Annotated in this window: 55 protein-coding genes and 1 rRNA gene (1 of these 56 cut by a window edge); 23 read left to right on the top strand and 33 right to left on the bottom strand. The window is 70.5% G+C overall.

The annotated features are described in order from the left end of the window. On the top strand, positions 1-737 hold the 3' portion of the coding sequence (locus ACZ4Z4_RS29095; RefSeq protein ID WP_468333668.1) for an isopenicillin N synthase family dioxygenase. Its footprint begins 205 nt before the window's first position; only the last 737 of its 942 coding nucleotides appear in the window; the start codon falls outside the window, past its left edge; its stop codon occupies positions 735-737. Positions 738-761: 24 nt separating this feature from the next. On the opposite strand, the gene ACZ4Z4_RS29090 is transcribed toward ACZ4Z4_RS29095, so the two are convergent. From ACZ4Z4_RS29090 to hemL, 9 genes are all read right to left on the bottom strand, one after another. After that, on the bottom strand, positions 762-1673 hold the full coding sequence (locus ACZ4Z4_RS29090; protein ID WP_468333665.1) for a CU044_5270 family protein: 912 nt from the start codon (positions 1671-1673) through the stop codon (positions 762-764). Then, positions 1670-2257, bottom strand: coding sequence for an RNA polymerase sigma factor (locus tag ACZ4Z4_RS29085; RefSeq protein ID WP_468333662.1), 588 nt, complete (start codon positions 2255-2257; stop codon positions 1670-1672). Before ACZ4Z4_RS29085 ends, ACZ4Z4_RS29090 begins: the two co-directional genes overlap by 4 nt. Positions 2258-2338: 81 nt before the next feature. Beyond that, positions 2339-3436 (bottom strand): c-type cytochrome biogenesis protein CcsB, encoded by a 1098-nt coding sequence (gene ccsB / locus ACZ4Z4_RS29080; RefSeq protein ID WP_468333659.1) that lies wholly within the window; start codon positions 3434-3436, stop codon positions 2339-2341. After that, positions 3433-5193: a cytochrome c biogenesis protein ResB gene (gene resB, locus ACZ4Z4_RS29075; RefSeq protein WP_468333656.1), complete on the bottom strand. Its 1761-nt coding sequence runs from the start codon at positions 5191-5193 to the stop codon at positions 3433-3435. Before resB ends, ccsB begins: the two co-directional genes overlap by 4 nt. Positions 5194-5196: 3 nt before the next feature. Beyond that, positions 5197-5961: a cytochrome c biogenesis CcdA family protein gene (locus ACZ4Z4_RS29070; RefSeq protein WP_468333653.1), complete on the bottom strand. Its 765-nt coding sequence runs from the start codon at positions 5959-5961 to the stop codon at positions 5197-5199. After that, positions 5961-6596 carry a TlpA family protein disulfide reductase gene (locus ACZ4Z4_RS29065; protein WP_468333650.1) on the bottom strand — a complete coding sequence of 212 codons (636 nt, stop codon included), beginning with the start codon at positions 6594-6596 and terminating at the stop codon, positions 5961-5963. Before ACZ4Z4_RS29065 ends, ACZ4Z4_RS29070 begins: the two co-directional genes overlap by 1 nt. A gap of 85 nt (positions 6597-6681) precedes the next feature. Next, positions 6682-7902 carry a polysaccharide deacetylase family protein gene (locus ACZ4Z4_RS29060; protein ID WP_468333647.1) on the bottom strand — a complete coding sequence of 407 codons (1221 nt, stop codon included), beginning with the start codon at positions 7900-7902 and terminating at the stop codon, positions 6682-6684. 183 nt (positions 7903-8085) lie between these two features. Next, entirely contained in the window at positions 8086-8790 is a 705-nt protein-coding gene (locus tag ACZ4Z4_RS29055; protein ID WP_468333644.1) for a histidine phosphatase family protein, read from the bottom strand. After that, positions 8787-10112, bottom strand: a complete 1326-nt coding sequence (gene hemL / locus ACZ4Z4_RS29050) for a glutamate-1-semialdehyde 2,1-aminomutase (RefSeq protein ID WP_468333641.1) — start codon at positions 10110-10112, stop codon at positions 8787-8789. Before hemL ends, ACZ4Z4_RS29055 begins: the two co-directional genes overlap by 4 nt. Before the next feature lie 334 nt (positions 10113-10446). Between hemL and ACZ4Z4_RS29045 the strand changes: the two genes are divergently transcribed. Next, a complete protein-coding gene (locus ACZ4Z4_RS29045) occupies positions 10447-10884 on the top strand; it encodes a hypothetical protein (RefSeq protein WP_030565229.1) in 438 nt (145 codons plus the stop codon). A 7-nt stretch (positions 10885-10891) separates the two neighbouring features. Here the strand turns inward: ACZ4Z4_RS29045 and ACZ4Z4_RS29040 are convergent, their stop codons facing one another. Both ACZ4Z4_RS29040 and ACZ4Z4_RS29035 read right to left on the bottom strand, forming a co-directional pair. After that, the gene (locus tag ACZ4Z4_RS29040) at positions 10892-11566 is read right to left on the bottom strand and encodes a CE1759 family FMN reductase (protein WP_468333638.1); all 675 of its coding nucleotides are present in this window, start codon (positions 11564-11566) and stop codon (positions 10892-10894) included. Beyond that, the gene (locus tag ACZ4Z4_RS29035; protein ID WP_468333635.1) at positions 11563-12672 is read right to left on the bottom strand and encodes an LLM class flavin-dependent oxidoreductase; all 1110 of its coding nucleotides are present in this window, start codon (positions 12670-12672) and stop codon (positions 11563-11565) included. The genes ACZ4Z4_RS29040 and ACZ4Z4_RS29035 overlap by 4 nt, the downstream gene beginning before the upstream one ends. 163 nt (positions 12673-12835) lie before the next feature. Between ACZ4Z4_RS29035 and ACZ4Z4_RS29030 the strand changes: the two genes are divergently transcribed. Further along, complete coding sequence (locus ACZ4Z4_RS29030) at positions 12836-13366, top strand: GNAT family N-acetyltransferase (protein ID WP_468333632.1); 531 nt, start codon at positions 12836-12838, stop codon at positions 13364-13366. A gap of 53 nt (positions 13367-13419) precedes the next feature. Here ACZ4Z4_RS29030 and ACZ4Z4_RS29025 read toward each other — a convergent pair whose 3' ends face one another. Then, positions 13420-13827 (bottom strand): hypothetical protein, encoded by a 408-nt coding sequence (locus ACZ4Z4_RS29025; RefSeq protein WP_468333629.1) that lies wholly within the window; start codon positions 13825-13827, stop codon positions 13420-13422. Positions 13828-14072: 245 nt separating this feature from the next. Here ACZ4Z4_RS29025 and ACZ4Z4_RS29020 point away from each other — a divergent pair, with 245 nt between their 5' ends. The 4 genes from ACZ4Z4_RS29020 to ACZ4Z4_RS29005 all read left to right on the top strand — a co-directional run bounded on the left by ACZ4Z4_RS29020 (position 14073) and on the right by ACZ4Z4_RS29005 (position 16516). Continuing rightward, positions 14073-14408, top strand: a complete 336-nt coding sequence (locus ACZ4Z4_RS29020) for a YnfA family protein (protein ID WP_362996516.1) — start codon at positions 14073-14075, stop codon at positions 14406-14408. 118 nt (positions 14409-14526) lie between these two features. Beyond that, positions 14527-15291: an SDR family NAD(P)-dependent oxidoreductase gene (locus ACZ4Z4_RS29015; RefSeq protein ID WP_468333626.1), complete on the top strand. Its 765-nt coding sequence runs from the start codon at positions 14527-14529 to the stop codon at positions 15289-15291. A gap of 2 nt (positions 15292-15293) precedes the next feature. Further along, a complete protein-coding gene (locus ACZ4Z4_RS29010; protein WP_468333623.1) occupies positions 15294-15503 on the top strand; it encodes a hypothetical protein in 210 nt (69 codons plus the stop codon). 179 nt (positions 15504-15682) lie between these two features. Further along, a complete protein-coding gene (locus tag ACZ4Z4_RS29005; RefSeq protein ID WP_468333620.1) occupies positions 15683-16516 on the top strand; it encodes an LAGLIDADG family homing endonuclease in 834 nt (277 codons plus the stop codon). A 50-nt stretch (positions 16517-16566) separates the two neighbouring features. Here ACZ4Z4_RS29005 and ACZ4Z4_RS29000 read toward each other — a convergent pair whose 3' ends face one another. After that, the gene (locus tag ACZ4Z4_RS29000) at positions 16567-17760 is read right to left on the bottom strand and encodes an RtcB family protein (protein WP_468333617.1); all 1194 of its coding nucleotides are present in this window, start codon (positions 17758-17760) and stop codon (positions 16567-16569) included. Between the two features lie 201 nt (positions 17761-17961). Between ACZ4Z4_RS29000 and ACZ4Z4_RS28995 the strand changes: the two genes are divergently transcribed. The 10 genes from ACZ4Z4_RS28995 (at position 17962) to ACZ4Z4_RS28950 (ending at position 28372) form a co-directional block, all read left to right on the top strand. After that, on the top strand, positions 17962-18861 hold the full coding sequence (locus ACZ4Z4_RS28995) for a DUF3558 domain-containing protein (protein WP_468333614.1): 900 nt from the start codon (positions 17962-17964) through the stop codon (positions 18859-18861). 144 nt (positions 18862-19005) lie between these two features. Beyond that, entirely contained in the window at positions 19006-19932 is a 927-nt protein-coding gene (locus ACZ4Z4_RS28990) for a DUF3558 domain-containing protein (protein ID WP_468333611.1), read from the top strand. Positions 19933-20091: 159 nt separating this feature from the next. After that, positions 20092-21381 carry a DUF2637 domain-containing protein gene (locus ACZ4Z4_RS28985; RefSeq protein WP_468333609.1) on the top strand — a complete coding sequence of 430 codons (1290 nt, stop codon included), beginning with the start codon at positions 20092-20094 and terminating at the stop codon, positions 21379-21381. A 111-nt stretch (positions 21382-21492) separates the two neighbouring features. Next, positions 21493-22215 carry a TetR/AcrR family transcriptional regulator gene (locus ACZ4Z4_RS28980; protein WP_468333606.1) on the top strand — a complete coding sequence of 241 codons (723 nt, stop codon included), beginning with the start codon at positions 21493-21495 and terminating at the stop codon, positions 22213-22215. Between the two features lie 152 nt (positions 22216-22367). Further along, positions 22368-23042, top strand: a complete 675-nt coding sequence (locus ACZ4Z4_RS28975) for a thermostable hemolysin (protein ID WP_468333603.1) — start codon at positions 22368-22370, stop codon at positions 23040-23042. Further along, positions 23039-24604, top strand: coding sequence for an AMP-binding protein (locus ACZ4Z4_RS28970; RefSeq protein WP_468333600.1), 1566 nt, complete (start codon positions 23039-23041; stop codon positions 24602-24604). The genes ACZ4Z4_RS28975 and ACZ4Z4_RS28970 overlap by 4 nt, the downstream gene beginning before the upstream one ends. Before the next feature lie 148 nt (positions 24605-24752). Further along, positions 24753-25667 (top strand): TauD/TfdA family dioxygenase, encoded by a 915-nt coding sequence (locus ACZ4Z4_RS28965; RefSeq protein WP_468333597.1) that lies wholly within the window; start codon positions 24753-24755, stop codon positions 25665-25667. A gap of 2 nt (positions 25668-25669) precedes the next feature. Next, positions 25670-25999, top strand: coding sequence for a darcynin family protein (locus ACZ4Z4_RS28960; RefSeq protein ID WP_468333594.1), 330 nt, complete (start codon positions 25670-25672; stop codon positions 25997-25999). Beyond that, complete coding sequence (locus ACZ4Z4_RS28955) at positions 25986-26978, top strand: hypothetical protein (protein ID WP_468333591.1); 993 nt, start codon at positions 25986-25988, stop codon at positions 26976-26978. The genes ACZ4Z4_RS28960 and ACZ4Z4_RS28955 overlap by 14 nt, the downstream gene beginning before the upstream one ends. Then, positions 26975-28372 (top strand): MFS transporter, encoded by a 1398-nt coding sequence (locus ACZ4Z4_RS28950; protein ID WP_468333589.1) that lies wholly within the window; start codon positions 26975-26977, stop codon positions 28370-28372. The genes ACZ4Z4_RS28955 and ACZ4Z4_RS28950 overlap by 4 nt, the downstream gene beginning before the upstream one ends. Positions 28373-28376: 4 nt before the next feature. On the opposite strand, the gene ACZ4Z4_RS28945 is transcribed toward ACZ4Z4_RS28950, so the two are convergent. Both ACZ4Z4_RS28945 and lysS read right to left on the bottom strand, forming a co-directional pair. Continuing rightward, the gene (locus tag ACZ4Z4_RS28945; protein WP_468333586.1) at positions 28377-28586 is read right to left on the bottom strand and encodes a hypothetical protein; all 210 of its coding nucleotides are present in this window, start codon (positions 28584-28586) and stop codon (positions 28377-28379) included. Between the two features lie 133 nt (positions 28587-28719). Next, a complete protein-coding gene (gene lysS, locus ACZ4Z4_RS28940; RefSeq protein ID WP_468333583.1) occupies positions 28720-30501 on the bottom strand; it encodes a lysine--tRNA ligase in 1782 nt (593 codons plus the stop codon). 146 nt (positions 30502-30647) lie between these two features. Between lysS and argS the strand changes: the two genes are divergently transcribed. Further along, the gene (gene argS, locus ACZ4Z4_RS28935; protein ID WP_468333580.1) at positions 30648-32408 is read left to right on the top strand and encodes an arginine--tRNA ligase; all 1761 of its coding nucleotides are present in this window, start codon (positions 30648-30650) and stop codon (positions 32406-32408) included. On the opposite strand, the gene ACZ4Z4_RS28930 is transcribed toward argS, so the two are convergent. Together ACZ4Z4_RS28930 and ACZ4Z4_RS28925 are read right to left on the bottom strand one after the other, a co-directional pair. Next, the gene (locus ACZ4Z4_RS28930; RefSeq protein ID WP_468333578.1) at positions 32386-33621 is read right to left on the bottom strand and encodes an aminotransferase-like domain-containing protein; all 1236 of its coding nucleotides are present in this window, start codon (positions 33619-33621) and stop codon (positions 32386-32388) included. The genes argS and ACZ4Z4_RS28930 overlap by 23 nt on opposite strands. A 124-nt stretch (positions 33622-33745) precedes the next feature. Continuing rightward, positions 33746-35056, bottom strand: coding sequence for a helix-turn-helix domain-containing protein (locus ACZ4Z4_RS28925; RefSeq protein ID WP_468333576.1), 1311 nt, complete (start codon positions 35054-35056; stop codon positions 33746-33748). A 293-nt stretch (positions 35057-35349) separates the two neighbouring features. Here ACZ4Z4_RS28925 and ACZ4Z4_RS28920 point away from each other — a divergent pair, with 293 nt between their 5' ends. After that, positions 35350-35823: a carboxymuconolactone decarboxylase family protein gene (locus ACZ4Z4_RS28920; protein WP_468333574.1), complete on the top strand. Its 474-nt coding sequence runs from the start codon at positions 35350-35352 to the stop codon at positions 35821-35823. 142 nt (positions 35824-35965) lie between these two features. Continuing rightward, entirely contained in the window at positions 35966-36850 is an 885-nt protein-coding gene (locus ACZ4Z4_RS28915; RefSeq protein ID WP_468333572.1) for an NAD(P)-dependent oxidoreductase, read from the top strand. Positions 36851-36902: 52 nt separating this feature from the next. Here the strand turns inward: ACZ4Z4_RS28915 and ACZ4Z4_RS28910 are convergent, their stop codons facing one another. From ACZ4Z4_RS28910 to ACZ4Z4_RS28880, 7 genes are all read right to left on the bottom strand, one after another. Further along, complete coding sequence (locus ACZ4Z4_RS28910; RefSeq protein WP_468333569.1) at positions 36903-37883, bottom strand: zinc-binding dehydrogenase; 981 nt, start codon at positions 37881-37883, stop codon at positions 36903-36905. 103 nt (positions 37884-37986) lie between these two features. Next, a complete protein-coding gene (gene hemB, locus ACZ4Z4_RS28905) occupies positions 37987-38976 on the bottom strand; it encodes a porphobilinogen synthase (protein ID WP_468333566.1) in 990 nt (329 codons plus the stop codon). 151 nt (positions 38977-39127) lie between these two features. Continuing rightward, entirely contained in the window at positions 39128-40783 is a 1656-nt protein-coding gene (locus ACZ4Z4_RS28900) for a bifunctional uroporphyrinogen-III C-methyltransferase/uroporphyrinogen-III synthase (protein WP_468333563.1), read from the bottom strand. Next, on the bottom strand, positions 40780-41739 hold the full coding sequence (hemC, locus tag ACZ4Z4_RS28895; protein WP_468333560.1) for a hydroxymethylbilane synthase: 960 nt from the start codon (positions 41737-41739) through the stop codon (positions 40780-40782). The genes ACZ4Z4_RS28900 and hemC overlap by 4 nt, the downstream gene beginning before the upstream one ends. After that, positions 41736-43445, bottom strand: coding sequence for a glutamyl-tRNA reductase (locus ACZ4Z4_RS28890; RefSeq protein WP_468333557.1), 1710 nt, complete (start codon positions 43443-43445; stop codon positions 41736-41738). The genes hemC and ACZ4Z4_RS28890 overlap by 4 nt, the downstream gene beginning before the upstream one ends. Further along, positions 43442-44197, bottom strand: a complete 756-nt coding sequence (locus ACZ4Z4_RS28885; RefSeq protein WP_362996466.1) for a redox-sensing transcriptional repressor Rex — start codon at positions 44195-44197, stop codon at positions 43442-43444. Before ACZ4Z4_RS28885 ends, ACZ4Z4_RS28890 begins: the two co-directional genes overlap by 4 nt. A gap of 314 nt (positions 44198-44511) precedes the next feature. Then, positions 44512-44856, bottom strand: coding sequence for a glutaredoxin family protein (locus ACZ4Z4_RS28880; RefSeq protein ID WP_468333554.1), 345 nt, complete (start codon positions 44854-44856; stop codon positions 44512-44514). A gap of 83 nt (positions 44857-44939) precedes the next feature. On the opposite strand from ACZ4Z4_RS28880, the gene ACZ4Z4_RS28875 reads away from it, so the two are divergent. The 3 genes from ACZ4Z4_RS28875 (at position 44940) to ACZ4Z4_RS28865 (ending at position 48524) form a co-directional block, all read left to right on the top strand. Further along, positions 44940-45893 carry an HAD family hydrolase gene (locus ACZ4Z4_RS28875; RefSeq protein ID WP_468333551.1) on the top strand — a complete coding sequence of 318 codons (954 nt, stop codon included), beginning with the start codon at positions 44940-44942 and terminating at the stop codon, positions 45891-45893. 332 nt (positions 45894-46225) lie between these two features. Continuing rightward, a complete protein-coding gene (locus ACZ4Z4_RS28870; protein WP_468333548.1) occupies positions 46226-47017 on the top strand; it encodes an ECF subfamily RNA polymerase sigma factor, BldN family in 792 nt (263 codons plus the stop codon). A gap of 238 nt (positions 47018-47255) precedes the next feature. Beyond that, positions 47256-48524 (top strand): DUF5667 domain-containing protein, encoded by a 1269-nt coding sequence (locus ACZ4Z4_RS28865; RefSeq protein ID WP_468333545.1) that lies wholly within the window; start codon positions 47256-47258, stop codon positions 48522-48524. A 73-nt stretch (positions 48525-48597) separates the two neighbouring features. On the opposite strand, the gene ACZ4Z4_RS28860 is transcribed toward ACZ4Z4_RS28865, so the two are convergent. The 9 genes from ACZ4Z4_RS28860 to rrf form a co-directional block, all read right to left on the bottom strand. Continuing rightward, positions 48598-49677, bottom strand: a complete 1080-nt coding sequence (locus ACZ4Z4_RS28860) for a lysophospholipid acyltransferase family protein (RefSeq protein ID WP_468333542.1) — start codon at positions 49675-49677, stop codon at positions 48598-48600. A gap of 14 nt (positions 49678-49691) precedes the next feature. Next, a complete protein-coding gene (locus tag ACZ4Z4_RS28855) occupies positions 49692-50753 on the bottom strand; it encodes an NAD-dependent epimerase/dehydratase family protein (RefSeq protein WP_468333539.1) in 1062 nt (353 codons plus the stop codon). A 184-nt stretch (positions 50754-50937) separates the two neighbouring features. Then, entirely contained in the window at positions 50938-51036 is a 99-nt protein-coding gene (locus ACZ4Z4_RS28850) for a 30S ribosomal protein bS22 (protein ID WP_003948845.1), read from the bottom strand. Positions 51037-51182: 146 nt separating this feature from the next. Further along, positions 51183-51392, bottom strand: coding sequence for a helix-turn-helix domain-containing protein (locus ACZ4Z4_RS28845; RefSeq protein ID WP_362996452.1), 210 nt, complete (start codon positions 51390-51392; stop codon positions 51183-51185). A gap of 132 nt (positions 51393-51524) precedes the next feature. Then, entirely contained in the window at positions 51525-52340 is an 816-nt protein-coding gene (locus tag ACZ4Z4_RS28840) for a phosphatase (protein ID WP_468333537.1), read from the bottom strand. Between the two features lie 119 nt (positions 52341-52459). Further along, entirely contained in the window at positions 52460-53635 is a 1176-nt protein-coding gene (locus ACZ4Z4_RS28835; RefSeq protein ID WP_468333534.1) for an acetoin utilization protein AcuC, read from the bottom strand. Continuing rightward, entirely contained in the window at positions 53586-54839 is a 1254-nt protein-coding gene (locus tag ACZ4Z4_RS28830; protein ID WP_468333531.1) for an MFS transporter, read from the bottom strand. Before ACZ4Z4_RS28830 ends, ACZ4Z4_RS28835 begins: the two co-directional genes overlap by 50 nt. Positions 54840-54907: 68 nt before the next feature. After that, positions 54908-55552, bottom strand: a complete 645-nt coding sequence (locus ACZ4Z4_RS28825) for an HAD family hydrolase (RefSeq protein ID WP_468333528.1) — start codon at positions 55550-55552, stop codon at positions 54908-54910. Between the two features lie 80 nt (positions 55553-55632). Further along, positions 55633-55726: ribosomal RNA gene (rrf, locus tag ACZ4Z4_RS28820) — 5S ribosomal RNA — on the bottom strand; the annotation flags it as partial.

Raw genomic sequence — 55726 nt, 5'->3', positions numbered from 1 at the left:
CCGCCGAGGCGAAGCAGCCGTACGCGGTGCGGGTCGGCGGCCGCGGCTGGCTGGGCCCCGGCGCCGAGGCGAACAGCTACGCGGAGGGCACGCCCTCTCCCCCGGACCTGAAGGAGTCGCTGTCGTTCGCGGCGGACGACCCGACGGGCGACCCGGCCGTGGACGCCGAGTGGTTCGCGGCGAACACGTGGCCGGAGGAGACGCCGGAGCTGCGGGCGCTGGTGACGGCGTACCTGCGGGAGATGCGGACGCTCTCGGACCGCCTCCTCGGACTCCTCGGCGTGGCGCTGGGTGAGCCCGAGGACTTCTTCACGCGCCACACCGGCCACCCCACGTGGGGCTTCAACATCAACTGGTACCCGGGCCGGGAGCGGGTGGGCGAGCCCGAGCCGGGCCAGTTCCGCATCGGCCCGCACACGGACTTCGGCACGGTCACGGTCCTCGACCGCGAGGCGGGCCGGGGCGGCCTCCAGGTCTTCACCGACGAGGACGGCTGGCAGGACGCGCCCTTCGACCCGGACGCATTCACGGTCAACATCGGCGACCTGATGGCCCGCTGGACCGCCGATCGCTGGCAGTCGGGCCGCCACCGCGTCCTGCCCCCGCCCCCGGACCTCCCCGCGGAGGAGCTGATGTCCCTCGTGTACTTCTACGAGTGCGACCCGGGGACGGACGTGCGGGGCATCGACTCGCACGTGTACCTGCGGGGGCGGCTGGACGCGATCACGGTGGAGTAGCCACCGCGGGCCGACGGGGTGCCCTTACGGGCGCTCGCCCAGCTTGTCGACGATGGTGCGCTCCAGGATGGCGGTGTGAGCGAGCACATCGCCCTTCTTCGGACCGTACGGCAGGTCCTCCACCGCGACTTCCCGCTCACCCAGGAACCGCTTGGACTGCCTGTCGAAGATCAACTCTTGGCGCTCGCCCTGGTCCTCGCGGGCGATGGCGACGCCGTGCCGCCCCTCGGCGTCGACCGCGTCATCGATCAGTTCGACGCCGGGAATCCTGGACGCCGCGAGGTAGAGCGCGGCCGCCTGCTTCGGCGGCATCAGCGACTCGTAGGAGAGATCACCGACGAGTACGAAGGCGGCCTGGTCGGCGGTGGTGTCGCCGTCGGCCTCGCGGTGGATCCAGTCGAGCATGCCGACCGGGTCGGTCGGCAGCTTCTCCAGGTTGCGGTAGTTGGTGTCCGACGGGAGGGGCGGCCCGTCCTGCGGCACGATCTCGTTCTGGAAGCCGCCTTCGGGTTCGTTCAGCATCTCGTCGTGCTCGCCGTCCACCGACAGCCAGTACTCACGGGTCTGTACGGGTTCGAGCTTCATCGGCCCGTCGTCCCCGCCGGCCATGTAGGCGCCCTTGCTCTTGATGTACACGTACTGGTCGTCCCGGACCCCCTTGGGCACCGGCTGCGCCTCTGCCGCCGCCGCGATCTGCTCCAGCATCCGCACGGTCTCCTTGGAGGGCGGGCCCGCCTGCGCCGCGCGGTCGCCGAACGGTGAGGCGACCAGGACGCCCGCCACGGCCGTCGCGGCGACCGCTCCCGCGAGGAGCGCGGGACGGAACCACACCCTGGGGGTCCTTTCGCTCTGTTCCTGCCGGATCTCGGTCAACAGGTGCTCCTTGAGCAGGTGATGACGGCCCGGCGAAAGGTCGCGCTCGGGAAGCTCGGTCATCGATGTCCCTCCCTGATGGGCGATTCCATGACTTTTGCGAGTTTCGCGCGTGCCCGCGAGAGCCGGGAGCGCACCGTGCCGACGGGGATGCCGAGCGCACCCGCCGCCGACACGTAGTCGAGCCCCGACCAGACGCACAGCGCGAGCACCTCGCGCTCGGGGCGGCGCAGCTCCGCCAGGGCCGTGCGGACGAGGGAGAGCTGCTCCTCGTCGTCGATGCGTCCGGCGAGCTCGTCCGCGAAGTCGGCGACGACCTCGTCCCGCGGCAGGCGCGCCACCGCCGCGGCGTGCCTGCGGGCGGCCCTGCGCGTGTTGCGGGTGACGTTCGTGGCGACGCCGAGCAGCCAGGGCCGCAGCGACCCGCCCTCCGCGTCGATACGGCCCCGCAGCCGCCACGCGTCGAGGAAGGTCAGGGACACGATGTCCTCGGCCGACGACCAGTCGCCCGTCAGCCGGTACGCGTGGTTGTAGACGGAGCGCGCGTACGCGTCGAAGAGCGCGCCGAACGCGTCGGCGTCCCCGTCCCTGATGCGGACGCGTAACGCTCCCTGCCGTGTCTGAGGTTCCCCCTGATTCGTCTCCACGCCCCCTTACCTGTCCGAACGGAAGAAGCCGGTTCCCGTGACCTGGGTCACGCGAACCGGCTTCCCACGGAGAGGTGCCGCTCAGACTCCGGCGTACGAGTGCTTGCCGGTGACGAAGATGTTCACTCCGTAGTAGTTGAACAGCCAGCAGCCGAAGGCGATCAGGGCCAGGTAGGCGGCCTTGCGGCCCTTCCAGCCCGCGGTGGCGCGGGCGTGGAGGTAGCCGGCGTAGGCGACCCAGGTGATGAAGGACCAGACCTCCTTGGGGTCCCAGCCCCAGTAGCGGCCCCACGCGTCGCCCGCCCAGATCGCGCCCGCGATGATCGTGAACGTCCACAGCGGGAAGATCGCGGCGTTCAGGCGGTACGAGAACTTGTCGAGGGAGGCCGCCGAGGGGAGCCGCTCCAGGACGGAGGTGGCGAACTTGCCGGGCTGTCCGCCGCCCGCCAGCTTCGTCTCGTAGCTGTCGCGGAAGAGGTAGAGCATCGTCGAGACGAACCCGACGTAGAAGACCGCGCCGCAGAAGATCGCGGTGGAGACGTGGATCCACAGCCAGTACGAGTGGAGCGCGGGGACCAGCTGGTCGCTGTCGGTGTACAGGACGGTGACGGCGAGGCCGAGGTCCAGGAGGACCGAGGTGACCAGCGGCAGGCCGAGCCAGGCGATGGGCTTCTTCAGCGCGAGCAGCGTCAGGTACACACCGACGGCGACGGTGGAGAAGGTGATGTTGAACTCGTACATGTTGCCCCACGGCGCGCGCTGCACCGACAGGGCGCGGGTGAGGACGCCGCCGAACTCCAGGAGGAAGGCGAGCACCGTGAGGGAGACCGCGATGCGGCCGTAGAGGTCGCCCTTCTCGTCGCCCGCGGAGGCGCCGGGGCCGTCGGGCACGTCACGGGTGCCGGCCACGGACCGGGTGACGACCTTGGGGCGCTCCAGGGTGGCGGTGCCGCCCTTGGCCCGGGCGGTGACGGCGGGCGCCGCGGCCTTGGCGGCGGTCTTGCTCGGGGTGAGCGCCGCGGCGGTGCGGGCGACCTTGCTGCGGCTGCCGAAGAGCCACTCCGCCATGTGCGCGAAGAAGGCCAGCAGATAGACGGCCATCGCGGAGTAGATCAGCACGTTGCTGATGTGCGCGAGGTTCTCGTTGGGCTCGGCGGCCAGGGTGGCGGCGAGATTCACTTCTCAGCCCCTTCGGCAGGTACGACATCGGGGTCGGAGTCGGAAGAGGCTTCCGGCTGCGGGTCGGACTCGGGTGCGGTCGGCGCCTGGTCGTGCAGGTGCGCGGCGAGCTGGGACAGTTCCTCGGGGACCTTGGCGGACTCGCTGCGGCCGAGGCCCGCCATCTCCACGACGGTGACGCCGTCGGCGCCCTTGACCGCCCGCACCCACACGCGGCGGCGCTGGATGAACAGCGAACCGGCGAGACCGGCGACGGCGGCGATCGCGCCGCCCAGCGCCCATCCGGTGCCGGGCTGCTGCGAGATCTGGAAGGTCGCCCACTCCTTGAGGTTCTTCTCGAAGGTGATCGATCCGGCGCCGTCGGGGAGCTTCATGGTCTCGCCGGGGCGCAGCCGCTGCTTGAACAGCTGCCCGTCGGCGTCCTTGAACTTCTTCATCTTGCGGGTGTCCAGCTGGTACACGTTCTGCGGGACACCGGCGTCGACGCCCAGGCTGCCGTGGTACGCGGAGAGCGCGAGCACCGGGTACTCGGCGGCGGGGAACTGCGAGAACATCTGGCCCTTGCCGACGCCCGCGAAGGTCGGCACGAAGAAGGCGTTGAAGCCGAGCTGGTCCGGCTTGCCGTTCTTGTCGCGGTAGTTGTCCATGACCTTGATGGCGCCGGTCGCGGTGCCGTTCTGGTCGATGGGCAGCAGCGGCACGGACGCCCGGTAGACGACCTTGCCCTTGCCGTCGCGGACGGTGACCGCGGGGGCGTAGCCGTGCCCGATGAGGTAGACCTTCGAGCCGTCGATCTCCAGCGGCTTGTTGACCTCGATGGACTTCTTCTTCTCGGGGCCGTCGGCGCCCTCGCTGTAGGTGACGTCCGCCCGGTAGGTGCGGGCCGTGCCGCGGTTGGGGCCCGACTTCTCGTACGTACCGACGAACTCGTCGAGCTTGAAGCTGAACGGCTCCAGGTTCGAGGAGTCGAAGAGGCTGCCGGACTTGAAGTCGTCGTACTGGCTGAGGGTGTTGGCGAAGCCGTCCCCCTCCATGATCAGCTTGCCGCCCTCGGACTTGAAGAGCTGTCCGGCGGCGAACGCGACCAGCATCACGATCAGCGCGATGTGGAACACGAGGTTGCCCGCCTCGCGCAGATAGCCCTTCTCCGCGGCGACCGAGGTGCCCGCGCCGGAGCCTGCGGTGTGCGCGCGGAAGCGGCGCTGCCGGAGCATCGTGAGCGCGGCCTCGTGCACCTGCTCGGGCTCGGCGTCGGTGCGCCACGTCGTGTACGCGGGCAGCCGCGTCAGCTTCTTCGGCGCGCCCGGCGGGCGGCTGCGGAGCTGGCCGACGAACTGCCAGGTGCGGGGCACGATGCAGCCGATGAGGGAGACGAACAGGAGGATGTAGATCGCGGAGAACCACACCGAGCTGTAGACGTCGAAGAGCTGGAGCTTGTCGTAGATCGGGGCGAGTGTGGTGTGCCGCTCCGTGAAGTCCTGGACCTTGAGCTCGTCGACGTTGTTCTGCGGGATCAGGGAGCCCGGGATCGCGCCGAGGGAGAGCAGCAGGAGCAGGATCAGCGCGACCCGCATCGAGGTCAGCTGCCGCCAGAACCAGCGCAGCCAGCCGATGACGCCGAGCCTGGGGAGGTTGGGTGCGGCGTCCTCGCGGTCCCGGTCCCGGGGGGCGGTGGACATGCTGGCGCCGGCGGCACCGAATTCACCCTGCTCGTCAGGGGTTCCGGTCTTGCCGTCGGGCGCTTGTGTCTTGCTCATGGATCAGATCCCCACCGTGTAGCCGCTGGTCCAGACCTGCATCTCCTGCACGATGCTGTCCCACGCACCGGTGACGAGGAGCAGGCCGGTCGCGATCATCATGATGCCGCCCACGCGCATCACCCATGCGTAATGCCGCTTCACCCAGCCGAACGCGCCGAGCGTCTTGCGGAAGGCGACGGCCGCGAGGATGAACGGAATGCCGAGCCCCAGGGAGTACGCGACACCGAGGATCGCGCCGCGCTCCGCGTTGGCGCTGTCGGCGGAAAGTGCCATGACCGAGGCGAGGGTCGGGCCGATGCACGGCGTCCAGCCGACGGCGAAGAGCGCGCCGACGACCGGCGCACCGGCCAGCCCGACGGCGGGCCGCTTGTGGAAGCGGAACTCGCGCTGCGTGAGCCACGGCATGAGCCCCATGAAGAAGAGCCCGAGCGCGATCATCACCACGCCGAGCGTCGTGTTGATGACGCTCTGGTGCTCCTTGAGCGTGCGGCCGAGGGCGCCGAAGAAGACGGTGGCGGAGACGAAGACGACGGTGAACCCGGCCACGAAGAGACCGGCTCCCGCGGCCATCCGGCCGCGCCGCGCCTCGCCGAGGTCCTGGCCGCCGACCCCGGTGACGTACGACAGATAGCCGGGCACGAGCGGCAGGACGCAGGGCGAGAAGAAGGAGACGAGCCCGCCGAGCAGGGCGACCGGGATCGCGAGGAGCAGGGCCCCGCTCATGACGGTCTGGTTCGTACCGGTGACGGCCGCGAGCGCCGACATCACTTCTCCGCGAGCACGGGGTCGATCATCTTCCGCAGCTTCTCCTCGCTCAGCGGCTGCTGCGCGCGGGCCGCGATCTTCCCGTCCCGGTCGACGACGAGCGTGGAGGGGATGGCGTTCGGGTTGAGCGAACCCTGGGGGAAGCGCAGCATCAGCTTCCCCATCGGGTCGTACAGGCTCGGGTAGGGAACCTTGTGCTGCTTCTCGAACGAGAGCGCCGGGCTGCGCTCGGGGTCACGCGTGTTGATCCCGACGAATTCGACGCCCTTGGACTTGGTCTCCTTGGCGAGCTTCACGAAGTTCGGCGCCTCGGCCCGGCACGGAGCGCACCAGGAACCCCAGACGTTTATGACGACGACCTTGCCCTTGTAGGCCTTGGTGATGTCGAGCTTCTTGCCGTCGAGGGTCTCGCCGTCGAGCGACGGGTTCGGCTTGCGGTCGCCCTTCTTGACGGTGGCGATGCCATCGGACCCGGCGACGAAGTTGGTGTTTCCGGAACCGCCCGACACGCCGCCTGAGCTGCAAGCGGTCAGAGCCAGCGCCGCGACCGCGGCGCCTGCGGTGAGCAGGGCGGCACGGCTGCGACGGTGACTGCTGCTATCGACGCGGTGTGGGGCACGGCAGGCAACACTCATGTGAAAAGTTTCGCATGTCCATTTCGGGGATCTTCCGCACCCCCTCCACCGAACGAATCGCCCACTTCAGGCCCCTGAAAGAGGCCTAGCGGAGGCCCTTCCAGCCCCCGGCGGGCCGCTGGCCGACCTCCAGGCCCTGGAGCTTGGCGAGCACCTTCGGGTCCTGCACGTCGAGCCAGTCGACGAACTGGCGGAACGAGACGAGCCGCACGTCCTTCTTGCCCGCGATGTGCTTCAGCGCCTCCTCCACGGCATCCATGTAGATACCGCCGTTCCACTCCTCGAAGTGGTTGCCGATGAAGAACGGCGCGCGGTTGGTCTCGTAGGCCCGCTTGAAGCCGGCTATGTAGGACTCGGTGGCCTGCTTGCGCCAGCCCGGATAGTTGTGCGCGGGCGCCTTCGTGGAGTTCTTCGACTGGTTGGCGAGGATGTTGTAGTCCATCGACAGGACCTCGAAGGAGTGCCCGGGGAAGGGCATGGCCTGAAGCGGCAGGTCCCAGACGCCCATCTTCTTCTGCGGCCACTTCTGGCGGCCGCCGGGCGAGGACGCGTCGTAGCGCCAGCCGAGCTTCTTCGCGGTCGGCAGCAGATTGTCCTGGCCGAGCAGACAGGGCGTGCGGCCGCCGACGAGTTCCTTCTCGTAGTCGAAGGGGAGCGGCGGCAGATCGGTCCAGCCGGTGTTCGTACGCCACTTCTTCACAAAGGACTTGGCCTGGTCGATCTCGTCCTGCCATTGCGCTGACGTCCAGTTGGCGACGGAACCCGTACCCGCGCAGAAGTGCCCATTGAAGTGCGTGCCGATTTCATGGCCCTCCAGCCAGGCCTGCCGCACGTACTTCAGAGTGTCCTTGATGTGACCGTCGGTGAGATAACCGATGTCCGAGGCGCCGACCGCGTTGTTCGGCGGCCGGTACATGCGCTTCTTCGATTCCGGCAGCAGATAAAGCCCGGAGAGGAAGAACGTCATGTGCGCGTCATGGTCCTCGGCGAGCTTCAGAAAGCGCGGGAAGAGACCGTTGCCCACTTCACCCGCGCCGTCCCACGAGAAGATCACGAACTGCGGGGGCGTCTCACCCGGCTCCAGCGGGACGGGCTTGCCCGGCTGACGAGGCTGCTTACCGGTGTAGGCGGTCGACCCGTCACCGATCGGCTTGGCCGGGTGCTTCTCGGCCCCGGGACCGTCCCCGGCCTTTCCCGCCGACTTCGACGAATCCCCGCCGCCGCCGGAGCCGCACGCCGCAAGCCCGAAAGCGGCGGCCGTGCCCGCTCCAAGGCCGAGCATTCCCCTGCGGCTGATGTCGCGCATTCCATCCCCATTCGTCGCGCCCTTGGGTCCGTTCCTCCTGTATCTGTCTGCAAGAGGGACGACCCGTTAGAGGGCGCGACGAACACCGGGGTTCCGGCCGAGCCGCATTTATTTATGACGATTTACCGAACAAGGACATACAGTCGCCGCTCGATTACGCGCGGTTGATCAAGGGCCGGTTTATCAGGCCCCGAATGCCTTGCTGTTGCCCTTATTACTGCCCTTCACGGGCTTGGCCCCGGCGCGCAGATGCGGGGGCACGAGATCCCGGGCCGGTTCGCTGTAACCCACCGAGACGATCCTGTCGCCGCGGTACGTGAACGTCGTCAGCGACGCCAGCGTGCACTGCCGCTTGCGCGGGTCGTGCCAGAGCCGCCGCTTCTCGACGAAGCTGCGCACGATCCAGATCGGCAGCTGGTGGCTGACGCACACCGCCTCGTGCCCGCGGGCCGCGTCCTTCGCCGCGTCCAGGGCGCCCATCATCCGCACGACCTGCTCGACGTACGGCTCGCCCCAGGACGGCTTGAAGGGGTTGACGAGGTGCTTCCAGTTGTCCGGGTTCTTCAGCGCGCCGTCGCCCACCCCGAAGGTCTTGCCCTCGAAGACGTTGGCCGCCTCGATGAGCCGGGCGTCGGTCGCCAGGTCCAGGCCGTGCGCCTTGGCGATCGGCGTCGCCGTCTCCTGGGCGCGGTCCAGCGGCGACGCGACGACATGCGTCACGTCACGGTGGGCGAGGTGCTCGGCGACGCGGTCGGCCATCTGCCGGCCGAGCTCGGACAGGTGGTAGTCGGGCAGCCGCCCGTACAGGATCCCGTCCGGGTTGTGCACCTCGCCGTGGCGCATCACATGGACGACGGTCAGCTCGTCGCCCGCAGAGGTGCCGCTCATGCCGTGGCCTCCGTCGCTTCCGCGGCCGCGCGCGCGGCACCCGGCAGGGCGGCGGCGATCCGCTCGATCGCCCGCTCGTCGTGGGCGGTCGACACGAACCACGACTCGAAGGCCGACGGCGGCAGATAGACGCCCTGCGCCAGCATCGAGTGGAAGAACGCGGTGAAGCGGAAGGACTGCTGCGCCTTCGCGTCCTCGTAGTTCCGCACCTCGCGGTCGGTGAAGAAGACGGAGAACATGTTCGACGCGTTCTGGAGACGGTGCGCGACACCCTCCTTGGCGAGCGCCTCGGTCACCAGGGCGCGCAGCTGCTCGGAGACGGCGTCCACCTTCGCGTACGCCGCGTCGTCGAGGAGCCGCAGCTGCGCGAGGCCCGCGGCCGTCGCGACCGGGTTCCCGGACAGCGTGCCCGCCTGGTAGACCGGGCCCGCCGGGGCGAGGTGCGCCATGACGTCGGCGCGGCCGCCGAAGGCCGCCGCCGGGAAGCCGCCGCCCATGACCTTGCCGAAGGTCATCAGGTCGGGCCGCACCCCGTCCACACCGAACCAGCCGGCCTTCGACGTACGGAAGCCGGTCATCACCTCGTCCGAGATGTACAGCGCGCCGTTCTCCGCGCAGGCGGCCTTGAGACCCTCGTTGAAACCGGGCCGCGGCGGCACCACGCCCATGTTGCCGGGCGACGCCTCGGTGATGACGCACGCGATCTCACCGGGGTGCCTGTGGAACGCCTCCTGCACCGCTTCGAGGTCGTTGTACGGCACGACGATGGTGTCGCCCGCCTGGGCGCCGGTGACGCCGGGCGTGTCGGGCAGGCCGAGGGTGGCCACACCCGAACCGGCCGAGGCGAGCAGCGCGTCGACATGTCCGTGGTAGCACCCGGCGAACTTGATGACCTTGGCGCGGCCGGTGAAGCCGCGGGCGAGACGGATGGCGGACATGGTCGCCTCGGTGCCGCTGGAGACGAGGCGGACCTGCTCGACGGGCTCGATGCGGGCCACGATCTCCTCGGCGAGCGCGACCTCGCCCTCGCCGGGCGTGCCGAAGGAGGTGCCGTGCGACACGGCCTCCTGCACGGCGGCGATCACCTCGGGGTGGGAGTGCCCGAGGATCATCGGACCCCACGAACACACGAGGTCGACGTACTCGCGGCCGTCGGCGTCAGTCAGGTACGGACCGGTACCGGACACCATGAAACGGGGCGTACCACCCACAGCGCGGAACGCGCGCACGGGAGAGTTCACACCGCCGGGCGTCACGGCCGCCGCACGGTCGAAAAGAGTCTGCGAAACTGGGGCGCTATACGGGAAGCTCACACGAGCCATGGTGTCAGAGCGTGCGGACATCCTGCGGACAGGTGTTTCACTCCACGTTTTAGAGGGTGACCGTGGGGGAGGTCACTGACACGATGATCGGGTTGCGTGGCGGGGGCCGCGAGGCCTAGAAAAGACAGGGCCGTGCCGCCCTGGAAAGCAGTCGGGTGGAGATATGCATCGCGGTGGCGGACTGGGCGAGGGGACCGACGGCCTGGGCCCCCGGCGTGCCCGGCGGGGCAGGCACCGACGCGAGGCGGAAGCGGAACCGGCGCAGGCGTCCGACCAGACGCCCGTCGCTTCCGGTGAGTCCCGGCGGGACCGGGTGAGCAGCAGGAGTGGCGGGGTGGGGGTGACGTACAAATACTTCGGCGCCCCGGACGGCGCCACCGCCGCCCGCGTGCCGATCTCGATGCGGCCCGAGGAGCTGGGCGGCGACGAGCTCGGCATGGGCGGCATGTTCACGAAGATCAAGCCGGAGACGATGGCCGCGATGGTCCTGACCGGCATCGAGGGCATACCCCTGCACAAGGTCCCCCCGCTCGAACTGGTCGTCCTCCACCCGGACTACGCGGTGGTGAAGCTCCCCATGACCGTCGTCGACCCGCTGCGCGGCGTCGGCGAGGAGTCGGTGGGCGCCGCGGCGTTCATCTGGTCCACGGTCCCCGACCGCGGCGGCCCGCGCGACGCCTTCAACGTCTACCAACTCCTCCACGAGTGGCAGGATTTCAGCCACCGCCTGCACGACGCCGGTCATCAGGCGTACTGCCTGGTCTGGCCCTGACGGCCCCTCACCCCACCCTGAGCGCGGCGAGTTGCTGCTCGAAGGGGACGACCTCGAAGCCGCCGGCCGGGTCCACCGAGGTGATCGCACCGGTCAGCGAGCGGGGCGCGATCGCCGCGGCCGTGTCGGTGTCGGGTGCCGCGCCCCGGGCCGGCGCCGCCTCGCCCTCGGGCGCCATGAAGCGCGCCAGCTCCGCGCCCGCACGGGTGATCCGCGCCGCGAGACCCTCCTCGCCCCACTCCTCCGACGCCGCGTACACGGCGGTCGGCAGGGCCAGCGCCCGCAGATAGCTGAAGAGCGGGCGCAGGGCGTGCTCGGTGACCAGCGAGTGACGCGCGGTGCCGCCGGTCGCGCCGATCAGCACCGGCTTCCCGGTCAGCGCGTCCTTGTCGAGCACGTCGAAGAACGACTTGAACAGTCCGCTGTACGACCCGGAGAACACCGGCGTGACGGCGATCAGCCCCTGCGCGCCGGCCACCGCGTCGAGCGCGGCGGCCAGCCGGGCGGGCGGGAACCCGGTGACGAGGTGCTGGGCGATCTCCGTCGCCAGGTCCCGCAACTCGACCACTTCGACCTCGGTGACGGTGTCGATGTGGCGTGTCGTGGCGGCCGTGAGCCGGTCGGCGAGCAGCCGGGTGGACGAGGGCTGGCTCAGTCCCGCGGATACGACGACGAGCTTCATGCGGTGACCTCTTCCTGTGCGGTGGTGCGGGTGGCGGCGGCGTCGGCCACGCGCGTCGCGTGCGTGGGTGCGTCCGGGACGCCGGCCGGGCGGTTCTTCGCGAACTCCTCGCGCAGCACGGGGACGACCTCCTCGCCGAGGATGTCGAGCTGCTCCAGGACGGTCTTCAGCGGCAGCCCGGCGTGGTCCATCAGGAACAGCTGCCGCTGGTAGTCGCCCACGGTGTCGCGGAAGGACAGCGTCCGCTCGATCACCTGCTGCGGGGAGCCCACGGTGAGCGGGGTCTGCTCGGTGAACTCCTCCAGGGAGGGCCCGTGGCCGTAGACCGGCGCGTTGTCGAAGTAGGGCCGGAACTCGCGGACCGCGTCCTGGGAGTTCTTGCGCATGAACACCTGCCCGCCGAGCCCGACGATCGCCTGCTCCGGCGTGCCGTGCCCGTAGTGCGCGTACCGGTTCCGGTAGAGCTCGACCATCTTCGCGGTGTGTTCGGCGGGCCAGAAGATGTTGTTGTGGAAGAAGCCGTCGCCGTAGTACGCGGCCTGCTCGGCGATCTCCGGGGAGCGGATCGAGCCGTGCCAGACGAAGGGCGCGACACCGTCGAGGGGCCGGGGCGTCGCGGTGAACGACTGGAGCGGCGTACGGAACTTGCCCTCCCAGGTGACCACGTCCTCGTCCCAGAGCCGGCGCAGGAGCGCGTAGTTCTCGATGGCGAGGTTGATGCCCTGGCGGATGTCCTTGCCGAACCACGGGTAGACGGGCCCGGTGTTGCCGCGCCCCATCATCACGTCCACCCGGCCGTCCGCGAGGTGCTGGAGCATCGCGAAGTCCTCGGCGATCTTCACCGGGTCGTTGGTGGTGATGAGGGTGGTGGAGGTGGAGAGGACGAGCCGCTCGGTGCGGGCGGCGATGTAGCCGAGCATCGTGGTCGGGGACGACGGCACGAAGGGCGGGTTGTGGTGCTCGCCGGTCGCGAAGACGTCGAGGCCGACCTCTTCGGCCTTGAGGGCGATGGCGACCATGGCCTTGATCCGCTCGGCCTCGGACGGCGTACGGCCGGTGGTCGGGTCGGTGGTCACGTCGCCGACGCTGAAGATCCCGAACTGCATGGCTTGCTCACTCTCCGCGGGTCCGCGTTTTGTTGACGGTTCAACTATACCCACAGAACGAGGGGGTGCGACCGGCTATTCCCCGGCGCGAGGACCCCAGGTCCGCGACCGGCTGTTCCCGGCGCGGGGACCCTTTGTCAGACCCCACGCCTACGGTGAGGCCATGGACCGATCACAGTCAGCGACGCCGAACCGGCCCCCGGCACTCCGCCTCGAACCCTGGACCGACGACGGCGGCCTCGCCCTGCTCCTGCGGCTCAACACCCCGGAGATGACGGAACACCTGGGCGGCCCGGAGACCCCCGAGAAGGTGGCGGACCGCCACCGCCGCTATCTCCGGCTCGACGACAAGGGCCGGATGTTCCGCATCACGGCGGACGGGCGCACGGCGGGCTCGATCGGCTTCTGGGAGACGACCTGGCAGGGCGAGCCGGTCTGGGAGACCGGCTGGGGCGTCCTGCCCGAGTTCCAGGGCAGGGGGGTCGCCGCGGGCGCGGCACGCCTGGTCGCCGAGGAGGCACGGGCGGCGGGTCGCCACACGCACCTGCACGCCTTCCCCGCGACGGACCACGGCGCGTCGAACGCGGTGTGCCGCAAGGCGGGCTTCACGCTGCGCGGCGAGGCGACGATCGAGTACCCCAAGGGCAACTGGCACGCGTGCAACGACTGGCGGCTCGCCCTGAGCGGAGACTGACCCGACGTCCCCCGGTTCAGAAGTAAGCCTCCCGTGCAGAAGTAAGCCCCTGTTCAGAAGTGATAGGTGTCCCCGGTGTCGAGGGCCAGCACCGCATGCTCGTTGTTGCGCGGGTTCAGATCCGCGACCTTGCCGTCCCACCCCGTACCGATCCGCACGCTCACCGCGTCCGGCTCTCCCTCCGTCCGGACCACGACCTCCACCGGCTCCCCCTTGGCCCCGGAGGCCAGCGCCCCCGTCCGGCACAGGACCGGGCCCGCCTTCGACCGCTGACACGCCCCGGGCAGCGCCCGCAGCTCCGCGACGGGCACCGACCAGCGGAGGTACACGGTGGCGTCGGTGAGATCGGAAGGCCCGTGGTTCTGCGGCACGAACCGCACGCGTACGACACCTTTGTGCACGGACACGTCACCGTGGAGGGCGAGATCGGCTTCGCGGTCGCCGGGCACGGCGGCAGCCACGCCCGCACCTGCGGCCACACCCACGCCACCGCCGGGCACCACGCCCACGGCAGCCGCCACCAACGCCACAAGCACCGCACCGCGGCACCGCACACGCCCACGCACACCCGCACGAGGAACCCGCACAGCAACCTCCACTCCCACCCCACCCACCGACTGACCGACCAACCGACCGAAACAGCACACTCCGTCCCGATACATGCCACTCCGCTCCCCCAAAGACACCGCATGCCACCCTGTTGACCATGCTCATCGCCCGCTCCGCCGCCCTCTTCGTCCTCGCCGCGCTGTTCGAGATCGGCGGCGCGTGGCTCGTCTGGCAGGGCGTGCGTGAGCACAGGGGCTGGGCCTGGATCGGCGCGGGCGTCATCGCCCTCGGCGTCTACGGCTTCGTGGCCACGCTCCAGCCCGACGCCGAGTTCGGCCGCATCCTCGCCGCGTACGGCGGTGTCTTCGTCGCGGGCTCGATCGCCTGGGGCATGGTCGCGGACGGCTACCGGCCCGACCGGTGGGACGTGACCGGGGCGCTGATCTGCCTCGCGGGCATGGCCGTGATCATGTACGCACCACGAGCACGCTGACGCACCCGTCCCCCGCCGACAGGCACCCCCACCCCCGCGCCCCGCACCGGGCAGCACCGCACGCATATCCTGACGACGACCAACCCGCCGTACGCCGTACACCTGCCGAGGAGCGCCCATGACCGCCGCAGCCAACCGCATCGCGATCATCACCGGCGCGAGCAGCGGCATCGGTGCCGCCACCGCCCGCGGACTCGCCGCCGCCGGCTACCGCGTCGTCCTCACCGCGCGCCGCAAGGACCGCATCGAGGCGCTCGCCGCCGAGCTGAACGAGGCCGGGCACGACGCGATGGCGTACGCGCTCGACGTCACCGACCGCGCGGCCGTGGACGAGTTCGCCACCGCCTTCCGCAAGATCGCGGTCCTGGTGAACAACGCGGGCGGCGCGCTGGGCGCGGACCCCGTGGCGAGCAGCGACCCGGCCGACTGGCGCCAGATGTACGAGACGAACGTCATCGGCACGCTCAACGTCACCCAGGCCCTCCTCCCCGCCCTCACCGCGAGCGGCGACGGCACGGTGGTGGTCCTCTCCTCGACCGCCGGACACGGCACGTACGAGGGAGGGGGCGGCTACGTCGCCGCGAAGCACGCCGAGCACGTACTCGCCGAGACCCTGCGCCTGGAGATCGTCGGCACCCCGGTCCGGGTCGTCGAGGTCGCCCCCGGCATGGTCAAGACGGACGAGTTCGCGCTGACCCGCTTCGGCGGCGACGCCGAGAAGGCCGCGAAGGTCTACGCGGGCGTCGCGCAGCCGCTCACCGCCGACGACGTCGCGGACACGATCACCTGGGCGGTGACCCGCCCGCCGCACGTCAACATCGACCTCCTGGTGGTCCGCCCGCGCGCCCAGGCCTCGAACACCAAGGTCCACAGGGAGTCCTGACGATGCCGCTCCCCGGCGACGACCCCGGCAGACCCGCGTACTCGGCGGACTCCCCCGACCCGCTCGAACGCCTCACCCACGAACACGAGGCCCGCAGCCTCGCCGCGGAGGCGAAGAACGAACGCCTGGTCTGGTGGTACCTGGCGTACTTCCTCTTCGGCATCCACATCGTCGCGTTCATCATGATCTACGCGGTGACCCACGCGAAGTAGGCGTCCCGCCTTGGGCGTCCCTGGACGAGAGTCACCCGCATCGGTGAAAGCGACGTATCGCCATGAGAGTTGATGTTCGGCCTGCCTAGGCTCGGCCCGACAACATCACATGCGACGGCCCCCGGCCGGGCTGCAACCCGAGCCGAGGGCCTGACCACACAGGAAGGCGTGACTTCCTCATGGCTGAACACGAGCCTAGCGCTCCGCAGTTCATGGACCTTCGCGTGCCCGAGTACGCGTACATGTTCGGCTTCTTGCAGGCCGATGGGCACCTTCAGCAAGGAGCTGGTCAGAAGGGCAAGCTGAGCGTGGAGATCAGCATTCGCGACATCGACCTCTTGTACAGGTTCAAGCAGCTGACGCCCTACAACAGCAGCGTGACCGAACGCATCCGGCCCACGAATTTTGCTGAGTCCCACCACTCAGCGATCTGGACTCTGTGCTCCTTGGAAGCCAGGACGACCATCAACCACCTCGGTCTGCCTTACGGACGCAAGTCCAAGAAGATCACACCACCGCGCGTCGACTTCTCGCGCCGCGACTACCTTCGGGGCCTCATCGATGCGGACGGTTCAGTCGGCTACACGAGCCAAGACTTCCCCTTTGTCTCACTCACGACTGCAAGCACAGCCATCGGGGTCTACCTCTGCCGTTATGCACGCCAACTGACAGGGGTCGAGCGCATCATCAAGCGCAATACGCGCGACGGCATCTACAACGTCTCCTACGAGAAGGAAGCAGCCCAGGGGCTAGTCGCAGATTTGTACTACCCGGGCTGCCTTTCTCTCGGACGCAAGCAGGTCAGAGCTGATTCCCTGGCCTCGTGGGTCCGTCCAGCCAACATGAGGGCAGCCTGCACCAAACAGTATTGGTCCAAGTCGGAGGACCGGATCCTGCTCCGGTCCCACAATGCCGCCAGCGCGGCCCAGGAACTGGGACGTACCGAGAAGAGCTGCCATCTGCGTCTCTGGCGGCTCCGCACCGGCCAGATCCCTATGCCGCTTGATCAGTGAGGAACTGATCAGTGGGGCCAGGCTGGCAACGGCCTGGCCCCATCGGTGCTTCACCCCTTGACGCAGACGACCTGCTTCAGCTTCGCCACGACCTCGACCAGATCACGCTGATGCTCCATGACCTGCTCGATCGGCTTGTAGGCCGCCGGGATCTCGTCCACGACGCCCGAGTCCTTGCGGCACTCGACGCCCCGCGTCTGCTCCTCCAGGTCCTTCGTCGAGAAGCGGCGCTTGGCCGCGCCCCGGCTCATGCGCCGACCGGCACCGTGGGAGGCGGAGTTGAACGCCTTCTCGTTGCCGAGTCCCTTCACGATGTACGTGGCCGTACCCATCGAGCCCGGAATGATCCCGAGGTCCCCCGTGCCGGCCCGGATCGCGCCCTTACGTGTCACCAGCAGATCCATACCTTCGTACCGCTCCTCCGCCACGTAGTTGTGGTGGCAGCTGATCTCCGGCTCGAAGGTCACCTTCGCCTTCTTGAACTCCTTGCGGACCACGTCCTTCAGGAGGCCCATCATGATCGATCGGTTGTACTTCGCGTACTCCTGCGCCCAGTACAGATCGTTCCGGTACGCCGCCATCTGCGGGGTGTCCGAGACGAAGACCGCGAGGTCGCGGTCGACAAGCCCCTGGTTGTGCGAAAGCTTCTGCGCGACTCCGATGTGATGTTCGGCGAGTTCCTTGCCGATGTTGCGGGATCCGGAGTGGAGCGTGAGCCACACCGCACCTTCAGAATCGAACGAAATTTCGAGGTGATGGTTGCCGGACCCGAGCGTTCCCATTTGCTTGACCGCCCGCTCCTCGCGGAACTTGACCGCCTCCGCGACCCCCTCGAACCGCCCCCAAAACTCCTCCCACCCAGCCGTGGCCATGCCATGGAAGCGCCCCGGCTCGACGGGGGACTCGTGCATGGCGCGGCCCACCGGGATCGCCTGCTCGATCTTCGAGCGCAGGCGGGAGAGGTCGCCCGGCAGGTCATTGGCGGTGAGCGACGTCCTGACGGCGCTCATGCCGCAGCCGATGTCGACGCCGACCGCCGCCGGGCAGACCGCGCCCCGCATGGCGATCACCGAGCCGACCGTCGCGCCCTTGCCGAAGTGGACGTCCGGCATGACGGCCAGGCCCTTGATCCAGGACAGCGTCGCCACGTTCTGAAGTTGGCGCATCGCCGAGTCCTCGACCGTGGCCGGGTCCGTCCACATCCGGATCGGCACCTTCGCCCCAGGAACCTCTACGTACGACATATCGTCCTCATTCCCCCGTAAACCGCCTAAATCAACCGTAAGCAAGTACAAGCCTTGAAGCGCAAATACCGGCGCCAAGGTCAATGAAAGGGATGACGGACCGGCGTCCACGGCAGCGCGTGCGATACACATTGTGTCCACCGGCCGCCCACCAGCGGCAACCCAATAACCAGGCAGAGCCAGGTGAGAGGAGCCATCACGGTGCAGCGGAAGGCCAAGGCCTGTGTACCCGGCGTCGCCGCGCTCATCGCGGTGCTGCTGACCGGCTGCACCGGCGGGTCCGGCGGTGCCGGGGGCGACGACTCCAAGCCGGGGGACGGCGGCACCTCCAGCGCGTCCGCCCAGCCCGGCAAGTACCGCACGCTCCCCGAGCCCTGCGGCGAGGTGGACACCGACACCCTCGACGCGATGCTGCCCGGCATCGCGGAGATGGAGGACGCCGAGCAGCGCGAGAAGGCGTACGAGGGCACGCCGACGGGGACGTACGACACCGACCGGCGCGTCGGCTGCCGCTGGAAGGTCGAGTCGTCCGGGGCCTCCCACCACCTCCTGATCGACTTCGAGCGCGTCGTCTCGTACGACGGCACGGTCAGCGACGACGCCCGCGCCGCCGAGGTCTACGCGACGAAGCTGCGCGAGGCCGGCCTCACCCGGCCGCCCGGCTCCTCCACGGACGACACGTCCCCGACCGCCGAGGACTCCGAGCCGGGCGACAAGCCCCAGGGCGGGAAGAACGCCCGGCGCGACGACGACAAGGGCAAGAAGGACGACGACAAGGGCAAGGAGACGGAGAGTCCTGACGCCGGCGACGGGGACGGAGACGGCGCCGACTCCTCCCGGTCCGCCACCCCGCCCCCCGGCCTAGAGCCCCGCACCCTCCCCGACCTCGGCGACGAGGCGTTCCTCGACGACGCCCTCACCACCTCCGCCTCGGCCTCCCGTCACCGCACCGTGACTGTGGTGTTCCGCACGTCGAACGTCGTCGTCACCATCGAGTACGACGAGCAGCCCGGCCGTCGCACGGACGTCCCCGACAGCAAGGAAATGCAGGACAAGGCGCAGGAACTGGCCGACACGCTGGCCGGGGAGTTCGACGAGTAGGAGAGGGGCGGGGCGAGGGCGGACGGGGGTCCCGCTGCCGTGAAGCGGAGTCGTCCGTCGCCCCATGCGCGTACCGTGGCCCCTCGGACCCGACGACGTCACGAGACGAACTGGACGTCACGAGACGAACAGAGTGAAGGAACCATGCACCGACCTGCACAGCGAAAGCGACAGCTCCGCAGCCGCCTCCTCGTCTGCGCGGCCGCCGTACCGGCGATCCTCGTCGCCGGTTGCTCCTCCGACTCCGGCTCCGACTCCGGATCCGACGGGGCCAAGAAGGACGCGGGCGCCAAGGCCTCGGCCTCCGCCAAGGCCGGCGACAAGGCTCCGACCGTGGAGAAGGCCGCGTACGCCAAGCTTCCGGAGCCCTGCGAGGTCCTGTCGAAGAAGACGCTCGACGACCTGGTGCCGAAGGCGAAGGACAAGTCCGGCAAGGCGGGCACGTCCAGCGACACGGCGCTGCGCGGCAGCTGCTCCTGGGACAGCCTCGACAACAACGGCGTGGACGGCTCGCAGTTCCGCTGGCTGCGCGTGTCGCTGATGCGTTTCGAGTCGGACCCCTCGCTCGGCAGCGGTGCGAAGCGCGCCCAGGAGAGCTACGCCAAGCAGGTCGCGGACGCCCAGGCGACGAAGGACGCGAAGGGCGTCAAGGCGGAGCCGGTGCAGGGCGTCGGCCAGCAGGCGACGCTCGTGCGGTACGACCTGAAGAAGGACAAGGACACCTTCAAGCAGCAGACGTTCGTGACGCGCGTGGAGAACGCGGTCATCACCGTCGACTACAACGGCGCGGGCCTCGCGGGCGACAAGACCCCGGACGCCGGCGATCTGGGCAAGGACGCGCAGAAGGCGGCGAAGGAGGCCGCCGAGGCGGTCGTGGCCGCCAACGAGGGCGACGGCGGCAAGGGTGGCGGCAAGGCGTCGTCCGACCCGAGCGAGAAGCCGAAGGGCGACGAACCGAAGTCCGAGGACTCGAAGAGCGACGACAGCAAGTCCGACGACTCGAAGTCCGGCGACGACAAGTCCGACGACAGTGCGACCACGGCCAAGAAGAAGAGCAGCAGCAAGGCCTGACGAGCAGCCACGTCGCAGGAGCCCGGCCCCGGGGGGCCGGGCTTCTGGCGTACCGGCACACGGCGTTCCGCACACGTGTGCCAGGCTGTCGCTCGCAGACAAGCCGACACAGGCCTTGAATCAGGGACTTGAACAGGGAGGGGTTCGCGGGTGGCCGCGATGCAGCTGACACGCACGCACCGGATACTCATCGGGGTGGTCGTCGCGGGAGCGGTCGTCATCGCCGGGATCGGCTTCGCCGGGTCGTACGCGGCGGTGCGCGAGCTCGCCGAGAAGAAGGGCTTCGGCGAGTTCTCCGCGGTCTTCCCCATCGGCATCGACGCGGGCATCTGCGTGCTGCTCGCCCTCGATCTCCTGCTGACCTGGCTGCGCATCCCCTTCCCGCTGCTGCGGCAGACCGCGTGGCTGCTCACGGCGGGCACGATCCTCTTCAACGCCGCCTCCAGCTGGGGCGATCCGCTCGGTGTCGCCATGCACGCGGTGATCCCGGTGCTGTTCGTGGTCGCCGTCGAGGCGGCGCGGCACGCGGTGGGCCGGATCGCGGACATCACCGCCGACAAGCACATGGAGGGCGTGCGCCTGACCCGCTGGCTGCTCTCCCCGGTGCCCACCTTCAAGCTGTGGCGCCGGATGAAGCTGTGGGAGCTGCGCTCCTACGAGCAGGTCATCAAGCTGGAACAGGAGCGTCTCGTCTACCAGGCGCGCCTCCAGGCCCGGTTCGGGCGTTCCTGGCGGCGCAAGGCGCCGGTCGAGTCGCTGATGCCGCTGCGTCTCGCGCGCTATGGCGTTCCTCTCGCGGAGACCGCTCCGGCGGGGCTCGCGGCGGCGGGCATCGAGCCGGTGCTGCTGCCGCCGGCGCCCGCGACGGCGGGCTCCCCGGTCTCGACGGTGAAGGCCGTCGGTGAGCCGCAGCAGCCGCAGCTGTCCGCCGCGCCCGCCCCCGAGCCCGAGCCCGACCCCCAGGCCGACGCAGAGCCCGTCCAGGATCCGGAGCCGCAGCGCCCGGAGGAGACGCTCCCGGTGGCCAACCACGCGAGCCCCTGGTTCGCGGCGCACAACGCGTCGTACGCGCCCGTGGCTCCGTACGACGAGTGGTACGCCGAGCAGGAGCGCCAGCAGGTACAGGAACAGCAGCAGGGGCAGGGACAGGAGCAGGAGTTCCCCGTGCCGAACGGTGCGGGCGGCACCCGTCCGCTCGGTGACGGCGCAGCGCAGCAGGAGGCCGGCACCGTCCCGGACCCCGCTCACGCTCCCGCCCCTTCCGACGAGGACCTGTACCAGGTGTTCCGGCACTCGATAGAGGGTGAGGGCATGCCGACTCCCGGTGCGTTCGCGGCGAACGCGGAGGCGGCCTTCGGCCTGCGTCTCCAGTCGCGCGAGCTGAACAACTACATGGACCGCTTCTCGGCCCGCCTGGAGAACGAGTTCGTGGAAGACCACATCGCGTAGGACGACCACGTGGGACTGCTGGGGCATGTACAGCACCACCGGGCATGTACAGGTGCCGTGAAGTTTTGACTAAGGGTCGATTCTCGACCAACGGTCACCCATAATTTCCCCATGCGGACATCCCAGAGGAAGACACGAGAAGTAGCAGAGCGCGACCAGGCGCTCGTGCGCCTGGCGCTGGACATGATCAGCAGGGACGGCTTCCACAACCTGACCCTGGGGAAGCTCGCCCAGGAGGCGGGTTACTCGAAGGGCACGGTCTACAACCACTTCGCGTGCCGCGAGGACCTGCTCATCGAGCTCTCCGCCGAGAGCGCGCGCCGCCAGCTGCGCTATTTCCAGGCCATCGCGGACCTGCCGTGGAGCGGGGTCCGGGCGCTCTACGGCATGGCGTTCGCGTATCTGCACCACGCGGTGGTGGCCCCGGTGCTGTTCGAGTGCAGCATCACCGCGCGCACGGACGCGGTCTGCCGGACGGCGTCCGAGGACCGGATGACCCGGCGCGACCTGGTCGAGTCCCAGATGGCGCAGGTGGTCGGCTTCGCCGTGCAGCGCACGGTGACGGACGGGGCGTACAGCAATCCCGACGTGCCGACCGGCGTGGCGGTGGACGCCCTGCGCGCCTACATCCTCGGCTACGCGGCGATGCATCTGCTCTCCCGCCGCTTCCTGTGGGCCGAGGAGGAGCACCTGGACGGCCGGCTCGCCGTCATGGCGTCGATGATGGGCGGCCTCGGCTGGCCGAAGCTGGACAAGGCGGAGCTGGTGGAGATCCACAAGGTCGTCGTCGACATCGTCGGCGACATCACCCGCGACTACGAGACGGACCGCTGACCCGCCGCTCGACCACCGACAGATCGGTGCCCACCAAGCGCTGACCATCTCTTTGCCGACTCATTAAATGAACTGGGCGTCAAAAAACGACCAGTAGTCAATAATTGAGTCGTGCTCAGCCGCCGGGCTGGGCAGATGCGAATGGAGGGGCTATGCGCATCAACATCGCCCGCCGCGGCAGCGAGCTGTGGCAGGCGTGCACCGATCTCGCGAAGGATCGTTACGCGCGCGACTACCAGGCGCGGATCGAGCCGTCGCCGGACTGCTACATCGCTCTGTGCGCGGACCCGGAGGACGACAAGGGGCCGGAGGGTGACAAGGGCCCGGTCCCGCTGGCGTGTGCGGGTCTGACCTACGGGGGCACCAAGGACCTGCTGATCGAGAGTTACCTCGGCGGCCCGGTGACGGACCTGCTCGCCGAGCGGTCGGGAGAGAAGTGCCGGCCCGCCGACCTGATCGAGGTGGGCCCGCTCGCCTCACGCGAGGCGGGGGCCGGCCGCGAGCTGATCCGGATGGTGCCGGCCCTGGTCTGGTGCAACGGCGCCTCGTACCTGCTGTGCACGGTCACCGCCCCGCTCGCGCGGATGCTGGCCCGCATCGGCATCCGGTTCACCGGTGTGGCGGAGGCCCGCGAGGACTCCCTGCCGCCGGAGCAGCGCGGGAACTGGGGGACGTACTACGACACCGCTCCGGTCGCCGGCTATGTGGACCTGCGCGCCTTCGACGCGGGTCTCGGCCGGCAGGCGGGCGCGGGCTACCACCTCGCCGTCACCTGGGGGCAGGAGAGCGCGCTGGCCGGGGCCGGGCAGGGGGTGGACGCCCGATGAAGGCCGTGCGGGACAGTCTGCTGGCCGCCGAACACCGCGACCGAGTCCTGGTCGAGCGGCTCGCCGCGGACGGTTCGACCGCCGAGACGTACACCTACGACCGCATGGCCCGCTGGGCGGCGGCACTTCACCGCTCCCTGTCCGAGCCGGACAGCCCGTACGCCACCCCGGCAGGCGCCCGGATCGGTCTCGTCGCGGGCAACGGACCCGAGTGGGTCGCCGCCGACCTGGCGCTCCTGCTGGGCGGTCTGGTGGAGGTGCCGGTGCCGCTGGCGTTCTCCGCCGGGCAGGCCGCGTCGCTGCTGCGCGAGGTCCACCTGTGCCTGGCCGACGAGGCCGGGGTCCGCAAGCTGCACGAGTGGGGCCTCGCCGAAGGGCTCACGATCGTCCCGATCGGTGACCACCCGGGCAGGGCCCACACCGATCCCCAGCTGCTGCCCGCGCCCTCCGACGAGCGCATCATCAAGGTCATCCATACGTCGGGGACCACCGGGACGCCCAAGGGCGTGAAGATCCGCGCCGGGGCCCTCGGCGCCCTGCTGGAGTCGCTGCACTCCGTGTCCCCGTCCGGCGTGTACGCGCGCTATCTGTCGCTCGTGCCGTTCAGTCTGCTGATCGAGCAGGTCACCGCGGTGTACCTGCCGCTCCTCAGCGGCGGCCGGATGATCCTGCTGCCGGACTCGGCCGCGCTCCTCGGCACCGCCGGGTCCCGCGCCGACGACGTCGTGACGTGGCTGCGGGCGGCACGCCCGACCGCCGCGGTGCTGCCGCCGGCCGCGGTGAGCGCCCTCGACAAGGCGGTCCGCGGGCAGGGCACGAAGACGGGCACGAGCGCGGACGCCGACTCGCTGCTCGGGGCGGGACAGCGGCCGTTCCTGATGGCCGGGGGCGCGCCCGTCGACGTAGCGGCGCAACTGCGTCTGGACGCGGCGGGGTTGCGGGTGCACGAGGGGTACGGCCTCTCGGAGAACAGCTCGGTGGTGTCCTGGAACACGCCCGAGCACTGGCGGCCGGGCACGGTGGGCAGGCCGCTGCCGCACTGCCGGGTGAAGCTCTCGGCGGAGGGGGAGCTTCTGGTCTCGTCGACGTCGCTGTTCGCGGGGTACACCGTGGAGGACCCGACCAGCCGTCCCGTGGACGCGGAGGGCTGGCTGCACACGGGGGACCGGGCCGAGATCGACGAGGACGGGTACATCCGGATCCTCGGCCGGCTGAAGAACGTGATCATCACCAGCCACGGCAGAAACGTTTCTCCGGAGTGGGTCGAGGGGAATCTGCGCAGCTGCCCGTCCGTCGTCGACGCCGTCGTGTTCGGCGACGGCATGGAGCACCTGGCCGCGGTCCTCGTCACACCCGGCGACGTGGCGGCGGAGACCGCGCGGGAACAGGCCCGTGCGTACGCACAGGCGCACCTCGCCGAGACCGACCGGCCCGAGACGTTCGTCGTCGTGCCGGACGACCGCGCCTTCCGCGCCAAGTACTTCACCGTCACCGGCCGCCCGCGGCGGCAGCTCATCTTCGACGACTTCGTGGCGGGCACCGCTCCCGCCCCGCGCGGCTGAGCGCATCCGAACCGCTCGGCATCGGCCGCTCGGCTCACCAGGCATCGGCCGCTCGGCTCGACCGCTCGGCCGCGTCGGCCGAACACAGCGCGGCCGAACACAGCACCGCCGAGCACCCAGCAACTGATCAACAGGGGGATCACTTTCCATGGCAATACCCACCCGCAACGCCCTTCGCCTGACCTCCATCGGTGACGGCGACGGCATGATGATCAATCCGTCCGACCCCGCGGCCGGCTTCGCCGAGCTGTACGACGCCGGTCTCGACCAGCTCCTCGCCGACGCGGGCCACCTCCTCATCCGCGGCTTCGACCCGGGTGTCGAGGAGTTCAACGAACTCGTGCGGCGCTACAGCTCCCGTACGACGCTCGACCCGGCCCGCACCTTCCACGGCGACGCCGCCCAGAAGGTCGACTCCGGGCACGACCCGATCGGGCTGCACCTGGAGAACGGGGCGACGCCGTTCGCCCCCGACCTGCTCTGGTTCCACTGCGTCAAGGCGGCACGGTCCGGCTCGGAGACGACCGTCTGCGACGGGTTCCGGGTCTGGGACGCCCTCTCCGAACGGTCGCGGAAGCTGTTCACCGCCCAGCCGGTGAAGTACACGCGCAACGTCCCCAAGGAGATGTGGCAGCGGCTCGCCGCGCACCTCGCCGGCGGTGGTCTGCACCCGAGCCAGATGGAGGTGTCCAGCCTCTACGCGCTGGCGAACGACGGCGCCGACGCGACCTTCACCGAGGAGGCGGACGGCAGCCTGACCTACACGTACACGGTGTACGTCGCCCACCCCACCCGCTGGTCGACCCGCACCGCGTGGGCCAACAGCCTGCTTGGCCCCTCCTTCAACTACGAGGCCCCCGAGATCCGCTTCGCCGACGGCTCCCCGATCCCCGACGACGTGATCGCCGAGTACACCGAGGTCACCGAGGCCGTCACCGAGGAGGTCGCCTGGGAGGACGGCGACATCGTCCTCATCGACAACTCCCGTGTGATGCACGGCCGCAGGGCCATCACCGACCCGGACCGCACCATCCTCAACGCCCAGAGCTACGCCAGGAGCTGACCATGAAGTACGGCATCGTCATCCGCTACGAATTCGACGCGTCGTGGCTGCGGCTCAGCAGGGACGAGCGCAACGCCAACGAGCAGGTCTTCCAGAAGGAGATCGTCGGGCCCTTCGCCGACAAGCTGTCCGTGCGGCACTTCGACGCGGAGGCCTTCTCCACCGACTACTCGGACTTCCTGTTCGTGGAGACCGACGACCTCACGTCCTACTACTACTTCATCGAGAAGCTCCGCGACAGCGACTTCATCGCCCACGGCTGGGTGCGCCTCCACGACATTTCCATCGGTATCCAGGACGGCTACAAGGAGTACGAGAATGACCACGCCTGACCAGTTCGACGCCATCGCGGACGCCGTCCGTGCCGAGCTGGCCTCGGTGACCCGGCTCGCCCACATCAACACGTTCCACCCGGGCGCCTTCGACTGGGCGGAGGCACGCACCCCCGAGGAGCTGGCGTACGTCTCCACCGTCGCGTACGGCGAACCGGGCCACGAGGAGCAGGCCGTCGCCTACCTCACCAAGGAACTCGCCCAGCTCGCCGAGATCGAACGGCATGTGAGCACCGTCATGGCCATGGTCATGGGCGAGCTGCACGACCTGCGGGACGCGGTCAACGTCGGCCACGAGCTGCACCACGCCCTGTCGTGCTTCGCGGCCGAGGAGATCCAGCACGCGAACACCTTCTACCGGTACGTGCGGGCACTGTCCGGCAGCGAACCGCGGGTCGACAAGGCGCTGTTCGACGAACGCCTCGACGTCTTCCGCACCGACGACCACCCGTACGTGAAGCTGGTCGCCCTGTGCTGCTCGGCGTATGTCGGTGAATCGGTCATCACCGTCTTCGAGCACCGCGCCGACGCCCTCGACCCGGGGCGCGAGCGGTTCTTCACCCGGCTGCTGCACACCCACGGCCTGGACGAGGCCCGGCACGTGAAGATCGACCACGTCGCCATGAAGCTGATCTACCCGGCTCTCACCGCCCCGCAGCAGGCCCGCGTCCGCGAACTGCTCGATCAGATCGAGGAGTTGAACCGGAAGCTCGCCGACTCCTTCCAGTCGGCCACCGAGCGGATCCTCGGCGTCGACTTCGTGACGGGCAACCCGGCCGCCGCCGTGCAGCTGGAGATGACCAAGGCGTTCGGCTCCAAGGTCTTCGCGCCCGACGGGACGCTGCACACCGTCGACGAGATCCTCGACGCGGAACTCAGCGACATGATCACCGCGTTCTCCGGCACCGGGCGCGTCCACGCGGCGGGCATCGGACCGCTGACCGCGCCGGTCCCGCCGCTCGTCGGGGCTCCCCAGTGACGTCGTCGACGGTGGGCACGGACGCCGCGCCGCGGGCCGGGGCGGCGGGCCGCGCCGCCGCCACGGGCCGCGTCGCGGTGGCGGCGGCCGTGCTCGCCCTGCTGCTCGCGGCCATGGACGCCACCGTGATGGGCACGGTGCTGCCCAGCGTCCTCGCGGACGTCGGCGGCGGCTCCGGCGGCGGGTACGCCTGGCTGGTCTCCGGGTTCATGCTGGCCCAGGTCGCGGGCACGCCGCTCGCGGGCTGGGTCTCCGACCGGCTCGACGACCGGGTGCTCGCCATCGGCGCGACCGTGGTCTTCCTCGCCGCGTCCGTCGTCGCGGGCCTCGCCGGCTCCTTCGGGGTGCTGGTCGCGGCGCGCGTCCTGCACGGGCTGACCGCCGGGGCGATCGTCGTGTCGAGCTACGTCATCGTCGGCCGGGTCTTCGGGCCCGAGCGGCGCGCCAAGGCGCAGTCCATGCTGAGCATGGTGTGGGGCGTGGCGGCGGTCCTCGGACCCGTCGTCGGCGCGAGCCTCACCGAGGCGTGGGGGTGGCGCTGGGTGTTCCTCGTCAACGTGCCGCTGTGTGTGCTGGTCGTCGTCGCGATCGCCGTGGCGCTGCCGCGACGGGCCGCGGCGCAGGGCGGCGCGGAGTCCCGCAAGGGTTTCCCGGTCGGGGAGTATGCCCTGGTCACGGGCGGCTCGGCGCTGTTCCTCTGCGGTTTGCAGGGCGGTTCGCTCGGCATCGGGAGGGCCGGTGGGGCGGCCGCGGTGGCCGTGGGTCTGGTGGCCCTGGCGCTGGTGCGCCGGTTCGGCGGCAGCCTCGTGCCGCGGCAGATGTTCGCCCGGACGCCGTCGGCGGGGGCGGCGCTCGCCACCGTCGGCGCGTGCGTGGTCATGTACGCCACGGTGACCGTGCTGCCCGTCCGGCTCGCCGAGCGCGGCATGTCCACCGCGGGGGTCGCCGTGGTCGTCGGCCTCTCGGCGCTCGGCTGGGTGGCGGGCAGCGCGGTGACGGGCGGGCTGATCGCCGAACGCGGCTACCGTCCTTCGATGGTCGCGGGCGCGCTCGCGCTCCTCGGCAGCGCCGCCCTCAGCGCCACGGGTCAACTCCCGTGGCTCGCGGGGCTGCTGGCGGGCGTCGGCACGGGCGCGGTCACGGCGGCGACGCTCGCCCTGATCCAGGACCAGTTGCCGCCCGCGCAGCTCGGCGTGGCGACGTCGGCGGCGACGATGCTGCGCAACATCGGCTCGGCGGCGGGGGTCAACGGCATCGCGGCGCTGTCCGCGGCGGTCGCCACCTCGTCGTCGCACGACGGCGACCGGGCCTTCTGGGTCCTGGCGGCCGTGGCCGCGGTCACCGTCCTGCTGCCGGCCCTGTCCGCGCCCCGCCGGCGCGCGACGGCCGCCTGATCCGTCAGGCGCGGACCTTGCGCCGATGTTTCGACGTCTCCCCGTAGAGGGCGAGTCCCGCGCCGACCACGAAGAGCACGGCGTACAGCGGTGTGGGCACGTCCCACCACTTGTGCAGCATGCCCCAGGGGCCGTCGCCGAACATCCGTCCGGCGACGCCCAGGCCGCCCTGAATTCCCACGACCCAGCCGACGATGGCGATGATCTCTCTCATACGTCCACGATCGGCCACGGTTTCGGGGAGCACGTCCTGCCTGCGGCCGAATCCGCGGTAGTCCGAAGGATGCACCGCGCACGGCGAAGGCCCCGTTCCGGCTGGAACGGGGCCTTGCTGTCTCACTGAGGCGCTAGGCGGCAAGCAGCTTGCGCACACGGTCCGCGCCGACGGCGAGGAGCAGCGTGGGCAGGCGCGGGCCGGTCTCGCGGGTGACGAGGAGGCGGTACAGCAGCGCGAAGAACGAGCGCTGGGCGACCTTGATCTCCGGCGGGAGCTCCTTCGCCGTGGCGTCCGCGGAGAAGCCCGCCTGCACCTTCGGCACGCCGTAGACGAGGTGGGTGAGGCCGTCGAGGGACCAGTGCGAGTCCAGGCCCTCCAGGAGGAGGCGCAGGGATTCGCGGCCCGCGTCGTCCAGCGAGCCGAGCAGCTCGGTGTCCGGCTCGGAGCGGACGATGGTGCGGGCCTCGGCCGGGACCTGGGTGGTGATCCAGTTCTCGGCGCGGTCCAGGCGCGGCCTGGTCTCGTCGAGGGACGTGATCGGGTCGGACGGGTCGAGGTCGCGCAGGATGCGCAGGGTCTGGTCCTCGGCGCCCGCGGTGATGTCGGCGACGGAGGCCAGCGTGCGGTACGGCAGCGGGCGCGGGGTCCGCGGCAGCTCACCGGCGGCGGTGCGCACCGCGCGGGAGTGCGCGGCGGCGTCGGCGGGCAGCGCCGAGCCGTCGGCGACCTTCGCCTCCAGCTTGTCCCACTCGTCGTAGAGCCGCTGGATCTCCTGGTCGAAGGCGATCTTGAAGGACTGGTTGGGCCTGCGGCGCGCGTACAGCCAGCGCAGCAGCGGCGCCTCCATGATCTTCAGGGCGTCGGCCGGGGTCGGCACGCCGCCCTTGGAGGACGACATCTTCGCCATGCCGGAGATGCCGACGAAGGCGTACATGGGGCCGATGGGCTGCACGCCGTCGAAGATCTGCCGGACGATCTGGCCGCCGACGACGAAGGACGAGCCGGGCGAGGAGTGGTCCACGCCGGACGGCTCGAAGACGACGCCCTCGTACGCCCAGCGCATGGGCCAGTCGACCTTCCAGACCAGCTTGCCGCGGTTGAACTCGCTGAGCAGGACGGTCTCGCCGAAGCCGCACGCCGTGCAGGTGTAGACGAGCTCGGTGGTCTCGTCGTCGTACGAGACGACGGTGGTCAGGTCCTTCTCGCACTGTCCGCAGTAGGGCTTGTACGGGTAGTACCCGCCGCTGCCGCCGCTGCCGTCGTCCTCGGAGGCCGCGCCGGAGCCCTCGGCGGCCTCCAGCTCGGCCTCGTCGACGGGCTTCTGCTGCTGCTTGCCCTTGCCGGCCTTGGTGGGGTCCTTCTTGGTGCGGTACTGGTCGAGGATCGCGTCGATGTCGGCGCGGTGCTTCATGGCGTGCAGGATCTGCTCGCGGTAGGCACCCGACGTGTACTGCTCGGTCTGGCTGATCGGGTCGTACTCGACGCCGAGCTCGGTGAGCGCCTCGGCCATCGCGGCCTTGAAGTGCTCGGCCCAGTTCGGGTACGCGGACCCGGCGGGGGCGGGCACGGAGGTCAGCGGCTTGCCGATGTGCTCGGCCCAGGACTCGTCGATGCCGGGGACACCGGCCGGGACCTTGCGGTACCGGTCGTAGTCGTCCCAGGAGATCAGGTGGCGGACCTGGTACCCGCGGCGGCGGATCTCGTCGGCGACCAGGTGCGGGGTCATGACCTCGCGGAGGTTGCCCAGGTGGATGGGGCCCGAGGGGGAGAGTCCGGAGGCGACGACGACCACCGGCGCGGCCGCGCCATCGTGTTTCGCGCCCGGGGCACGACGCTCCGACTCGGCGATGACCTCGTCCGCATAGCGGGAGACCCAGTCGGTGGTATCGGTGCTCTGAGCCACGATCGGCACGCCTTTCCTCTTCTACGTGAGTACCGCTTGTCGGAGCCATTCTCCCAGGTCGCCCCGTAACCGCGAAAACCGCTTTTCACCGCGTGGGATACTCGGTTTTCGTAGCTTCAGCACACCCAGGCACCCGAGCAGAACGGCACCCATCCATGGCCTCGGTCACGTCCCTCACCGCCTCCGTCCACCAGCGCCTCGCGGACGCCCTCTCGGCTGCCCTGCCGGAGGCCGGCGCCGCCGACCCGCTGCTGCGACGAAGCGACCGGGCGGACTTCCAGGCCAACGGCATCCTGGCGCTCGCGAAGAAGGCCAAGGCGAACCCGCGCGAGCTGGCCACCCAGGTCGTCGAGAAGATCACCGCCGGTGATCTGCTGGCCGACGTCGAGGTGTCGGGCCCCGGCTTCCTGAACGTGACGGTCACCGACAAGGCGATCGTCGAGACGCTAGCGGCCCGCGCCGCGGACGGCGACCGGCTCGGCGTCCCGCTGAACCCGCACGCGGGCACGACGGTGATCGACTACGCCCAGCCGAACGTGGCGAAGGAGATGCACGTCGGCCACCTGCGCTCCGCCGTCATCGGTGACGCCCTGCGCCACATGCTGGACTTCACGGGCGAGAAGACGATCGGCCGCCACCACATCGGCGACTGGGGCACCCAGTTCGGCATGCTCATCCAGTACCTGATCGAGAACCCTGGCGAGCTGGCCCCGGCCGACGAGGTCGACGGCGAGCAGGCCATGTCGAACCTGAACCGGATCTACAAGGCGTCGCGCGCGGTCTTCGACACGGACGAGCAGTTCAAGGAGCGGGCCCGCAAGCGGGTCGTCGCCCTTCAGTCCGGCGACAAGGAGACCCTGGAGCTGTGGCAGCGGTTCGTCGACGAGTCGAAGGTCTACTTCTACTCGGTCTTCGAGAAGCTGGACATGGAGGTCCGCGACGAGGAGATCGTCGGCGAGTCCGCGTACAACGACATGATGGCCGAGACGGCGCGGCTCCTGGAGGAGTCGGGTGTCGCGGTCCGCTCGGAGGGCGCGCTCGTCGTGTTCTTCGACGACATCAAGGGCAAGGACGACCAGCCGGTCCCGCTGATCGTGCAGAAGGCCGACGGCGGCTTCGGCTACGCGGCCTCCGACCTCTCCGCGATCCGCGACCGCGTCGTCGGCCTGCACGCCACGACGCTGCTGTACGTGGTGGACGTGCGCCAGTCGCTGCACTTCAAGATGGTCTTCGAGGCGGCCCGCCGGATGGGCTGGCTGAACGACGACGTCACCGCGCACAACATGGGCTACGGCACGGTGCTCGGCGCGGACGGCAAGCCGTTCAAGACGCGTGAGGGCGAGACAGTGCGCCTGGAGGACCTGCTGGACGAGGCGGTGCAGCGCGCCGCCGAGGTCGTGCGGGAGAAGGCGCGGGACCTCACCGAGGAGGAGATCCAGGAGCGGGCGTTCCAGGTCGGCATCGGCGCCGTGAAGTACGCGGACCTGTCGACGTCGGCGAACCGTGACTACAAGTTCGACCTCGACCAGATGGTGTCCCTGAACGGCGACACGTCCGTCTACCTCCAGTACGCGTACGCGCGCATCCAGTCGATCCTGCGCAAGGCGGGCGCGGAGACGGGCCCCGCCGCCCACCCCGAGCTCGAACTCGCCCCGGCGGAGCGCGCATTGGGCCTCCACCTGGACGCGTTCGGCGACACGGTCGCGGACGCCGCCGCGGAGTACGCGCCGCACAAGCTGGCCGCGTACCTCTACCAGCTGGCGTCGCTGTACACGTCGTTCTACGACAAGTGCCCGGTCCTGAAGGCGGACTCCCCGGCGCAGGTCGAGAACCGGCTGTTCCTGTGCGACATCACGGCGCGGACGCTGCACCAGGGCATGGCGCTGCTCGGCATCAGGACGCCCGAGCGCCTCTGAACCCGCCGCGGAGCCCGGCTCCGAGCCTGCGCAGTCCCTCGGCGATCTCGTCGGGGGACTGCGTCACGAAGCAGAGCCGCAAGGTGGACACATCCGGCTCCCCCGCGAAGAACGGCGCCCCCGGCACATACGCCACATCGTGCGTGACGACCGTCCGCAGCAGCTCCGTCGTGTCGTACCCGCCGGGCAGCTTCGCCCACACGAACATGCCGCCCTCCGGCCGGAGCCACCGGGAGCCCTCCGGCAGCGCGTCGGCGAGGCCGGCGAGCAGCGCGTCCCGGCGGTCGCGGTAGACGCCCGCGACGCGGGCGACGTGCGCGTCCAGGTCCCGGTCGGCGAGGTAGCGCGCCGCGGCGAGCTGGTTGACGGTGGGCGTGTGCAGGTCCGCGGCCTGCTTGGCGACGGCGCAGGCCCGCAGCAGCGCGGCGGGCGCGCGCAGCCAGCCGAGCCGCAACCCCGGCGCCATCACCTTGGAGAAGCTGGAGAGCAGGACGGTGCGGTCGGCGGCGCCGGGGTACGTGGCGATCCACGGCGCGCGCTCGCCCTCGAAACGCAGCTCGCCGTACGGGTCGTCCTCGACGATCCACAGCCCGCGCCGCCCGGCGACCTCGGCGATCGCCGCGCGCCGGTCGGCGGGCAGGGTGCGGCCGGTCGGGTTCTGGAAGGTGGGGACGGTGTAGAGCAGCTTGGGGCGGTGCAGGGCGACGAGTTCGTCGAGGGCCGCCGGGTCGATGCCGGACTCGTCGCAGGGCACGGGCAGCACGCGCGCGCCCGCGAAGGCGAAGGCCTGAAGTGCCGCCAGATAGCAGGGGTTCTCGACGAGGACGGTGTCGCCCGGCTCGATCAGCGCGGTCGCGAGGAGCGAGAGCGCCTGCTGGGATCCGGTGGTGACGAGCACGTCGTCGGCGTCGGTCGGCAGACCGCGGACGGCCGCCCGCGCGGCGACGGCGGTACGCAGCGCGGGCTCGCCCTCGGTCGTCGAGTACTGCAACGCCCGCTCCGGCACCTCTTCGAGGACCGCGCGGAAGGCGGCCGCGACGCCGTCGCCGTCGAAGAGGCCGGGGGCGGGCAGCCCGCCCGCGAAGTTGATGACTCCGGGCCGCGCGGTGACCGCGAGGATGTCCCGTACGGGCGAGCCCCCGACCGCTGCGGCGCGCGCGGCGAGCGGCGGCGTGGGGGCGGCTGCGGTACGGGCGGGCTCGGTGACGGTCACGGCGGCGGCTCCTTCGGCTCTGGCTGCTGTGCCCGCACCCTAAGCACGCGGGTGCGGGCCCCACACGCCGTTCCGGGATGCGGACGCGGACGTACCGGGCGGGCCGGGGTGCAGGGCCGGGCCGTCAGCCGTCCTGCAACTGCCTCTCCCACTTGGAGGCGCCGGGCGGCCAGCCGTAGGTCGGGCGCCCCTTGCTGCCGCTGGTGCGGAACGGTTTGCCCTGGTCGTCGACGCGCAGCGTGTCGTGCCGCTTGCCGCTCGACCACTCCAGCTCCAGGTTCCACCGCACGTCGTGCAGATCGGTGTTGGCCATGATGTAGAAGACCTCGGGGTCGCTCTCGCTGACCTTGTACGGGAAGTCCCGCTGGCCCGCGACGGGCTTGGCGTCCGGCGTCGCGGCATCCAGGTCGACGCCGAAGGACTTGGTGTTCACGGTGCCGCCGCAGCCGGTCGCCATCTGGAAGTTGTTCCAGGCCAGCGGCGCGCTGGTGCTCTGCACCCGGACGTTCAGGTCCTGGAGGACGACGGTGTCCTCACTCATGCCCTGCACGGTGACCTCGATGAACTGGTAGCCGGCCGGGACGGCGCCGAGGTCGCCGACCCAGGCGGCCGCGTCCTGCGCCGCGGGCTGCTCCGGCACCTCGTCGGCCTTGCGGTTCACCAGGAAGGACTGGAGGCACGGGTCGTCGTACGCGTACGGTCTGGTGCGCACCGTCAGGGGCACGCCGGGGTCGCTCTGCGCGCCGCCGGACGTGGGGCCCTTGTGCCCGCGGCGGGGGGCGTCGGGGGCCCGGCTGCCCTTTTCGGACGGCGAGGCGGAGGGGCCGCTCTTCTTGTTCTTGCCGTCGTCCTTCTCGTCCTTGCCGGCGGCCTTCTTGTTCTCGGCCTTGCCGGGGCCGGTGTCCATGGGGTCGCCGGGTTCCGGCGAGGAAGCGGCCCGCGCCTTGTGCCGGTTCCCGTCGCCGTCCTCCCCGCCGCTCATGGCGAGGGCGACGGAGCCGAGGCCGACGACCGCGGCGACGGCGGCCGCGAGCACGACGGTCCGGCGCTTCCGCGACAGGGGGCGCTTGCCGAGCACCACGACCTGATCCGAGCCCGAGCCCGAGTCCGACTCCGGGTCCGGCTGCTCCTGTTGCTGCGGTTCCGGCTTCGGTTCCGGCTTCGCTTCCGGGGTGCTGGGGGCGACGGGCTCCGCCTTCCTGCCCCGCGCCGCGTCCGCGAGGATCCACCGCCGGTGGACCTCGACGAGCTCTTCGGGGGTCGCCTTGCAGAGCCGGGCGAGCCGCTCCACGGGGGCGAACTCCGTCGGCACGGCATCCCCGTTGCAGTACCGGTGCAACGTCGACGTACTCATGTGAAGCCGTCGCGCCAGCACGCCGTAGCTGAGCCCGGACCGCTCCTTGAGCTCCCGCAGCAACTCCGCGAGAGACGCCATCTCCGCCCTCCACCATTCCCATCAGACGTTCCAGGACAAGCACGCCGCTTCCGGCACTCCACACGGAGGATCAGCCATGTTCCGTACCGGCATCCGGGACGAAGGTGCGGCGACGCTCGTGGCACAGACGACGACCAAGCACAGCACGGTTCCCCGGCCCCCACCAACCGGCGCACCGAGGCGCCCGAGCGGGAGAGACCCAGGTCACAACCGGTCGTGTCACATTCCGCACGTGCCCGTCCGTCGTAGAGGTGTAGGACCTGGCACCACTCACAACGGCACAGGAGCACATCATGGAACCCCGTTTGAACGTCTTCGCCAGCCCGTCCGCGGGAAAGGCCATCAAGCATCTGACCGCGGTCAACAAGATCGTCTCGGAGACGGGGCTGCCGGCCGCGACGCAGGAGCTGGTGAAGATCCGCGCCAGCCAGATCAACGGCTGCGGGTTCTGCCTCGACATGCACACCAAGGAAGCGGCCGCCGCGGGTGAGACGCCGACGCGTCTGCACCTGGTCTCGGCGTGGCGCGAGGCCAAGGTGTTCACCGACGCCGAGCGGGCCGCCCTGGAGCTGACGGAGGAGGGCACCCGCATCGCCGACGGCTCGGGCGGTGTCCCCGACGAGGTCTGGGCCAACGCCGCGAAGCACTACGACGAGGAGCAGCTCACCGGTCTGGTGACGCTGATCGCGCTCATCAACACCTTCAACCGGCTGAACGTCATCGTCCAGCAGCCCGCCGGCGACTACCAGCCCGGCCAGTTCGGCTAGCCCTCACCCGGCACGGGGGGCTCCGACCTGCTCACACACCTTTTGGTGAGTACCGCACGAAAAAGTCGGTACTTGTCCGGTGGTGGGAGCGGAACGAGGATCGAGGGCGTACCCGAAGGAACGCCCTCGAAGGAGCTCCCCCGTGCCCAGCAACGGCAGCAAGTCCCCCGTCAGCGTCCTCGGCCTCGGCCTGATGGGCACCGCGCTCGCCGCCGCCCTGATCGGGGCCGGGCACCCGACGACCGTGTGGAACCGCACGAAGTCCAAGACCGGCCCCCTGGTGGCCCAGGGCGCCACGCCCGCCGACACGGCGCGGGACGCCATCACCGCCGCCGACCTGGTCGTCGTCTGCCTCACGACCAACGCCAACGTGCGCGAGCTGCTGGCGCCGGAGGCCGACGCGCTCACCGGCCGCACCGTCGTCAACCTCACCAACGGAACCCCGGGCCAGGCGCGGGAGTTGGCGCAGTGGGCGGCCGCGCACGGCATTACGTACATCGACGGCGGCATCATGGCCGTCCCGCAGATGATCGCCACCCCCGGGGCGTACATCTTCTACAGCGGCACCGACGAGGCGGCCTTCGAGACGCACCGCCCGACGCTGGCCGCTCTCGCCGACACGAAGTGGGTGGGCAAGGACCCGGGCCTCGCGGCGCTGTACGACCTGTCACTGCTCACCGGCATGTACGGCATGTCGATGGGCGTCGCCCAGGCCTTCGCGATGATCCGCAGCGAGGGCATCCCGGCCCGCGAGCTGGCGCCGCTCCTTACCGACTGGATCGTGGCGATGACGCACGGGCTGGTGCCCAGCGGTGCCGAGGCGCTCGACACCGACCAGCACCTGACGGACGTCTCGAACCTCGCCATGAACCGCGAGGCGTTCCCGAACTTCACCGCCGCCTTCGCCGAACAGGGCCTGCGCACCGACCTGTTCGAGCCGCTCCAGGACCTCCTGGACCGCGCCGTCGAGCAGGGTTACGGCGCCGACGGCTTCTCGCGCATGCCGCTGCTGCTCACGAAGGACTGATCCGCGGGGCGCCGGCCCGCACCACCAGGGCACAGGCCCAACAGGACACGCCCTAGGGGACGAGCACCACCTTCCCGGTCGTCTCCCGGCGCTCGATGGCGGCGTGCGCCTCGGCCGCCCGCTCCAGCGGGAACGTCTGGACGTCGGGCCGCAACTCCCCCTTGGCGGCGGCCTCCAGGGCCTCCCGCTCGTACGCGGGGCCGTCCTCGGGGCTGCCGAGCAGCTGAAGCAGCGCGTTGGTGAAGGTGATCCGCCGCTCCGCGAGCAGCTCGGGGCCCGGCTCGAAGGCCTCCTGCGACGACCAGCCGATGACGACGTACCGTCCACCGTCGGCGATCAACTCGAAGGCCGCGGCGCCCTTTTCACCGCTCACCCCGTCGAGTACGGCGGTGACGCGCCGCCCGCCGCCGAGCCGCTCGGCGACCTCGCGCTGCCAGCCGGGCTCGTTGTAGTCGACGGCGATGTCGGCGCCGAGCGCGCGCACGGCCTCGACCTTGGCGGGGCCGCCGGCCGCGCCGATCACCGTCGCGCCGAGGGCGTGCGCGTACTGGACCACGAGCCGCCCCACGCCACCGGCGGCGGACGTCACCAGCACCACGTCGTCCGCCCGGAGCCGGGCCGCACCCAGGAGCCCCACGGTGGTGGCCCCGGTCACCACCATGGCCACCGCGGCCTCGAAGCCGAGCCCGTCGGGGACGACGTGCAGGTTCGCCACGTCGGCGACCGCCAGCTCGGCGTACCCGCCGGGTGTCGAGCGCGAGACCACGACGGGCCGCCCGAGCCAGGCGTCGTCGACGTCGGGCCCCACGGACTCCACGATCCCCGCGACCTCACCGCCGAAGACGGCGGGCAGTTCGGGCGGCGGCGGCGCCATGTCGGACGCCTCGCCCCGGCGCATGACGGTCTCGACGAAGTGGACTCCCGCCGCCTTCACGGCGATCCGCACCTGCCCGGGCCCCGCGACGGGGTCGGGCAGGGTCTCGTACCGCAGGTTCTCGGCGGGTCCGAACTCGTGCAGGACGACAGCGCGCATGGTGTGCTCCTCGGAACGTGGAAACGAACGCGGATACGAACGTCGATGCACACCACCCTCCGACCTCAACCAAGGTTGAGGTCAAGGGCCGCCGTCCGGCGGATCAGAGCTGCCGCGCGACCTCGGTCGCCCAGTACGTCAGGATCATGTTGGCGCCCGCGCGCTTGATCCCCGTCAGGGACTCCATGATCGCCTTGTCCCGGTCGATCCAGCCCCGCTCGGCGGCGGCCTCGATCATCGCGTACTCACCACTGATCTGGTACGCGGCCACCGGCACGTCGACCGCGTCGGCGACGCGGGCGAGGATGTCGAGGTAGGGCCCCGCGGGCTTGACCATCACCATGTCGGCGCCCTCTTCGAGGTCGAGCGCCAGCTCCCGCAGCGACTCCCGAGTGTTGGCGGGGTCCTGCTGGTAGGTCTTGCGGTCACCCTTGAGGGACGACCCGACGGCCTCCCTGAACGGCCCGAAGAAGGCCGAGGAGTACTTCACGCTGTACGCGAGGATCGACACGTCCTCGTGGCCGACCTGGTCCAACGCGTCACGGATGACCCCGACCTGACCGTCCATCATGCCGCTCGGGCCCACCACGTGGGCGCCCGCGTCAGCCTGCACCTGCGCCATCTCCGCGTACCGCTCCAGGGTCGCGTCGTTGTCCACGCGCCCCTGGGCGTCCAGGACACCGCAGTGCCCGTGGTCGGTGGTCTCGTCGAGGCACAGGTCCGACATGACGATGAGGTCGTCGCCGACCTCGGCCCGCACGTCGCGGAGCGCGACCTGAAGAATCCCGTCCGGGTCGGTGCCCGCCGTGCCCAGGCCGTCCTTCTTGGACTCCTCCGGCACACCGAACAGCATGATCCCGGAGACCCCGGCCTCCAGCGCCTCGACGGCGGCCTTCTTCAGGGTGTCGCGGGTGTGCTGCACGACGCCGGGCATGGCGCCGATCTCCACCGGCTCGCTGATCCCCTCGCGCACGAACGCGGGCAGAATCAGATCGGCCGGATGCAACCGCGTCTCCGCGACCATGCGCCGCATGGCGGGAGTAGTCCGCATCCGCCGCGGCCGAGCCCCGGGAAACGATCCGTACTTAGTCACTGCAACCCTCACCTCGAACCACTGGGCATTTACCTGCTGTGGGCAGGCGTTCCGCTGGGGGTCCCCCCAGGCCCTTAAGGCACTGGGGGAGGGACGGGTGGGCACAACCCCCGGTGCAGAGCACATTCAGGGAGGCGCCCACCCATAGAACCTACGGCGCCGCGCGTCGCCGACGCGAACCGGGCCGACGCTCACTGGGCCGGGTGACAGGGTCACCCGCTTCGAGCGCCGCCGCCCGACGCCGGGTACCGAACTCCGCCAACGCCTCGGCCAGCTTGTGCACCGAAGGCTCCGGAGCCATCACATCCACCCGCAGCCCGTGCTCCTCCGCGGTCTTCGCGGTGGCGGGCCCGATACAAGCGATGACGGTCACGTTGTGCGGCTTCCCGGCGATCCCGACAAGGTTGCGCACCGTCGACGACGAGGTGAAGAGCACCGCGTCGAAGCCACCGCCCTTGATCGCCTCCCGGGTCTCCGCCGGCGGCGGCGACGCCCGCACCGTCCGGTAGGCGGTGACGTCGTCGACCTCCCACCCGAGGTCGATGAGCCCGGCGACGAGCGTCTCCGTGGCGATGTCGGCCCGCGGCAGGAACACCCGGTCGATCGGGTCGAAGACCGGGTCGTACGGCGGCCAGTCCTCCAGGAGCCCCGCGGCCGACTGCTCACCGCTCGGCACCAGGTCCGGCTTGACGCCGAAGGCGACCAGCGCGGCGGCGGTCTGCTCGCCGACGGCCGCGACCTTGATCCCGGCGAAGGCACGCGCGTCGAGCCCGTACTCCTCGAACTTCTCCCGCACCGCCTTGACGGCGTTGACGGAGGTGAAGGCGATCCACTCGTACCGGCCGGTGACCAGGCCCTTGACCGCGCGCTCCATCTGCTGGGGCGTGCGCGGCGGCTCGACCGCGATGGTCGGGACCTCGTGCGGCACGGCGCCGTAGGACCGCAGCTGGTCGGAGAGCGAGGCCGCCTGCTCCTTCGTACGCGGCACCAGCACCCGCCACCCGAAGAGCGGCTTCGACTCGAACCACGACAGCTGCTCGCGCTGAGCGGCGGCGCAGGACTCGCCGACCACGGCTATGACGGGCCGGCCGCCGTCCGGCGAGGGCAGCACCTTCGCCTGCTTGAGCACCTGCGCGACGGTGCCGAGCGTCGCGGTCCAGGTGCGCTGGCGCGTCGTCGTACCGGCCACGGTCACGGTCATCGGGGTGTCCGGCTTGCGGCCCGCGGCCACCAGCTCACCCGCCGCCGCGGCCACCGAGTCGAGCGCCACCGAGACGACGACCGTCCCGTCGGACGCGCCGACCTCGCTCCAGCAGCGGTCGGACGCGGTACGGGCGTCGACGAAGCGGACGTCCGTGCCCTGCGCGTCCCGCAGCGGCACACCCGCGTACGCGGGCACACCGACGGCCGCCGCGATGCCCGGCACCACCTCGAAGGGGATGCCCTCGGCGGCGCAGGCGAGCATTTCGCCCGCCGCGTACGTGTCGAGGCCCGGGTCGCCGCTCACCGCACGCACGACCCGCCTGCCGCCCCGCGCCGCCTCCATGACAAGATTGGCGGCAGCTCGGAACGGCGTCGCGTCGGCGGTCATTGACGTGTCGTCAGCTGTCGGCTGGGGTGTGTCCACACCTCCCCTGGCATGCACGCGGACGACGTCGAGCACATCCGGCTCGGCGATCAGCACATCCGCTCGGGCCAGCGCCTCGACGGCGCGCAGGGTCAGCAGTCCCGGATCTCCGGGTCCGGCACCGAGGAAGGTGACGTGCCCGTGTGCGGGAAGGCCGGGAAGGTTCGAGGTGGGGCTCAAAGTGCTCGCTCCCCCATCAGACCGGCCGCGCCCTTGGCGAGCATCTCGACCGCGAGCTCACGGCCCAGCGCCATGGCGCCGGCCTCCGTCTCGGGCACGGGACCGGTGGTGGACAGCTGCACCAGCGTCGAGCCGTCGGTCGTACCGACGACGCCGCGCAGGCGCATTTCCTTGACAATCTGCCCGTCGGCCAGGACGTCGGCCAGCGCTCCCACGGGTGCGCTGCAACCGGCCTCCAGGGCGGCGAGCAGGGACCGCTCGGCGGTCACGGCGACCCGGGTGTACGGGTCGTCGAGCTCGGCGAGCGCGGCGGCGAGTGACGCGTTGTGCGCGGCACACTCGATCGCCAGTGCCCCCTGGCCGGGGGCGGGCAGAACGGTGTCGACCGACAGGAGGTCGGTCACCTCGTCGGCCTTGCCGACGCGGTTGAGTCCGGCGGCGGCGAGCACGACGGCGTCGAGCTCCCCCTTGTGGACGTATCCGATGCGGGTGTCGACGTTCCCCCGGATCGGCACGGTCTGGATGGTCATGCCGTGGCTGCGCGCGTAGGCGTTCAGCTGCGCCATGCGGCGCGGCGAGCCGGTGCCCACACGGGCGCCGTCGGGCAGCTGTGCGAAGGTCAGCCCGTCGCGCGCCACCAGCGCGTCGCGCGGGTCCTCACGCACCGGCACCGCGGCGAGGGTGAGCTCGGCGGGCTGCGCGGTGGGCAGGTCCTTGAGCGAGTGCACGGCGAAGTCGACCTCGTCGCGGAGCAGTGCATCGCGCAGCGCGGCGACGAAGACGCCGGTGCCGCCGATCTGCGCGAGGTGCTCGCGCGAGGTGTCGCCGTACGTCGTGATCTCCACGAGCTCGACGGGGCGCCCCGTCAGCTTCCGTACCGCTTCGGCCACTTGGCCGGACTGGGCCATGGCCAGCTTGCTGCGCCTGGTCCCGAGCCTGAGAGCCCTCTCGGTCATGCCCGGCCTCTCTTCGGGTCGTCGTTCTCGTTGTTCATGTGGTCGGCCCTGCTGACCGCCGCGACCGTCTGCGGGTCGAGGTCGAAGAGCGTGCGCAGCGCGTCCGCGTACCCGGCGCCACCGGGCTCGCTCGCCAGCTGCTTGACCCGCACCGTCGGCGCGTGCAGCAGCTTGTCGACGACGCGGCGCACGGTCTGCGTGATCTCCGCGCGTTGCTTGTCCTCAAGGCCCGGCAGGCGTCCTTCGAGCCGGGCCATCTCGCCCGCCACCACGTCGGCGGCCATGGTGCGCAGGGCGACCACGGTCGGCGTGATGTGCGCGGCCCGCTGGGCGGCGCCGAAGGCGGCGACCTCGTCGGAGACGATGGAGCGGACCTGCTCCACGTCGTTGGCCATGGGCGCGTCGGCGGAGGCCTCGGCCAGCGACTCGATGTCGACGAGCCGCACACCAGGGATGCGGTGCGCCGCGGCGTCGATGTCGCGGGGCATGGCGAGGTCGAGGAGGGCGAGCACGGCCGGGCGGGCCGCGCCGGCCGACGACGTGCGAAGGCGTCGCTCCGGGAGGCGGCCCGTGACGCGTGCGGCGGCCACCAGCGCGGCGATCGCCTCCGCCTCGGCCCGCGGGTCGGCGGCCGGGCCCTCGCGCCGCTCGGCCGGGGCGTTGTCCACCCAGGCCGCGTGCTGCTCCAGGGACGCCGCGTCCATCCCGGCGACGGCCTCCTCGCCGGCGACGGAGAAGCCGCGCGGCGCGGACAGGTCGACCGGGCAGCCCTCGTCGGCCACGGTGGCCGTCCGGACGCCCTGGCCCGGCGAACCGTTTCCGGACTGCGCGGGCGCCTCGTCGAGCGGGCCCTCCGCCGGGGGCACGCGCCCCTCGACGGCGGCGGTGACGGCTTCCGCGGTCAGCACCAGACCGGTCGCCCCCGTGCAGGAGACGGCCACGTCGGCACGTGTCAGTTCGTCCGCCACGGCGTCCATGGGAACGGCGCGGGCGCGCACCCCGTGGTCGCCGGAGTCGCCGAGGATCTCCGCGAGCCGCTCCGCGCGCTCCAGGGTGCGGTTGGCGACCACGATCTCCGCCACACCGGCGCGCGCGAGCGTCGCCGCGGCCAGCGAGGACATGGAGCCCGCGCCGATGACCACGGCCCGCTTGCCCGCGGCCCAGGCGTCGACCGGCTCGCGCGCCGCGAGCTGTTCGAGCCCGAAGGTGACGAGGGACTGCCCGGCCCGGTCGATGCCGGTCTCGGAGTGCGCGCGCTTGCCGACCCTGAGGGCCTGCTGGAAGAGGTCGTTGAGGAGCTTGCCCGCGGTGTGCAGCTCCTGCGAGCGGGCCAGGGTGTCCTTGATCTGCCCGAGGATCTGCCCCTCGCCGACGACCATCGAGTCGAGCCCGCACGCCACCGAGAAGAGGTGGTGGACCGCACGGTCCTCGTAGTGGACGTACAGATAGGGGGTGAGCTCCTCCAGGCCGACGCCGCTGTGCTGCGCGAGCAGCGTGGACAGCTCTGCGACGCCCGCGTGGAACTTGTCCACGTCGGCGTAGAGCTCGATGCGGTTGCAGGTGGCGAGCACGGCCGCCTCGGCGGCGGGCTCGGCGGCGAGGGTGTCCTGCAAGAGCTTGGCCTGCGTGTCCGCGGGCAGCGCGGCCCGCTCCAGGACGCTCACCGGGGCGCTGCGGTGACTCAGCCCCACGACCAGGAGACTCATGCCGGCATCACGGCGGGGACGTCCCCGTCGGGTCCCTTCCGCTGCTGCTTGGCCGACACGGGCGGGACGGGGCCCTCGGGCGCCGCGTCCTCCCCGGCCTTGCGCTGCTCGTGGAAGGCGAGGATCTGCAACTCGATGGAGAGATCGACCTTGCGTACGTCGACACCGTCCGGCACGGAGAGGACGGTCGGCGCGAAGTTCAGGATGGAGGTGACACCGGCGGCGACGAGCCGCTCGCAGACCTGCTGGGCGGCGCCGGCCGGGGTCGAGATGACGCCGATCGAGACGCCGTTCTCCTCGATGATCTTCTCGAGGTCGTCGGTGTGCTGCACCGGCATGCCCGCGACGGGCGTGCCCGCCATGGCCGGGTCGGCGTCGATCAGTGCGGCGACACGGAACCCGCGGGAGGCGAACCCGCCGTAGTTGGCGAGGGCCGCGCCGAGGTTGCCGATGCCGACGATGACGACCGGCCAGTCCTGGGTCAGCCCGAGTTCACGGGAGATCTGGTACACGAGATACTCGACGTCGTAGCCGACGCCGCGCGTCCCGTAGGACCCGAGGTACGAGAAGTCCTTGCGCAGCTTCGCGGAGTTGACCCCCGCGGCGGCCGCGAGCTCCTCGGAGGAGACCGTGGGCACCGAGCGCTCCGACAGTGCGGTGAGGGCTCGGAGGTACAGCGGAAGCCTGGCGACGGTGGCCTCGGGAATCCCTCGGCTGCGGGTCGCCGGTCGGTGAGTTCGGCCAGTTGCCACGGTGCTCCTGCGGGTAGAGCGGGGCTGCAGGCGGTCACTCGTCCCCAGACCGCCCCGTCGAATGCAGGCTATGTCTTTGTGAACGCGTGCACAAAGATGGTGTCCGATTTGCCCGGCCAACGTGACCGGGGTCACGCGCCCCCGGCGCGCGATCGTGGAACCGGCGCGCAGGCAGCGCCGTTGTTCATTTGAAGGGGGCAAAACCGCACACTCTCCTCACGATCATCGCCCCCGAGACCAAAACCGCCCCAAAGCGTAATCGACTTCGCGGGAACTTTGGACTGGTCGGTCAGTAGGTGCCGCCCCTTTCCGGCCTACGCGGCGAGCTCCCGCCGCAGCCGGCCCTCGTCCACCCGCCAGAAGGTGTGCTGCTCCCCGTCCACGAGCACCACCGGGATCTGCTCCCAGTAGGCCCGGTACAGCTCCTCGTCCTGCGTGATGTCCTTCGTCTCCCAGGGCGTGCCGAGCTCCCCGCAGACCTTCTCGATCACCGCCTGTGCGTCATCGCACAGATGGCACCCCGGCTTCCCGATCAGGGTGACCAACCGCTCCCGCGGCTCTTTCTTCTCCGTACGACCCTTCTCCGTACGACTCTTCTCCGTACCGCTCTTCTCCGTACGACCGCCACTGCGACGAAAAATCGGGCTCATGCCCGCCATTCTCGCCCGCCCGACGCGCAGAGTTCACAGGCCCGAATCCTCCCGACTCCGGAAGTACCGAACAGACTGGCTATGCTCACGGCATGGCCGCTCTCGGATGGCTCACCCCCCGTAGGCGCTCCGCCACGGCGCGGAGCGTGTTGGCAGGCGAGGCCTCGGCCGAGGCAGCGCGCAAGTCCTCGCAGGAGCTGGAGGAACTCGACGCCCTCGCCGCGCGGACCACGCCCGACGAGAGGCCGAAGGAGCCGGAGTTCCCCGTCGTCGGTGACGTCAAGGCCGCCGCCTTCTTCGACCTCGACAACACCGTGATGCAGGGCGCCGCGATCTTCCACTTCGGCCGCGGCCTCTACAAGCGGAAGTTCTTCGAACGCCAGGAGCTGGTCAGGTTCGCCTGGCAGCAGGCGTGGTTCCGGCTCGCCGGCGTCGAGGACCCCGAGCACATGCAGGACGCCCGCGACAGCGCCCTCTCCATCGTCAAGGGCCACCGCGTCGCCGAGCTGATGTCCATCGGCGAGGAGATCTACGACGAGTACATGGCCGAGCGGATCTGGCCGGGCACCCGCGCCCTCGCCCAGGCCCACCTCGACGCGGGCCAGAAGGTCTGGCTGGTCACCGCCGCTCCGGTGGAGATCGCCACGGTCATCGCCCGCCGCCTCGGCCTGACCGGCGCCCTCGGCACCGTCGCCGAGTCCGTCGGCGGCGTCTACACCGGCAAGCTCGTCGGCGAACCCCTGCACGGCCCCGCGAAGGCCGAGGCGGTCCGCGCCCTGGCCGCCGCCGAGGGCCTCGACCTGGGCCGCTGCGCCGCGTACAGCGACTCGCACAACGACATCCCGATGCTCTCGCTCGTCGGACATCCGTACGCGATCAATCCCGACGCCAAACTGCGCAAGCACGCCCGCGCCCGTGACTGGCGGCTGCGGGACTACCGCACCGGCCGCAAGGCCGCGAAGGTCGGCATCCCGGCCGCCGCGGGCGTCGGCGCGCTCGCGGGCGGCGCGGCCGCGGCCGTGGCGCTGCACCGCCGCCGCCACTGAGCGTCGCCACCGCCGAGCCCCGCCGCCGCCGAGCATCCGTCGGTCCTACCCCGCCCCGACTTCCGGCAGTCACGCCGGTAGCACTCGGCCACAACACGCCTCAGGCCGACACGGAATGTGAACTGATTCGATCAACAAGTGCTCACTCTCCGGCACTTGAACGGGCGTCAATCGGTTACAGAAGCGACGTAATCGATGATTTGAGCAACTGGGTGTAGTGCTGCCTGTACGAAGCGTTATTCTCCTCAGACGCATAAGGGACCCCACACGTCGCTACGACGGGTGAACGGTCCCGCACTGCACGTGATGGAAGCTCTGCCTCTGGGAGTCCCGTGTACCCACACGTCGGGGTTGACACCTCGGGCCTGGCTACGCTGCGCGCAACGGTCATCGACCGCTTGCGCGGCTTCGTCCCCACCGCGTACGCCGTCCCCGCCGTCCCCGCCCTCGCCGTCCCCGCACCCGCCGGGCCGTGCTATGCCCTGGCGAACGGCGGTGCGGCAGTCAGCAGACGGGGCCGCTCCGCCGCTGCCGCCACCTCGGCCCCCACCCCCCGCCGTCCCGCCGCGGACAGCGACAGCGCCCGCATGATGGAACTCGTCGAGCGCGCCCAAGCCGGCGAGTCCGACGCGTTCGGCCGCCTCTACGACCAGTACAGCGACACGGTCTACCGCTACATCTACTACCGCGTCGGCGGCAAGGCGACCGCCGAGGACCTCACCAGTGAGACCTTTCTGCGCGCCCTCCGCCGCATCGGCACCTTCACCTGGCAGGGCCGCGACTTCGGCGCCTGGCTGGTCACGATCGCCCGCAATCTCGTCGCCGACCACTTCAAATCGAGCCGTTTCCGCCTCGAAGTGACCACCGGCGAAATGCTCGACGCCAACGAAGTCGAGCGCAGCCCCGAGGACTCCGTCCTGGAGTCCCTTTCGAACGCCGCCCTCCTCGAAGCCGTCCGCCGCCTCAACCCCCAGCAGCAGGAGTGCGTGACCCTGCGCTTCCTCCAGGGCCTCTCCGTCGCCGAGACCGCGCGGGTCATGGGCAAGAACGAAGGCGCGATCAAGACCCTCCAGTACCGCGCGGTACGCACGCTCGCCCGTCTGCTGCCCGACGACGCCCGCTAGCCGCCCCTCGTGCCCAACTCTCCCTCCGTGGCGGCCAGATGGTCGCCACGGAATTGTCGCGGTCCGATCATCCGCCGTCCGTAACCCAAGTGCCGCGACGCTCGTTGTGCGGGATGCAGGCTCCCTGTGGTCGCTACCTGGCTGGCTCCGCTCACTCGAAAGTGTGGAAACGGTCAGGACATGCAACCCTCAGGACCCCCTGGGGAGTCGACCGTCATGACGAGAGGAGGTGCCGCCAGTGATCGCGAACGTATCGGCCCACCGGCGGGCGAACGCCTTCGCCCAGGCCCTGGAGGAGCGTTCCGACCAGGGCCCGGCAGCCGAGCAGCCCGAGGACTCCGCGCCCACGTCCGCGCCCGCGGCCGCACCCGTGGAGTCCACCGAAACCACCGCGGCGCGCACCGAGCCGACCGAGCAGGGCCGTCTACTGGCCCTGGCGGACGGTCTCGACGCACTGCCCAAACCCGCCCTCGACCCCGAGGTCAAGGTCGTCCAGCGCGCCCAGCTCGTGGCCGCGATGGAAGCCATGCTCCTGGAGGGCGGCGCTCCGTCGGTGCCGCAGCAGCGGTCCCGCAAGAGTGCCCACCGAGCGGGCGCCCTTCAGAAACTGCGTCCGCGCTCCCGCCTGTCCAAGGGCATCGCGGCCGGCGGGCTCACCGTCGGCGTCGCCGCGGGCGCGTTCGGCGGTGTCGCCGCCGCCAGCTCCGACGCCCTCCCCGGCGACTCGCTGTACGGCCTCAAGCGCGGCATGGAGGACTTCAAGCGCGGCCTGGCCGACGACGACAGCGACCGCGGCCGGATCTATCTCGACCAGGCCTCCACCCGGCTGAGCGAGGCCCGCAGACTCATGGAGCGGGGCCGCTCAGGCACCCTCGACCACGAGTCGCTCGGCGAGATCAGACGTGCCCTCTCCGGCATGCGGCACGACGCCACGGAAGGCCACCGCCTCCTCCTCGAGGCGTACGAGCGCGACGGCTCCCTCGGCCCCATCCAGGCGCTGTCCGCGTTCTCCCGGTCGCACCGCGAGGCCTGGACCGACCTCCAGGGCCGCCTCCCCGTCCAGCTGGGCGACGTGGGCGAGCAGGTGAACTCCGTCTTCGACGCCATAGACGAAGAGGTCGAGCCGCTGCGGTCCCTGCTGCCCAGCCCGCAGGAGAAGGGCGGCACGAAGGGGGGCCGGACCTCCCAGAGCCCCAGCGGCTCCGACAGCTCCGACCGCCGCACCACCCGCCCCTCGGGCAGCGGCAGCTCGCACGGCGGCGGGGCGGGCAGCGACAGCAGGCCCAGGCCCTCCACGTCGGACCGCGAGGACGACGGCATCCTCGGCGGCACCACCGGCGGCCTCCTCGACCCGCCGGACGACAAGAAGACGAGCCCGTCCCCCTCGGACGGCAAGAGCAAGCCCGGCCAGCACACCATCCCACCCAAACCGGACGTCACACTCCCCCCGCTCCTCCCCGGCCTCCAGCTCCCGGAGCTGGGCATCAAGGGCGAGGACACGAAGTAGCCCCACCCTGTACGTGACTGGGGGCGCCCTCCTTATCGAGGGCGCCCCCAGTCGCGTATCCACGTATCCACCCCTAAAAGAACACCGACCGCCGCTGCACCAGCAACTTGTACAGCGAATGCTGGATCTGCTCCCGGACCTGGTCCGTCAGGTTGAACATCAGCATCGGATCCTCCGCCGCCTCCGGCGGATACCCGTCCGTCGCGATCGGCTCCCCGAACTGAATCGTCCACTTCGTCGGCAACGGCACCGCCCCCAACGGCCCCAACCACGGAAACGTCGGCGTGATCGGGAAGTAAGGGATGCCGAGCACCCGCGCCAACGTCTTCGCGTTGCCGATCATGGGGTAGATCTCCTCCGCCCCGACGATCGAGCACGGCACGATCGGCGAGCCCGTCCGCAGCGCCGTCGACACGAAGCCGCCGCGGCCGAACCGCTGTAGCTTGTACCGCTCGCTGAACGGCTTCCCGATGCCCTTGAAGCCCTCCGGCATCACCCCGACCAGCTCGCCCCGCTCAAGCAGCCGCTCCGCGTCCTCCGCGCAGGCCAGCGTGTGCCCGGCCTTGCGGGCCAGTTCGTTGATGACCGGCAGCATGAAGACGAGGTCGGCGGCGAGGAGCCGCAGATGCCGGCCGTGCGGGTGGTTGTCGTGCACCGCGACCTGCATCATCAGGCCGTCCAGCGGCAGCGTCCCGGAGTGGTTGGCGACGATCAGCGCCCCGCCGTCGGCGGGGATGTTCTCGACGCCCTTCACCTCCACCCGGAAGTACTTCTCGTAGAACGGGCGGAGCAGCGACATCAGGACCTGGTCGGTGAGCTCCTCGTCGTAACCGAAGTCGTCGACCTCGTACTCCCCCGTCAGCCGCCGCCGCAGGAAGGCCAGGCCGCCCGCGACGCGCCGGTCCCACCCGCCACCGCTCCGGGGCCCCTGAGCGCGCCTCTGCCCCCGCTCGGAAGGCTCAGGGGGCGCCACCCCCGGGCCCCCGCCCTGCTGGGGCACGCCCTCCTGCGTCCCGTCCTGCTGGCCGGGCAGCGCCTTGACCCCGGCCACGGGATCACCCTTGCGCCGGGGCGCGGACCTCCGGCGCGAGGTGCGCTGCGCACTCCCCCGCGACCGGTCGTCGTCGAACGGAATGACCTTGGCGTCCGCCATGGTTGACGCTCTCCTCAGTTGGCGCTCTGGTGGCCACCCGCGAGGGGCAGCGCGGCGATCCGGTCGACTGCCCCCGCGAGGGCACCCGGTGGCAGCAGCCCGGGGCCCCGGCTGCGCACGAAGTCCGCGAAGGCCTCCGCGGTCGTGTACTTCGGCTCGAACCCCAGTGTCTCGCGCATCTGCCGGGTGGCCACGACCCTGCCGTGGGTGAGCAGCCTGATCTGCTCGGGCGAGAAGTCCGTCATGCCGACCGTGCGCAGCGCCGAACCGACCCAGGTGACGGCCGGCAGGAAGAGGGGCACGGTGGGGCGGCCGAGCCGCCGCGAGCACTGGGACAGGAGCAGCTGGCCGTCGCCGGCGATGTTGAAGGTGCCGCTGTTGAGCGTGCCGCGCCGCGGCTCGTGCGAGGCGAGCCGCAGCACCTCGACCGCGTCGTCCTCGTGGACGAACTGAAGCCGCGGGTCGTACCCGAACACGGTGGGCAGGACGGGCAGCGAGAAGTACTCGGCGAGCGGTGAGTCCGCGGCGGGCCCCAGGATGTTCGCGAAGCGCAGCACGCACACGGCGACGTCGGGACGGCGCCGCGCGAACCCGCGCACATAGCCCTCGACCTCGACGATGTCCTTGGCGAAGCCTCCGCTGGGCAGCGACTTGGGCGGCGTGGTCTCCGTGAAGACCGCGGGATCCCTGGGCGCGGACCCGTACACGCTCGTGCTCGACTTCACCACGAGCCGCTTCACCGTCGGCGACTTCTGGCAGGCGCCGAGCAGCTGCATCGTGCCGATGACGTTGGTCTCCTTGACCGAGCCGCGGCCGCCCCTGCCGTCGCGGCCACCGAGCGCGGTGGCGCTGACGTCCATGTGGACGACCGTGTCCACCCCGTGCTCCGCGAGCACCCTGGCGATCGTGGGCTGCCGGATGTCGGCCCGGACGAAGTCCGCGCCCCCGAGATGGTGCTCGGGCGGGACGACGTCGACGGCGATCACCCGGTCCACTTCGGGATCGCGCTGGATCCGCCGGACGAACCGCCCGCCCAGTTGCCGGGCCACTCCGGTCACGAGCACGACCTTGCCCAAGATCAGCGCCTGCCTTTCCCCGACCCTCGCCCCACCACGGCCGCCGCACCGTGCCGGCTGTCGCTGACCACGCTAGCGGGTGGACGTCGCGCTGTGACGACCGCGCACCCGGAGACGGCCGAAAACACCGAAGCCCTCCCGTCGGATGACGGGAGGGCTTCGGTACACGCTGTGCAGCTGTCGCTTACTTCTTGTTGCGACGCTGAACGCGAGTGCGCTTCAGCAGCTTGCGGTGCTTCTTCTTGGCCATCCGCTTACGCCGCTTCTTGATAACAGAGCCCACGACTACCCTCGCTCACTTCTCTTCACTCGGTGCGGGGCAGCAGACTGGGCCCACACGACCTACGTCGGCCTAGCCTACCTGTCCCCGCGTGAGGGACGTAATCGAGGAGCCATGACCCCTGCGCCACGGGCCCGAAGGCCCCTGGCTCAACCAGCCTCAACCCCCACATACGACTCGCGGAGGTACTCGTGAACCGCCTGCTCCGGGACCCGGAAGGACCTTCCGACCCGGATGGCGGGCAGATGACCGCTGTGCACCAAGCGGTACACGGTCATCTTGGACACTCGCATCACCGCGGCGACTTCCGCCACGGTCAGGAACGCGACCTCGTTCAGCGGCCTCTGCTCTGCAGCCATGACACCCCACCTGAACCTTCCGCACATGACGGGCACCGGCTTCCCCTTCCGGTGACTCTTCGTCTCTGCGCGCTCACTCCCCAGACTAGGGGCGGATGATGCGAGTGGGGAAGAGGAGCCGCGATCGGCCGCCTACTGTGACAGACACGCTCGATTGAGTACATAGCGAGTAAGCGGTCGGTAGTAATCAGACCGCACAGCGTCATCAAGCGGAACGACGACGGACACCTGCCCCTCGGCCTCTCCGACGAACAGCGCGGGATCGTCCGTATCCGCCAGACCGATCGCCTCAAACCCCAGCTGACCTGCTCCGCAGACCCATCCGTGGTCCCCGATGACCAACTCTGGAAGCGGTCCGCCGGCCTCCGCGGCACCGTCCAGAGCGGCCCGAATCGGGAGGGGTGAGTGGGTGTGTGCGCCGGTCTCACTCCCGGCGGGCCGCGCGCCGGGTTCGCGCACCAGCGCGACTCCTTGTACGTAGTCAAGGTTGTACGTGCGTAGGCCGAACCGGGTCGTTATGTCGACACTGCTGCCCTGCGCGGGGGTGAGGACAGTGCATCCGGCCGCCGACAAAGCGTCCGCCAACGCGGCGTAGAAACCGAGCAGTCGGTGCGGGTGACCGGTCCCGAGAAGCACCGGGAGCCGCCGCCGCGCCGCCACCGCGAGCCGTTCCGCGAAGGCGTCGAGCGCCGCCAACGTCCGTTCCGGATCGATGACATCGGCCCCCGTGGTGCACCCCGGGTCGGCGGACACCCCGCACTTGTCGGACATCAGGCGCAGCAGGTCGCCTGCGCCCCAGCTCCATTCGGGGTCGAGCCCCAGCAGTATCCGCGGGTCCCGGGCCGCGAACAGCCGATAACTCCGCAGGCTTCGCTCCCGCGAGGTGGCCACCGGCCCGGCCAGCCGGGCCGCCAACAGATGCGCGCGCAGCGCTCCGGTGCTCAACACGGTCCGATGCTGACGCACCGGCCCCCATGGTGCCGCAAAACCCCGGAAAGCCCCCACAGTTGGGCTAACGCGGGCATAATCCGGCGTGCTCGTCGTGCATTCTCTCCGCCGACAGCCCGCTACGCCAGTAGTCCCCGCAACGGGAACACTGCCTTCCGTGCGGCGAGCACGGCCTGGTCGAGCCGGTCGGCCGGGTCGTACCCCGACTCCCAGCCCTTCCACTCCACCGGCCACCGGCCGTCCGTCATCCGCCCCGGCGCCAACTGCCGGGTCCGCGCGAACACTTCGTGCCGCCACGCCTCGGGGGTCTCCGTCGTGGGCTCGACGGGCCGCCCCGCCGCGATGGCCACGAGATGGGTCCAGGACCGCGGCACCACGTCCACCACCGCGTACCCCCCGCCCCCGAGAGCGACCCACCGCCCGTCTGCGTGCTCGTGGGCCAGGTCGTGGCAGGCGGCCTGCACGGCCCGCTGCGCGTCCAGCGAGACCGCGAGGTGCGCCAGGGGGTCCTCGAAGTGCGTGTCGGCCCCGTGCTGCGTCACGAGGACCTGGGGCCGGAACTCGGCGAGCAGTTCGGGCACCACGGCGTGGAAGGCCCGCAGCCATCCGGCGTCACCGGTCCCGGCCGGCAGCGCGATGTTCGCCGCGGTGCCTTCCGCGGAGCCGTCCGCGCCGGTCTCCTCGGGCCACCCGGTCTGCGGGAAGAGCGTCCGCGGATGCTCGTGCAGCGAGATCGTCAGAACCCGCGGGTCCTCCCAGAAGGCGGCCTGGACCCCGTCGCCGTGATGCACGTCCACGTCCACGTACGCGACGCGTTCGGCGCCCAGTTCGAGCAGCCGGGCGATGGCCAGCGCCGCGTCGTTGTAGATGCAGAACCCGGAGGCGGCCCCGGGCATCGCGTGGTGCAGCCCGCCCGCGAAGTTCACCGCGTGCAGCGCGTCCCCGCGCCACACCGCTTCGGCCGCGCCCACGGATTGCCCGGCGATCAGCGCCGACACGTCGTGCATCCCGGCGAAGGCCGGGTCGTCCTCCGTGCCGAGCCCGTACTCCCCGCGGGCGGACGCGGGGTCGGCGGAAGCGGCCTTGACCGCGTCCACGTAGTCCCCGCGGTGCACGAGCCGCAGCGTCGAGTCACCGGCGCGCTTGGCCGCGACGACGTCCAGCTCCTGGTCGAGTCCGAAGGCGTCGACCAGACTTCGGGTCAGCCCGAGCCTGACCGGGTCCATCGGGTGACCCGGGCCGAAGTCATAGCCCGTTACTGCCTCGTCCCACATCAGCTGCGCGCGGCCACTCATGCCCGTCACCGTACCGGTCCGGTCCCGGGGCGAAGGAACGGGCGTACAGCAAGGTCAGGAGCGTCAACACCAGAGGAACGACCATCGCCCCGCGATAGTTCCAGAGATCCCCGAGCCCGCCCACCAACGGCGAACCGATCAAAAACCCCACATAGTTGAAGACATTCAGTCGCGCCACGGCCGCGTCCGAAGCCCCCGGGAACAATCTCCCCGCCGCGGCGAACGTCTGCGGAACGATCACGCACAACCCCAGCCCGAGCACGGTGAACCCGGCGATGCCCACCCACGCCCCGGGCGCCGCGGCCACGACCGCGAACCCCAGCGCGGCCACCACCGACCCGCCCCGCACCACCGCCACGGCCCCGAACCGCCGCACCCCCAGGTCCCCGAGCCCGCGCCCCACCAGCGTCATGACCATGTAGACGTTGTACGGAACGGTCGAGACCTCCTCCGAGCTCCCCAGCACGTCGTGCAGATACTTGGCGCTCCAGTTGGAGACCGTCGAGTCCCCGATGTACGCGAAGGTCATCACCAGGCAGAGCGGAAGCAGCACCTTGAAGGCGACGCCACCGCCCGTGCGCGCCCCGTCCCCGTCCCGCACCTCCGCCGACCCCAACCCCGACCCCGACCCCGACCCCGTCACCGGCGTCGCATCGACGTACCACCGGCTCCCGACCAGCGCGGCCGGCAGCAGCACCGCCACGGCCGGCAGGTAGGAGACGAAGAGCGAGAGGTCCCAGTGCGCCCCGGCCCAGGCGAGCGACGCCCCGACGATCCCGCCCAGGCTGTACGCGGCGTGGAACCCGAGCATGATGCTGCGCCCGTACGCCCGCTGGAGACTCACCCCGAGCATGTTCATGGCCGCGTCGAGCGCCCCCACCGCAAGCCCGAACGCCCCGAGCGCCACGGCGACGTGCCACATCGCGTCGCCCGCGCCCACCCCGAGCAGCGCCAGCAGCACGGCGGGCTGCGACCACCGCAACACAGTGCTCGGCGGAACCTTCCTCACCAGCCGTTCGGTGCCGAGGCTCCCGATTCCGGCCAGGATCGGCACCGCCGCGAGGAAGACGGGCAGCAGCCCGTCGGATATCCCGTAGCGATCCTGGATCGCCGGGATCCGCGTCACGAGCAGGGCGAACGTGACTCCCTGCACCAGGAAGGCGAACGCCAGCGAGGCCCTGCCGCGCCGCAGCACTTCGGTCATGGCTGGAGAGCGTAGGGCCCCGGTCTACCAGTGGGTAGATGGATCACCCGCCCAATATCGGCAGCTCGTCATGCAAGCAGGTCCGGCAACTCCCGCATGTCCCCGAAGAGTTCGGTGGCCCCCGCAAGCCGCTCGGCCGGCGTCATGGCAGTGAACCCGAGGACGTCCATCCCGGCGGCGACCGCGGCCTGCACCCCGAGCGGGCTGTCCTCGACGACGACACACTTCTCGGGCGTCACGCCCATACGCTCGGCGGCGTAAAGAAAGAGATCGGGCGCCGGCTTCCCCCGCTCCACGTCCTGCGAGCTGAAGATCCGTCCTTCGTCGAACCACTTGTCGAGCCCGGCCTTCCGGTGCCCGACTCGAATCCGCTCATGACTCCCGGACGAGGCCAGACAGTAGGCCGCCCCGTCTGCGCTCAGCTTCTCCAGCACATCCACGGCACCCTGCACGGGCTGCAACTCCCGCTCGAAAGCGGCGAAGACCCGCCCGTGAAAAACGTCGTCGAAGTCCTCGGGAAGCCGCTGCCCGCTCCGTTCGAGGATCAGATCGTGTACGCGGTGGACGGCGGCGCCCATGTAGTCGCGCAGGGAGTCCTCGTAGGAGGTGGGGTGCCCGAGCTCGGTCAGATAGCCGGCGAGGATCGTGTTGGAGAGGGGCTCACTGTCCACGAGGACACCGTCGTTGTCGAAGATGACCAGTTCGTATCGCATGTCCCGACCCTAATTCGCAGCAACCCCAGAACGCAGAAAACCCCCGCACCAAAAGGTGCGGGGGTTTCCCATCAAAAGAAGTTCGGCGGCGTCCTACTCTCCCACAGGGTCCCCCCTGCAGTACCATCGGCGCTATGAGGCTTAGCTTCCGGGTTCGGAATGTAACCGGGCGTT

The sequence above is a fragment of the Streptomyces sp. NPDC030245 genome (assembly GCF_055572995.1).
This window is presented reverse-complemented; position numbering and strand designations above follow the sequence as displayed.

Bases quoted from the DNA above. Each gene is read 5' to 3' on its own strand.
- ACZ4Z4_RS28925 (WP_468333576.1), bottom strand. From the start codon at position 35,056: ATGGCGTCTCTCGCGGAGTTGCTGCGGGAGCTCAAGGAGCGGTCCGGG.
- ACZ4Z4_RS28955 (WP_468333591.1), top strand. From the start codon at position 25,986: ATGACCACGCCTGACCAGTTCGACGCCATCGCGGACGCCGTCCGTGCC.
- ACZ4Z4_RS29015 (WP_468333626.1), top strand. From the start codon at position 14,527: ATGACCGCCGCAGCCAACCGCATCGCGATCATCACCGGCGCGAGCAGC.
- ACZ4Z4_RS28860 (WP_468333542.1), bottom strand. From the start codon at position 49,677: ATGGCGGACGCCAAGGTCATTCCGTTCGACGACGACCGGTCGCGGGGG.
- ACZ4Z4_RS28960 (WP_468333594.1), top strand. From the start codon at position 25,670: ATGAAGTACGGCATCGTCATCCGCTACGAATTCGACGCGTCGTGGCTG.
- ACZ4Z4_RS29065 (WP_468333650.1), bottom strand. From the start codon at position 6,596: ATGAGTGTTGCCTGCCGTGCCCCACACCGCGTCGATAGCAGCAGTCAC.
- ACZ4Z4_RS28830 (WP_468333531.1), bottom strand. From the start codon at position 54,839: ATGACCGAAGTGCTGCGGCGCGGCAGGGCCTCGCTGGCGTTCGCCTTC.
- ACZ4Z4_RS28910 (WP_468333569.1), bottom strand. From the start codon at position 37,883: ATGCGCGCTGTCGTCCTGCACGAGTTCGGACCCGCCGAGAACCTGCGG.
- argS (WP_468333580.1), top strand. From the start codon at position 30,648: ATGGCCTCGGTCACGTCCCTCACCGCCTCCGTCCACCAGCGCCTCGCG.
- ACZ4Z4_RS29020 (WP_362996516.1), top strand. From the start codon at position 14,073: ATGCTCATCGCCCGCTCCGCCGCCCTCTTCGTCCTCGCCGCGCTGTTC.
- ACZ4Z4_RS28970 (WP_468333600.1), top strand. From the start codon at position 23,039: ATGAAGGCCGTGCGGGACAGTCTGCTGGCCGCCGAACACCGCGACCGA.
- ACZ4Z4_RS29035 (WP_468333635.1), bottom strand. From the start codon at position 12,672: ATGCAGTTCGGGATCTTCAGCGTCGGCGACGTGACCACCGACCCGACC.
- resB (WP_468333656.1), bottom strand. From the start codon at position 5,193: ATGAGCAAGACACAAGCGCCCGACGGCAAGACCGGAACCCCTGACGAG.
- ACZ4Z4_RS28845 (WP_362996452.1), bottom strand. From the start codon at position 51,392: ATGGCTGCAGAGCAGAGGCCGCTGAACGAGGTCGCGTTCCTGACCGTG.
- ACZ4Z4_RS29055 (WP_468333644.1), bottom strand. From the start codon at position 8,790: ATGAGCGGCACCTCTGCGGGCGACGAGCTGACCGTCGTCCATGTGATG.
- ACZ4Z4_RS28975 (WP_468333603.1), top strand. From the start codon at position 22,368: ATGCGCATCAACATCGCCCGCCGCGGCAGCGAGCTGTGGCAGGCGTGC.
- ACZ4Z4_RS29030 (WP_468333632.1), top strand. From the start codon at position 12,836: ATGGACCGATCACAGTCAGCGACGCCGAACCGGCCCCCGGCACTCCGC.
- ACZ4Z4_RS28875 (WP_468333551.1), top strand. From the start codon at position 44,940: ATGGCCGCTCTCGGATGGCTCACCCCCCGTAGGCGCTCCGCCACGGCG.
- ACZ4Z4_RS28920 (WP_468333574.1), top strand. From the start codon at position 35,350: ATGGAACCCCGTTTGAACGTCTTCGCCAGCCCGTCCGCGGGAAAGGCC.
- ACZ4Z4_RS28965 (WP_468333597.1), top strand. From the start codon at position 24,753: ATGGCAATACCCACCCGCAACGCCCTTCGCCTGACCTCCATCGGTGAC.
- ACZ4Z4_RS28980 (WP_468333606.1), top strand. From the start codon at position 21,493: ATGCGGACATCCCAGAGGAAGACACGAGAAGTAGCAGAGCGCGACCAG.
- ACZ4Z4_RS28990 (WP_468333611.1), top strand. From the start codon at position 19,006: ATGCACCGACCTGCACAGCGAAAGCGACAGCTCCGCAGCCGCCTCCTC.
- hemL (WP_468333641.1), bottom strand. From the start codon at position 10,112: ATGGCTCGTGTGAGCTTCCCGTATAGCGCCCCAGTTTCGCAGACTCTT.
- ACZ4Z4_RS29040 (WP_468333638.1), bottom strand. From the start codon at position 11,566: ATGAAGCTCGTCGTCGTATCCGCGGGACTGAGCCAGCCCTCGTCCACC.
- ACZ4Z4_RS28825 (WP_468333528.1), bottom strand. From the start codon at position 55,552: ATGCGATACGAACTGGTCATCTTCGACAACGACGGTGTCCTCGTGGAC.
- ACZ4Z4_RS28835 (WP_468333534.1), bottom strand. From the start codon at position 53,635: ATGAGTGGCCGCGCGCAGCTGATGTGGGACGAGGCAGTAACGGGCTAT.
- ACZ4Z4_RS29005 (WP_468333620.1), top strand. From the start codon at position 15,683: ATGGCTGAACACGAGCCTAGCGCTCCGCAGTTCATGGACCTTCGCGTG.
- ACZ4Z4_RS29070 (WP_468333653.1), bottom strand. From the start codon at position 5,961: ATGTCGGCGCTCGCGGCCGTCACCGGTACGAACCAGACCGTCATGAGC.
- ACZ4Z4_RS29000 (WP_468333617.1), bottom strand. From the start codon at position 17,760: ATGTCGTACGTAGAGGTTCCTGGGGCGAAGGTGCCGATCCGGATGTGG.
- ACZ4Z4_RS28945 (WP_468333586.1), bottom strand. From the start codon at position 28,586: ATGAGAGAGATCATCGCCATCGTCGGCTGGGTCGTGGGAATTCAGGGC.
- ACZ4Z4_RS28985 (WP_468333609.1), top strand. From the start codon at position 20,092: ATGCAGCTGACACGCACGCACCGGATACTCATCGGGGTGGTCGTCGCG.
- hemC (WP_468333560.1), bottom strand. From the start codon at position 41,739: ATGACCGAGAGGGCTCTCAGGCTCGGGACCAGGCGCAGCAAGCTGGCC.
- ACZ4Z4_RS29060 (WP_468333647.1), bottom strand. From the start codon at position 7,902: ATGCGCGACATCAGCCGCAGGGGAATGCTCGGCCTTGGAGCGGGCACG.
- ACZ4Z4_RS29090 (WP_468333665.1), bottom strand. From the start codon at position 1,673: ATGACCGAGCTTCCCGAGCGCGACCTTTCGCCGGGCCGTCATCACCTG.
- ACZ4Z4_RS28880 (WP_468333554.1), bottom strand. From the start codon at position 44,856: ATGGCGGGCATGAGCCCGATTTTTCGTCGCAGTGGCGGTCGTACGGAG.
- ACZ4Z4_RS28890 (WP_468333557.1), bottom strand. From the start codon at position 43,445: ATGAGTCTCCTGGTCGTGGGGCTGAGTCACCGCAGCGCCCCGGTGAGC.
- ACZ4Z4_RS29010 (WP_468333623.1), top strand. From the start codon at position 15,294: ATGCCGCTCCCCGGCGACGACCCCGGCAGACCCGCGTACTCGGCGGAC.